The 57,671-nt window shown below is 31.9% G+C and carries 42 protein-coding genes and 1 rRNA gene (1 of these 43 running past the window's edge); 18 read left to right on the top strand and 25 right to left on the bottom strand.

Going from position 1 to position 57,671, the window contains the following annotated elements; translation table 11 throughout:
* From ACZ098_RS16685 to ACZ098_RS16675, 3 genes are all read right to left on the bottom strand, one after another.
* Positions 1 to 1,018, bottom strand: partial view of a SusC/RagA family TonB-linked outer membrane protein gene (locus ACZ098_RS16685; RefSeq protein WP_487312903.1) — the 5' end (the start) only. Its footprint begins 2,003 nt before the window's first position; 1,018 of the gene's 3,021 nt are visible here — the first part of the coding sequence; it begins with the start codon at positions 1,016 to 1,018; its stop codon lies off the left edge, out of view.
* A gap of 275 nt (positions 1,019 to 1,293) precedes the next feature.
* Positions 1,294 to 4,041, bottom strand: a complete 2,748-nt coding sequence (locus ACZ098_RS16680) for a helix-turn-helix and ligand-binding sensor domain-containing protein (RefSeq protein ID WP_487312902.1) — start codon at positions 4,039 to 4,041, stop codon at positions 1,294 to 1,296.
* A 110-nt stretch (positions 4,042 to 4,151) separates the two neighbouring features.
* Positions 4,152 to 5,354 (bottom strand): NAD(P)-dependent oxidoreductase, encoded by a 1,203-nt coding sequence (locus ACZ098_RS16675; RefSeq protein WP_487312901.1) that lies wholly within the window; start codon positions 5,352 to 5,354, stop codon positions 4,152 to 4,154.
* 174 nt (positions 5,355 to 5,528) lie between these two features.
* Between ACZ098_RS16675 and ACZ098_RS16670 the strand changes: the two genes are divergently transcribed.
* Complete coding sequence (locus tag ACZ098_RS16670) at positions 5,529 to 6,728, top strand: serine hydrolase domain-containing protein (RefSeq protein ID WP_487312900.1); 1,200 nt, start codon at positions 5,529 to 5,531, stop codon at positions 6,726 to 6,728.
* A gap of 1 nt (position 6,729) precedes the next feature.
* Here the strand turns inward: ACZ098_RS16670 and holA are convergent, their stop codons facing one another.
* Positions 6,730 to 7,734: a DNA polymerase III subunit delta gene (gene holA, locus ACZ098_RS16665; RefSeq protein ID WP_487312899.1), complete on the bottom strand. Its 1,005-nt coding sequence runs from the start codon at positions 7,732 to 7,734 to the stop codon at positions 6,730 to 6,732.
* 63 nt (positions 7,735 to 7,797) lie between these two features.
* Between holA and ACZ098_RS16660 the strand changes: the two genes are divergently transcribed.
* The 4 genes from ACZ098_RS16660 to ACZ098_RS16645 are packed head-to-tail and all read left to right on the top strand — an operon-like array spanning position 7,798 to position 11,045.
* On the top strand, positions 7,798 to 8,244 hold the full coding sequence (locus ACZ098_RS16660) for a type I restriction enzyme HsdR N-terminal domain-containing protein (RefSeq protein ID WP_487312898.1): 447 nt from the start codon (positions 7,798 to 7,800) through the stop codon (positions 8,242 to 8,244).
* Positions 8,244 to 9,158, top strand: coding sequence for a hypothetical protein (locus ACZ098_RS16655; protein ID WP_487312897.1), 915 nt, complete (start codon positions 8,244 to 8,246; stop codon positions 9,156 to 9,158). The genes ACZ098_RS16660 and ACZ098_RS16655 overlap by 1 nt, the downstream gene beginning before the upstream one ends.
* Entirely contained in the window at positions 9,151 to 10,167 is a 1,017-nt protein-coding gene (locus ACZ098_RS16650; protein ID WP_487312896.1) for a glycosyltransferase family 2 protein, read from the top strand. Before ACZ098_RS16655 ends, ACZ098_RS16650 begins: the two co-directional genes overlap by 8 nt.
* Before the next feature lie 47 nt (positions 10,168 to 10,214).
* Entirely contained in the window at positions 10,215 to 11,045 is an 831-nt protein-coding gene (locus tag ACZ098_RS16645) for an OmpA/MotB family protein (RefSeq protein WP_487312895.1), read from the top strand.
* Positions 11,046 to 11,132: 87 nt separating this feature from the next.
* Here ACZ098_RS16645 and ACZ098_RS16640 read toward each other — a convergent pair whose 3' ends face one another.
* The 5 genes from ACZ098_RS16640 to ACZ098_RS16620 all read right to left on the bottom strand — a co-directional run bounded on the left by ACZ098_RS16640 (position 11,133) and on the right by ACZ098_RS16620 (position 17,452).
* Positions 11,133 to 11,870, bottom strand: coding sequence for a LytR/AlgR family response regulator transcription factor (locus tag ACZ098_RS16640; RefSeq protein WP_487312894.1), 738 nt, complete (start codon positions 11,868 to 11,870; stop codon positions 11,133 to 11,135).
* Positions 11,870 to 13,258, bottom strand: coding sequence for a sensor histidine kinase (locus ACZ098_RS16635; protein ID WP_487312893.1), 1,389 nt, complete (start codon positions 13,256 to 13,258; stop codon positions 11,870 to 11,872). The genes ACZ098_RS16640 and ACZ098_RS16635 overlap by 1 nt, the downstream gene beginning before the upstream one ends.
* 97 nt (positions 13,259 to 13,355) lie before the next feature.
* A complete protein-coding gene (locus tag ACZ098_RS16630; RefSeq protein WP_487312892.1) occupies positions 13,356 to 14,375 on the bottom strand; it encodes a carboxypeptidase-like regulatory domain-containing protein in 1,020 nt (339 codons plus the stop codon).
* Positions 14,376 to 14,381: 6 nt separating this feature from the next.
* Positions 14,382 to 15,002, bottom strand: coding sequence for an L-threonylcarbamoyladenylate synthase (locus tag ACZ098_RS16625; protein WP_487312891.1), 621 nt, complete (start codon positions 15,000 to 15,002; stop codon positions 14,382 to 14,384).
* Positions 15,003 to 15,121: 119 nt separating this feature from the next.
* The gene (locus ACZ098_RS16620; protein ID WP_487312890.1) at positions 15,122 to 17,452 is read right to left on the bottom strand and encodes an ATP-dependent helicase; all 2,331 of its coding nucleotides are present in this window, start codon (positions 17,450 to 17,452) and stop codon (positions 15,122 to 15,124) included.
* A 116-nt stretch (positions 17,453 to 17,568) separates the two neighbouring features.
* Between ACZ098_RS16620 and ACZ098_RS16615 the strand changes: the two genes are divergently transcribed.
* A complete protein-coding gene (locus ACZ098_RS16615) occupies positions 17,569 to 18,090 on the top strand; it encodes a DUF7935 family protein (RefSeq protein WP_487312889.1) in 522 nt (173 codons plus the stop codon).
* 4 nt (positions 18,091 to 18,094) lie between these two features.
* Here the strand turns inward: ACZ098_RS16615 and ACZ098_RS16610 are convergent, their stop codons facing one another.
* Positions 18,095 to 20,164 (bottom strand): M1 family metallopeptidase, encoded by a 2,070-nt coding sequence (locus ACZ098_RS16610; RefSeq protein ID WP_487312888.1) that lies wholly within the window; start codon positions 20,162 to 20,164, stop codon positions 18,095 to 18,097.
* Positions 20,165 to 20,282: 118 nt separating this feature from the next.
* Here ACZ098_RS16610 and recG point away from each other — a divergent pair, with 118 nt between their 5' ends.
* The 6 genes from recG to ACZ098_RS16580 all read left to right on the top strand — a co-directional run bounded on the left by recG (position 20,283) and on the right by ACZ098_RS16580 (position 29,975).
* Positions 20,283 to 22,391: an ATP-dependent DNA helicase RecG gene (gene recG / locus ACZ098_RS16605; protein WP_487312887.1), complete on the top strand. Its 2,109-nt coding sequence runs from the start codon at positions 20,283 to 20,285 to the stop codon at positions 22,389 to 22,391.
* 136 nt (positions 22,392 to 22,527) lie between these two features.
* Positions 22,528 to 23,589 carry an efflux RND transporter periplasmic adaptor subunit gene (locus ACZ098_RS16600; protein ID WP_487312886.1) on the top strand — a complete coding sequence of 354 codons (1,062 nt, stop codon included), beginning with the start codon at positions 22,528 to 22,530 and terminating at the stop codon, positions 23,587 to 23,589.
* Positions 23,590 to 23,647: 58 nt separating this feature from the next.
* Complete coding sequence (locus ACZ098_RS16595; RefSeq protein WP_487312885.1) at positions 23,648 to 26,743, top strand: efflux RND transporter permease subunit; 3,096 nt, start codon at positions 23,648 to 23,650, stop codon at positions 26,741 to 26,743.
* A 1-nt stretch (position 26,744) separates the two neighbouring features.
* The gene (locus ACZ098_RS16590) at positions 26,745 to 28,052 is read left to right on the top strand and encodes a TolC family protein (RefSeq protein ID WP_487312884.1); all 1,308 of its coding nucleotides are present in this window, start codon (positions 26,745 to 26,747) and stop codon (positions 28,050 to 28,052) included.
* A 51-nt stretch (positions 28,053 to 28,103) separates the two neighbouring features.
* Complete coding sequence (locus tag ACZ098_RS16585) at positions 28,104 to 28,964, top strand: bestrophin family protein (protein WP_487312883.1); 861 nt, start codon at positions 28,104 to 28,106, stop codon at positions 28,962 to 28,964.
* Positions 28,965 to 29,051: 87 nt separating this feature from the next.
* Positions 29,052 to 29,975 carry an AraC family transcriptional regulator gene (locus tag ACZ098_RS16580; RefSeq protein ID WP_487312882.1) on the top strand — a complete coding sequence of 308 codons (924 nt, stop codon included), beginning with the start codon at positions 29,052 to 29,054 and terminating at the stop codon, positions 29,973 to 29,975.
* On the opposite strand, the gene ACZ098_RS16575 is transcribed toward ACZ098_RS16580, so the two are convergent.
* Positions 29,976 to 30,350 carry a DUF779 domain-containing protein gene (locus ACZ098_RS16575; RefSeq protein ID WP_487312881.1) on the bottom strand — a complete coding sequence of 125 codons (375 nt, stop codon included), beginning with the start codon at positions 30,348 to 30,350 and terminating at the stop codon, positions 29,976 to 29,978. It abuts the gene before it with no gap.
* A gap of 87 nt (positions 30,351 to 30,437) precedes the next feature.
* Positions 30,438 to 31,943 (bottom strand): aldehyde dehydrogenase family protein, encoded by a 1,506-nt coding sequence (locus ACZ098_RS16570; protein ID WP_487312880.1) that lies wholly within the window; start codon positions 31,941 to 31,943, stop codon positions 30,438 to 30,440.
* 273 nt (positions 31,944 to 32,216) lie between these two features.
* Here ACZ098_RS16570 and pheT point away from each other — a divergent pair, with 273 nt between their 5' ends.
* The gene (gene pheT, locus ACZ098_RS16565; protein ID WP_487312879.1) at positions 32,217 to 34,643 is read left to right on the top strand and encodes a phenylalanine--tRNA ligase subunit beta; all 2,427 of its coding nucleotides are present in this window, start codon (positions 32,217 to 32,219) and stop codon (positions 34,641 to 34,643) included.
* Positions 34,644 to 34,728: 85 nt separating this feature from the next.
* On the opposite strand, the gene ACZ098_RS16560 is transcribed toward pheT, so the two are convergent.
* Positions 34,729 to 35,295, bottom strand: coding sequence for a fasciclin domain-containing protein (locus ACZ098_RS16560; RefSeq protein ID WP_487312878.1), 567 nt, complete (start codon positions 35,293 to 35,295; stop codon positions 34,729 to 34,731).
* Positions 35,296 to 35,495: 200 nt separating this feature from the next.
* On the opposite strand from ACZ098_RS16560, the gene ACZ098_RS16555 reads away from it, so the two are divergent.
* Together ACZ098_RS16555 and ACZ098_RS16550 are read left to right on the top strand one after the other, a co-directional pair.
* Entirely contained in the window at positions 35,496 to 36,212 is a 717-nt protein-coding gene (locus ACZ098_RS16555) for a hypothetical protein (protein ID WP_487312877.1), read from the top strand.
* 98 nt (positions 36,213 to 36,310) lie between these two features.
* The gene (locus tag ACZ098_RS16550; RefSeq protein ID WP_487312876.1) at positions 36,311 to 36,853 is read left to right on the top strand and encodes an ExbD/TolR family protein; all 543 of its coding nucleotides are present in this window, start codon (positions 36,311 to 36,313) and stop codon (positions 36,851 to 36,853) included.
* Between the two features lie 211 nt (positions 36,854 to 37,064).
* On the opposite strand, the gene rpsA is transcribed toward ACZ098_RS16550, so the two are convergent.
* Positions 37,065 to 38,837, bottom strand: a complete 1,773-nt coding sequence (gene rpsA, locus ACZ098_RS16545; RefSeq protein ID WP_487312875.1) for a 30S ribosomal protein S1 — start codon at positions 38,835 to 38,837, stop codon at positions 37,065 to 37,067.
* Between the two features lie 248 nt (positions 38,838 to 39,085).
* On the opposite strand from rpsA, the gene ACZ098_RS16540 reads away from it, so the two are divergent.
* A complete protein-coding gene (locus ACZ098_RS16540) occupies positions 39,086 to 42,370 on the top strand; it encodes a T9SS type B sorting domain-containing protein (protein WP_487312874.1) in 3,285 nt (1,094 codons plus the stop codon).
* A gap of 14 nt (positions 42,371 to 42,384) precedes the next feature.
* On the opposite strand, the gene ACZ098_RS16535 is transcribed toward ACZ098_RS16540, so the two are convergent.
* The 10 genes from ACZ098_RS16535 to glgB all read right to left on the bottom strand — a co-directional run bounded on the left by ACZ098_RS16535 (position 42,385) and on the right by glgB (position 56,743).
* Positions 42,385 to 43,641 carry a nucleoside permease gene (locus tag ACZ098_RS16535; protein WP_487312873.1) on the bottom strand — a complete coding sequence of 419 codons (1,257 nt, stop codon included), beginning with the start codon at positions 43,639 to 43,641 and terminating at the stop codon, positions 42,385 to 42,387.
* Positions 43,642 to 43,773: 132 nt separating this feature from the next.
* Positions 43,774 to 44,463 (bottom strand): (d)CMP kinase, encoded by a 690-nt coding sequence (gene cmk, locus ACZ098_RS16530; RefSeq protein ID WP_487312872.1) that lies wholly within the window; start codon positions 44,461 to 44,463, stop codon positions 43,774 to 43,776.
* A complete protein-coding gene (locus tag ACZ098_RS16525; RefSeq protein WP_487312871.1) occupies positions 44,464 to 45,105 on the bottom strand; it encodes a hypothetical protein in 642 nt (213 codons plus the stop codon).
* Positions 45,106 to 45,117: 12 nt separating this feature from the next.
* Positions 45,118 to 46,149 (bottom strand): type IX secretion system protein PorQ, encoded by a 1,032-nt coding sequence (gene porQ / locus ACZ098_RS16520; protein ID WP_487312870.1) that lies wholly within the window; start codon positions 46,147 to 46,149, stop codon positions 45,118 to 45,120.
* 127 nt (positions 46,150 to 46,276) lie between these two features.
* A complete protein-coding gene (gene lon / locus ACZ098_RS16515) occupies positions 46,277 to 48,730 on the bottom strand; it encodes an endopeptidase La (RefSeq protein WP_487312869.1) in 2,454 nt (817 codons plus the stop codon).
* A gap of 223 nt (positions 48,731 to 48,953) precedes the next feature.
* Positions 48,954 to 49,880 (bottom strand): DUF6252 domain-containing protein, encoded by a 927-nt coding sequence (locus ACZ098_RS16510; protein ID WP_487312868.1) that lies wholly within the window; start codon positions 49,878 to 49,880, stop codon positions 48,954 to 48,956.
* A gap of 40 nt (positions 49,881 to 49,920) precedes the next feature.
* On the bottom strand, positions 49,921 to 51,237 hold the full coding sequence (locus tag ACZ098_RS16505) for an MFS transporter (protein WP_487312867.1): 1,317 nt from the start codon (positions 51,235 to 51,237) through the stop codon (positions 49,921 to 49,923).
* Between the two features lie 152 nt (positions 51,238 to 51,389).
* Positions 51,390 to 52,208 carry a M48 family metallopeptidase gene (locus tag ACZ098_RS16500; protein ID WP_487312866.1) on the bottom strand — a complete coding sequence of 273 codons (819 nt, stop codon included), beginning with the start codon at positions 52,206 to 52,208 and terminating at the stop codon, positions 51,390 to 51,392.
* Between the two features lie 112 nt (positions 52,209 to 52,320).
* Positions 52,321 to 54,717, bottom strand: a complete 2,397-nt coding sequence (locus tag ACZ098_RS16495) for a glycoside hydrolase family 31 protein (RefSeq protein WP_487312865.1) — start codon at positions 54,715 to 54,717, stop codon at positions 52,321 to 52,323.
* A 118-nt stretch (positions 54,718 to 54,835) separates the two neighbouring features.
* The gene (glgB, locus tag ACZ098_RS16490) at positions 54,836 to 56,743 is read right to left on the bottom strand and encodes a 1,4-alpha-glucan branching protein GlgB (RefSeq protein ID WP_487312864.1); all 1,908 of its coding nucleotides are present in this window, start codon (positions 56,741 to 56,743) and stop codon (positions 54,836 to 54,838) included.
* 191 nt (positions 56,744 to 56,934) lie between these two features.
* Here glgB and ACZ098_RS16485 point away from each other — a divergent pair, with 191 nt between their 5' ends.
* Together ACZ098_RS16485 and ACZ098_RS16480 are read left to right on the top strand one after the other, a co-directional pair.
* Positions 56,935 to 57,150, top strand: a complete 216-nt coding sequence (locus ACZ098_RS16485; protein WP_487312863.1) for a hypothetical protein — start codon at positions 56,935 to 56,937, stop codon at positions 57,148 to 57,150.
* Positions 57,147 to 57,446, top strand: a complete 300-nt coding sequence (locus ACZ098_RS16480; RefSeq protein WP_487312862.1) for an endonuclease III domain-containing protein — start codon at positions 57,147 to 57,149, stop codon at positions 57,444 to 57,446. The genes ACZ098_RS16485 and ACZ098_RS16480 overlap by 4 nt, the downstream gene beginning before the upstream one ends.
* A gap of 146 nt (positions 57,447 to 57,592) precedes the next feature.
* Here ACZ098_RS16480 and rrf read toward each other — a convergent pair.
* A 5S ribosomal RNA gene (gene rrf / locus ACZ098_RS16475) occupies positions 57,593 to 57,671 on the bottom strand; the annotation flags it as partial.

Here is a 57,671-nt window from a genome sequence, read left to right as displayed (position 1 = left end):
TTCGCTTAAAATCTTCACCAGAACTTACACCTTTTCCAGCATCTAAAATACCGCCTTGAGTAAAATAACCCAATCCAACGCCATATGTAGATTTTTCTGAAGCACCATTAAAACTAAGATTATGCGAATTGATAACCGATGATTTTCTTAAAATTTCATCCATCCAATTAGTATCAACACCGTTAAATTGTGCTAAAGTAAGTTGGTCTGCTGGATTTGTGTTTCCTTCAAACGCTAATTTTTCATTGTACAATTTAACGTAATCTGCAGCATTGGCATATTCAGGTACATTGGTTGTAACTTGCATTCCAACGCTAGAGTCATAAGAAAATTTAATATTTTCTGCACCTGATTTTTTACCCGCTTTAGTTGTAATCACTATTACACCATTAGCAGCTCTAATACCATAAATAGCAGAACTAGAAGCATCCTTAAGAATACTCATGTTCTGAATATCATTAGGATTTAAATAAGCAATATCTTGAGTTAATACACCATCAACAACATACAGAACATTTCTACCAGAAATACTACCAATACCGCGAATATCAATACTTGGCTGACCACCAGGATTTCCTGCATTGTTTATGGTAACTCCTGCTACTTTACCTTGTAAAGAACTAATCGCACTTGAATTGGGTCTATTAGCTAAATCTTTTTCTGATACGACTGCTATAGCACCCGTAATGTCGGCTTTCTTTTGTGTTCCATACCCTATAACTACTACTTCATTCAGCTGAGTACTTTCGGGTTTTAAATTTACAGTCATGTCTTGCTTAGCAACAACATTTATTGTTGTATATCCTAAAAACGAAAACTGTAATTGGTCGCCAGCATTTGCTTTGATAGCAAAAGTACCATCAATATCTGTTGATACAGCGACTTTAGAGGAAACAACTGAGACATTTACACCAGGTAATGTCTGACCAGTTTCGTCAATAACTTTTCCTTTAATTTCCTGTGCAAAAGAAATTATTGGAAAAATTATTAATAATAATAAAAGAAGATTTTTTTTCATTTGTTATTTGATTAATAAGTTTAATTAGAGTACTAAAGTACAAACTATAACGAAATAGTAAACCAAACAATTAACACAACAATACTACATCAAAAAAAATATTAATTAAATTAAAATATTGATTTACAAATATATAAATCTTAAAATAAATGTAAAAAACACATCTTTTAAAAAGAAAATGATGTAGTTACGATGTAGTAGGAATATGATAATAAAAGTTGTTAAAAATTTAAATTAATGAAAATAATTACTGACTATTTTTCGATTAATTTAATTTAAATATTCATCAAAAATTTTGATAAATTTTCTTCAGGTTTTATGTCCAACTTTTTTCTAAGACGATAGCGGTGTAATTCTACACCTCGATAACTAATATTCATTAATTGTGCAATCTCTTTTGAGGATAAATTCATTTTTAAATAGATGCACAATCGAATATCTTTAGGAGTTAGGCTTGCATATTTTGCTGAAAGAAGTTTAATAAATTCTTCGTTACTTTTAAAAAGATTAATTTCAAATTCTTTCCACTCGTTTTTATTCAAAGAATTTATTTTAATAACCTTACTTATTTGAGATTTTACAGACTGCAAATTGCTTTCCGAATTTAATATGGATTGAATACTTTCAATCATTTCCGATTGTTTTGCAATAGACAAAGACTTCCCAGCAACTTCGGAAGCTTTTGTTTGCACTTGAATTTCTAGAATATGCTTTTCGTATTCTTGCATTTTCAATTTATTCTCAGCAATTAATTCCAATTCAATAATTTCTTTTTGATGCTTTAATTCTTCCTCTTTGAGCTTAATTTTTTCTAAGTATCGAACCTTATTCCATCTATAATACAAGAAAAATACACTAGAAATGAATACTATATACACTAAAATCATCCAAAAAGAAAAATACCAAGACTTGGCAACTTTAAATTCATAATTAGCAATAACAGTATACTTTCCATCTTTATTGTAATAGATTGAAATTTCCTGAATGCCACTATTTAAATTGTTCAAAATTACTTCACCGTTTATAATTGGCAGATAATTTTTACTATCATTTAAAGTATAAAATAAATTCAACTCATTGTACCCATAAAAAGGCGATACAACATTTATTTCAACAGATCTATTAAACTCTATCTTAGTATCTTTAGAAATTAATATACCATTATAAAAACCTTCAATATGAATATCTTTTGTATTAAAAACTGTTTTTTTAGGTTCATATATAAAAAAACCATCATCCAAATTTATTATTAGTTTGCCTTTAGTTTTTATTACTTTCGTGTCTTCATTTATTATTTTTCCGTCGTAATATTTTTTAGGAATCAATTCCCAATTAAAGGCGTCTTTTGCTTGATTTATGATGTAAAAAAGTCCGTTTTTAAGAATTAGAAAACTCGACTCATCTATAGTAATAACATCTGAAATATTTTTGAATACTGCATTAAATTCCGATGCAATTTCGAGTTTATTGCTAATAGAATTGAACTTATACCAGTTGTTATTTACATAAAATAATAATTGATTTTTGTATTCAAACATTTTGACATTATAATCGTTTTTTATACCATTTGAACTTGTAATATTTTCAATATTAAGTACTTTATTTTCAGTACTAAAATCAATTTTATACAAACTTTTATAGTTGTCTACAGCCCAAATTTCATTTTTTTTGATTTGTGCTATATTCTTTATGGGCTTTGTTAATCCATCCACTCTAAAATATTGTTCTAGATTGTCATTCTCATAAATTGTAATTCCAGAATAATTGGATTGAAAATAACGCCCATCATAATTACTTTTTAGCAACTTCCAACCGCCATTAACTGAATTTAATTTGCCATATACATTGTTCTTGAAAAAAAATGTTCCATCATTATGACCTATAACAAACTGGTTATTAACCTTATCTATTTGCCAAACTTGACCTTGTGATCCTTGTACAAAGTCTAATTTCTTATTTTGATAATTGAAAACGCCATGATTGCTTCCTAATAAATACCCTTCATTATTTTCAGCAACAGAATATACCGAACCTAAAATACCCGTGTTGTCAGAAAAAATTCGATAAGGAGAATTGATTTCCACATGACAAATACCGTTATCCATTCCCAACCACAAATCATTTTCTTTATCAAAACTTATATTCAATATCGAATTGTTGCTCAACGAATTACTCCGATTAATATTAATAAAATTTCCTGTTTCGATATTGATTATGTAGATACCTTTAAAAGCAGTTCCAACCGCAACTCGATTATTATCTAGAAATTTAGCTGTATTTATAAGTTCTTTTTTAAAAATTGAATTCAACTCAATATTCTGCCATGGATATATTTTTCCTTTTTCAGCAATATAAACGCCATTTTTTCTTGTGAAAAAATAGGTTTTACCATTACATGAGCCAATGAAATGGACAATGTTGTTTTCGAGAATCTTCCAATTATTGTTTTTGTAGAATTTAGAATTCTTTAAAGTATAAATTCCTTTACTAACTGAGGCAACATAAAGTGAGTCGTCTACAGGAAAGCAGTATGATATTTGAGATGGGACTTTTTGATTAACAATTTTTTTTCCATCGTAAATAAAAATTTCATTGAACGATTGAAAGTAAATTTTACCTTTAAATTTGAATATTTTCCAAATTTCTTCGTTTACTGATTCTCCTTTAAAAAGATTTTTGTTTTTTGAAAGTGAAAAATAGTTCATTACACCTGAAATTCTTTTCCAATATCCTATTTCATTATAAGAACCTGTATATATTCGATCTTTATCAGCAAAAACTGATCTAATTATGGTCTTATTGGGTAAGGTATACTTTTCCCATTTCACACCATTGTAACGCAAAAAAAAATGATTATTAGCAAAATACATTGCATTATCTGTTCCTTGAACAACATCCCAAACTTGATTGTCACCTTTATACTCCGACTTGGAAAAGTTTTCAACAAATGGAAGTAATTCTTGACTGTAAGCGGTAAAACTTACTGTAAAAAAGAAAAAAATATATACGATTGACTTTTTCAAATTAGCTAATTTTTATTCAATCAAATATAGTACAATTTATAAAATTTTAAACACAAAAAATCCCGAATTTCTCCAGGATTTAGATTGAAAAAAATCAAAAAATGAATTTATTATTTACCATCTACATAATCTTGCAAATAAGCAAATCGTTCGGTTAATTTTCCGTTTTCTGTCATTTTAGCACGTTGTAAAATGCCGTCTTTATCTCCGTTGAAAAATGCTGGAATAACATGTTCCATAAACATTTCTCCAAAGCCTTCGCTAGCATCTTTTGGTAATTCGCATGGCAAATTATCGACCGACATCACCACAATTGCACCTGGATGTGTATAAGAAACCTCTTTGTTTTCGCTTGGCAAATATCCAAAAATAGGATCGGCAATTGTAGACGCCTTGATAGTACAAGCAATTGGTCCGTCTACATCGCAAGAAATATCCGCAACGACTTTAATTTTACAATCTGCTGCTTTCAACATGTCTTGAGTTAAAATATCTGGCGCATTGTTTCCGTGAAAATGACCGGCCATAAAAACATCGGCAACTTTGGTAAAGCGTTCAAAATTAGAAGTATATTCTTGAGGATTTCTATAAAAATCTTCGTTATCCATCACTTTACCATCCAAACGTTTATTGTAATCTAAAACATCTATTTGGGTGTAAACTGGTGTCGCATATATTTTGTTCAAAAAATCATCAACAGCTACTTGTTTGATTTTTATTCCGTCCAAAATTTCTTTAGCACCCATTCCCACTTTTCCATGACCTGTAAGTACAATTTTAATGTTAGGGAGTGTTTGGCGTTTTAATCTTGTAATCAATTCATCTTTGCCCGACAATGTTTCAGCTTTAGCCAAATTGAACAATTCAAACTTTAAACCAAAAGCTCTAAAACCATTGTAAGCTCCTACAATTCCTGCATATCGACCAAAACCTATCAATCGTTTGTTTTTATCATCAACAATAGTTTCATGATCATACAAATCGATTTTTTTTTCTAAAATAGCTTGAAGTAATTTTCTATTGTGTACTTGCTTTTTTATGGTATGCGAAAAGAAAAAATACTTTTTATTTGGAATTAGTGCCTCAACCGGAACTTCTTTTACCCCAAAAAACACGTCGCAATCCGAAATATCATTAGCAACTTCAATTCCTAAATCACTATACTGAGCATCTGTAAAAATTCTAATATCAGAAGTTTCAACTTTTACTTCTGCATCTGGATGTTCCGCTTTTAATCGAACAAGTTCTTCTGGTGTAAATACTACTCGTCGATCTGGTGGATTTTTTCTTTCTTTAATTATTCCAAACTTCATTGTTTCTTTTTTTTATTGCGGATTCAAAAGTAGTATTTACGAAAACGTTTTCAAAACATTTAATCTTAAATAAAAAGACGATTTAAGTGCATAGATAAACATTTCTTAATTATTAACTATTTCAAATTTTTAAAAGTAAAATTGTTTTCTATATTTGTTTTTTATCAAATTCAAATGAAGCATTTCCTATATAAATTCACTTTTTTAATTTTAATTTCACCTATCTTCTTAATTTCTAGTTGCAATAAAAAAGAAAAAAGTATTTCTAAACATAAAAAGTCAAGTTTACTTTATGCCATAAATCCACGCGAAGATTCTTTACCAAAACTATCGGCCGAATATATTGAACAGAAAAAAATACAAATTGATAATTTTTTTACTAAAAAATGGGCAAATGATTTTGAAAACGTAAGCTTTCTTGTGGCTAAAAACGGACAAATTATTTATGAAAAATACGAAGGTTTCGCCGATAAGGAAAATAATATTTTAAATTCTCCTGAAACACCTTTACACATAGCATCGGTGACTAAAGTCTTGACGGCGAGTGCAATTTTGAAGCTAATCGATGCTAAAAAGATTGGTTTAGATGATAAATTTACCGTTTATTTCAAAGATTTTCCCTATCCTGATGTAACCATTAGAACCTTATTAAATCACCGAAGTGGCATCCGAAAGTATGGCTATTTTGCCGATGATAAAGCCAATTGGAATCGTCGTAACACCTTGACCAATAAAGACATTCTTGACATATTGATTACTAAAAATATTTCGTTGGAATACAAAACCGATACGCATTTTAATTATTGCAACACCAATTATGTGCTACTTGCTTTACTAATCGAAAAAGTTACTGGAATGAAATATGCTATGGCAATGAAAAAAATAATTTTCGAACCATTAGACATGAAAAACACCTTTGTATTTGATGAAACAACTCCCAAAGATAAAGCTACACCATCGTATAAATACAATTACATAAAATATCCATTCGATTTTTTAGATGCCGTGTATGGCGACAAAAATATTTACTCTACGCCTAGAGATTTAATGAAATTCAATTTGGCTGTAAATGCTCCTGATTTTCTTAGTAAGGACTTATTAAAACAGGTTTACAAAGGGTACAGTTATGAAAGTAAAGGAACTAAAAACTACGGATTAGGAATACGATTACATGAATGGGAAAATGGGCAAAAGTTCTTTTATCACAACGGTTGGTGGCACGGAAACACTTCTAGTTACAATACCTTGAGAAAAGAAAATGTAGTCATAATTGCATTGTCTAATAAATTTACCCACAAGACGTATCAATTAAAAAATCTTTCAGTTCTTTTTGGAGATTATCCATTCAAATTTGATGACAGTATTAAAGAATAAATTAGCTAAAAATTTTAACCAACATTTCTTTAAACAAGTCATGGTTGGATAACGAATTAGCTCCAACACCTTTGCTTTTAACATCAATATCTCGAAGTAAAGCCACAATACTACTCACTTTTTTCATTGGATAGTTGCGTAAAGCTACGTCGTAATCTTTTACAAAAAACGGACTAATGCCTAAAACTTTGGCCACATTATTGGGATTCTTATCTTTTAATCCGTGGTATTTAAGAACTTTCACAAAAAATGAAAATACCAAACTAACCGTGACCACCATAGGATTTTCTTTCTGATTATCGGCTAAGTATTGAGCAATTTGATAGGCTTTCAATTGGTTTTTAGAACCCAATGCATTTTGCAATTCAAATACATTAAAGTCTTTACTAAAACCAATATTTACTTCAATATCTTTTGGAGTAATGGTGTGTGATTTGGGTAAAATAATTTGTAATTTATTCAGTTCATTGCTTATCTTGCTTAAATCGTTTCCTAAAAACTCCACTAGCATTGCCGTTGCCTTAGGCTCAATTGAATACCCTTTTCCTTGTAAAACTCTGTTAATCCATGTACCAACTTGATTTTCGTACATTTTTTTACTTTCAAATACAACGCCATGTTTCGATAAAAGTTTGGTTACTTTTTTTCTTTTATCAAGGGTTTTGTATTTATAAGCAAATACTAAAACTGTAGTGTTTTGAGGATTTTCGACATAGTTTTCAATCTTATCGATAGTTCTAGATAATTCCTGGGCTTCTTTTACAATAACTACTTGTCTATCGGCCATCATCGGATAGCGTTTGGCATTCGAAATTATATCTTCAACTGTTACATCACGACCGTAAAGTATAGTTTGGTTAAAATCTCGTTCGTGCTCTTGTAGTATATTTTGTTCAATATATTCGGTCAGCTTATCAATATAATAAGGTTCGTCACCCATAAAAAAATATACAGGTTTAATAGTTCCAGCTTTTATATCGTTGATAATTTTTACAACCTCATCCATTATTGTCAGTATTCAGTGTTTAGTAGCAGTTGGCAGTTTGTATAAATTAACTATTTTTGTTGCATGCAAAAACTCAGTTTTCCAACCTATACATTTCGGTTCAAAAATAGTGAAAATAAAATAGCAATCTTTGATGAAATAAGGAAAAAATTTATCATTCTAACTCCAGAAGAATGGGTTCGTCAGCATGTAGTTCAATTTTTATTACAAGAAAAAAAATACCCTAAATCCTATATAAACGTTGAAAAACTGATAAAAATAAACGACCTCAATAAAAGGTATGATGGGGTTGTTTATGAACCAAATGGTGAAATATTTTTATTGATAGAATGCAAAGCACCTGAAGTAAAAATTACGCAACAAACTTTCGATCAAATTGCACGATACAATTTGGTTTTAAATGCTAAATATCTCATGGTTACTAATGGTTTAAATCATTATTTTTGCCAAATGGATTTTGAAAATGAGAAATATATTTTTTTAAAAGAGTTGCCAAATTATATTAAATAATGAAAAAAAATATTCTACTACTTTGCTTTGTATTAAGTCTAATTTCTTGTCAAAAAGAAAAGAAACAAGAAACCTCAACTATACCAAAAACAAATGATTCAACTGAAGTTGTAATAAGTGAAACTAAAGTTATAATTGATACTACATTCAGTGATGCGAATAGTATGGAAGATTATTGCATTGCCTTAGACTACTTAAAAGAGGAATATACTAAAAAGTTAAATGAAAGTAATTCTAAAGAACGTAACAATAATTTGTATGAAGCCTATTACATTATCAGAAATAAATATATTGAAAATATTACTAGATTGGACGATTCGTTGCTTATACACTATGCAGAGCAGTATAGTGAAGATCAAGATAACTATGTTTTAGATGCAAACTATACAAGAGTCGCAAATCAACTAAAAAAAGTTGCGGTCGAATTTTGGTATGTTGGTGAAGGTTTCACCGAATTTAGAAGCATTCCAAGTCACTATCCTACTATGTTTAAAGGAAAAGTTACACCAGATTATCAAGATTTTTTAGAACAAATTGCTCACGAAGATTTGGAACTTTATTCTTCGGATGGCGGTTTTATGATTCAATTTGAAGAAGTTGGTAAAAGAGTTGCTTACTGGGAAACGTTTTTATCAAAACACCCTAAAAGTTCATTAAAAGAAAATGCAGAAGGAGCTTACAACAATTATCTTAATGATTTTATTTTTGGATTAGAGAATACACAAACATACAATGAATATGAGGGACAAATTGATCCTGAATATCAAGAGGTTTTTGATGCGTACATTAAGAAATATCCAAACTTTAAATCCACAAAAAAAATTCAAGAATTTCAAAAATTAGTAGCTCAAAAAGCATCAGTTGATGAAATTCACAAAGCTTTAAAATTAAAATATAAATTTTTTAATGAATAATCGAAAACAAATAGCCGTAGTCATCCTCAATTGGAATGGTGTAAAATTATTAGAACAGTTTTTACCTTCAGTAGTTTCATTTTCAAACGAAGCTCAAATTTATATTGCAGACAATGCTTCTACAGATGATTCGGTTGCCTTTGTAAAAGATAACTATCCAACAGTACAGATTATTCAAAATGATGCAAATTATGGCTTCGCACAAGGTTATAATAGTGCACTACAACAAGTTGAAGAAGACTATTATTGCCTATTAAATTCGGATGTTGAAGTAACTTCCAATTGGCTTACTCCTATTCTATCGATTTTTGAATCTGATCAAGAAACTGCAATTATACAACCTAAAATTTTAGATTTTAAGAATAAGGAGTTTTTTGAATATGCTGGAGCTGCAGGAGGATTTATTGACAAGTATGGTTATCCATTTTGTAGAGGTCGAATATTTGACACCATTGAAAAAGACCAACTCCAATATGACGATGAACGGGATTTATTTTGGGCAAGTGGTGCTTGTTTTTTTGTAAGAAAAGAAGTCTTTAGAAAATTGAACGGATTTGATGCTGATTTTTTTGCTCATCAAGAAGAGATAGATTTGTGTTGGCGTGCTTTCAACCTCGGATTTAAATCTAAATACACCTATAAATCAACGGTTTATCACGTTGGTGGCGCAACATTAAACGAAGGTAATCCTAAGAAAACCTATTTGAATTTTAGAAATTCATTAATCATGCTGCTTAAAAATTTGCCAAAAAATAAAATTTTAAGTGTACTACTCACAAGAATGGTTCTTGATGGATTAGCTGGAATGCAATTTTTGTTAAAAGGAAAAGGGAAACATTTTGTTGCAATATTAAAAGCTCATTTTTCATTTTACGCATTAGTTTTCAATACCTTAAAGAAAAGAGAATCACTTCAAAAAGAACATTATTTTCTAACCAAAAGCATTGTTTACAACTATTTTGTTAAAAAAGGTACGATATTTGGTAAGTTGTTTAACAATACTTTATAACTTAAAGACGTTATAAATAGTAAATTTGTAAAAATAAAAAGAACATTATGAGAAAAGCAATTTTAATTCTTTCGGTTGCTGCACTAACACTTACTTCGTGCGGAGCAAAAAAGAAAATTACTGAACTAGAAGCCAAAAACAAAGAATGTCAAGATTTATTAAACTCGACAACCGTAAAATTAAATTTATGTTTGTCAGAAAAAGAAGCATTGTCGCAGCAAAATGAATATCTTAAGAAAAACAATTCTGATTTGATTTCTGCATCCAAAGACATGACAGTACTTTCTACCAAAGGTGCTCAAAATATTGAAAAAGCATTAGAAACTATCAAAGAAAAAGATTTAAAAATTTCTAGAATGCAAGATGCTTTAACTAAAAAAGACAGTGTTACATTGGCTTTGGTTACAAGTTTAAAAAGTTCAGTTGGAATTTCTGATCCAGATATTGAAGTAAATGTAGAAAAAGGTGTGGTTTTTATTTCAATTGCTGATAAATTACTTTTCAAAAGTGGTAGTTACGTAGTTAGCGATAGAGCTAAAGAAATTTTGGCAAAAGTTGCAAAAGTTGTAAACGACAAACCTACATTTGAATGTATGGTAGAAGGTCATACTGATAATGTTCCATTTACTGGAAACGCAGTATTATTAGACAACTGGGATTTAAGCGTAAAACGTTCTACCGCAATTATACGAGTTTTAACTAAAGATCTGGGTGTAAAACCATCGCAATTAATTGCTGCAGGTCGTGGCGAATTCGTACCTTTAGTAGACAACGCTTCTGCCGAAAACAGAGCTAAAAACAGAAGAACTAGAATCGTTGTTTTACCTAAAATTGACGAATTCTACGAAATGATTGAAAAAGAAATGAAGAAACAGTAAGCAGAATGCAGATTATAGATTGCAGATTATAGCTTGCAGAATGCAGACCGAATCATAAAAAAGACGCCTTGAGAAATCAAGGCGTTTTTATTTTTTGTACCAATCAAGAAAAGCTTTTGTTTTTAATCTACTGACGTTGAATTCAAAAACAGTTTTAACTTTTAAGATTACTTTTTTTTGATATTCATTTTGTACACTTTGAATGTAATTTTTATTTATAATAAATTTTCTATTTATCCTAAAAAATAATTCTGTATTCAACTCATCCTCAAGTTTTTCTAAAGAATTAATAATTATAAAACTTCGGTTTTCATTATTCAAAATATAGGTAGCGTTATTTTCACTATAAAAACAAATCACGTCTAAATCAATTATCTTTTTTAAACTTGATCCAGATGAAACTAAAAAAGAATTTTTATTTTTTTTAGAATTATTTTGCTCAAAATCAGTCCAAGAAACCTCCTTTTGAAAACCAACTTTGAGTGTTTCAATTTTTGATATCAATTTATCTAATTTGTGGTCATCGATTGGTTTTAAAAGATAATCTACCGAATTATAATTGAATGCATTGAGAGCAAATTCATTGTAAGCTGTTGTAAAGATAATTTTTGACTTGAGATCTATTCTATCTAAAATTTCAAAACAGTTTCCATCTCTTAATTTTATATCTACAAAAACACAATCTGGATGAGTATTTTCTTTAAACCATTGTACAGCATTTTTTACAGAATGAAGAATTATCAAAACATCAAACTCTTTTGATATTAGTAATTTTTCAAGTCTAATTGCCGCTGGAATTTCATCTTCTATTATAACTGCTGTCATTATTGTTCTAAATTTAGAATTGGAATTGAAACTTGAAAATAGTTTTGGGATTCAGTTATTTTTAAAGTCTTATTGGTTAAAAGTTGGTACCTGCATTTTATATTCTCCAAACCTATTTTTGTAGTTGTAATTGATTTTTTTTCAGTTATAGAATTTGAAATACATAAATCATCAGCTAAAATAAAAACAGCAATTTCAATTGGATTAACTTCATCCAAACTATTGTGCTTAAATATATTATCTATAATTTCTTGTAATGATAAAGATAAAATATATTGATTATTGGAAGTTTCGATGTCAATTTTAAAAGAAAATCCGTTTTCAAATTTAGCTTTATAAATTTCTAAATATTCGTTTATAAAATTTATTTCATCAGAAAGTAAAACAAAATCTTCCTCTTGATATTTTAAATAATATCGGTACGTATTTGATAAATGATGACCAAACTCAATAGCCTTTTTCGGATTTGTCTCGATGAAAGAAATTAAAGTATTTAAATTATTGAACAGAAAATGAGGATTTACTTGCTGCTTGAGCTGAAGATATTCCGCGTTTTTTTTATAAAAGTTATTCTTAAACAATTTTACATCTTTATTTGAAACATAAAATCTATCTCGATAATCGACAATAGTATATATAAGCATCGTTGAAAAAACACATAAAATTAAATGCAAAAGATTAGCATGAAAAACATATTTAAAACGTATTAAATTAAACAAATTAACGATTACTAATCCTAGGAAAATAGAAATTACTATTACTAAAACAGATTTGTACTTTATAAATTGCACTTTACTTAATAACTTTAAACTTATAAAAACAGTACAATTTATTAGTAAAGGAATAATTAACATTGGTGAAAAATAGTTAAAAAAAGTTTCTAATGTTGGAGTTTGAAGAATAATATCTAATGTCATTACATAAAACATCAATGATTCAAATAAACTAATTCCCACTATTACTTTTAAATAAAACTGTAAATTATCGGTAAATAAAAGTTGTTTCTTTTTACCAAAACTTAAATAATAATTTACTGTCAAATATTCGAGTAAAAAAATACAAATTCCAAGAGTGCCTTGAAATAAAGAAGTTAATAAATTTCTGGTTTCAAATTCAAAGGAAGGAAAAAATAATCCAAATGCGAAAATTATTAAAAAAATGATACTTGATGTGATCATTAATCTAGCAATCACTTTTTTTATCTTTTTTAAAAGAATTTCAAAAATGTACACATAAGCAAATGACAGAGTTGCAAAGAAAAAAATAGAATAAATAATAACTTTTTTATTTTCGAAATCTTCAAAATTACCTTTATACAAAAGAGAAAAACTCGAAATGACGAACAAAGGAAGAAATAATATTACAATAAACTTTAAAAATGATTTCATAAACTAAATTTTAAATTCATTTCAAAAGTCTAAATATAAGCAGTAAGAAAAAAAATAATTATAGTGAACGATAAAAAACTAACTGTGAACTGTACATTCAATCAATTCCATAATTTAAAGGCAACATATCGGCAACTTTTAACTCCGATAAATAACCTGAAAATATAATATTTTCAATGTTAGAGTTGTTTCCAAATTTATCAACGTAAAAAGTATCGGTTTCAAATGTAATTCTTGATTGCTGTTTTTTATCAAATAGTAAATTGAATTCGGCAACAAACTTTTTGGTAACAAACTCTTTAGTCTGCTTCGTTATTACAACTTTCTTAGCATCGCCTTCTGGAATTATGGTGAAATAATCGTTAGGATTGTCTTGATATTTACCTTTAAACAATAAAAAGTTTTCTTTATCCCAAACGTTATTGACCAAATTTCTAAAAAAATGAAGTTGCGATCCTTTAAAACAATTCTCTCTTTTTTTAAGTGTTTTTGTGTCATTGCTTATCTCGTCAAAGCGTGATAAACCCGAGTAATAGCTTCTTAATACCTCAGAAGATTTCATGGTATTTTGAAAAAACAAAACTTCAAAATTCACCAATTCATAGGTAATTTTATAACCCAAAGAATTATTTATAATCTGCAATGGAGTATCAGAATATGCCTTTAAAGTGAGTGTTTTTTCGTCGTATTCAAAGTAAATATCATCTTCGTTGCGAATCTCTACTTTTTTAGAATTGGCAGTTCTGCCTAAAAATTGCTCTCTAAAAAGTTGTAGTTTTTGCTTTCTTGAAAATCGATCTTTCTTAACAATAACTTCGTTCAAAACATTTTTTGATTCTAACAAAACTACTTTAAAAACAACATCGGTTTTGGGATTTTGAATATACTGCGTTTGATAGCCAACATAACTAACTGCTAAAATACTATTAATCTTAGAAGTGTAATTTATTGCAAAATTTCCGTTTTCGTCAGCAATTGTTGCAATTGTAGTTCCATCAAAATAAATATTGGCACCAGGTAAAGGACTATCTTGTTCGTCGACTACCTTTCCTTTAATAACTTGTGAAAAAGAACCTAAACTTACACTAAACAAAAATAAAAATAAAAAGTGTTTCATAGTTTCCTACAATATGTCTAAACTTCCTTTTCCTTCTCGAACTACAACTGGTTCATGTCCTGACAAATCAATAATTGTAGATGCCAAGTTATCACCATAACCGCCATCAATAACCATATCGACAAGGTTTTGCCATTTTTCAAAAATCAATTCAGGATCGGTGGAATATTCTAATACTTCATCATCATCATGAATGGATGTTGAAACAATAGGATTACCGAGCATCTTAACAATTTCGATAGCGATATTATTATCCGGAACCCGAATTCCAACCGTAGTTTTCTTCTTAAACTCTTTTGGAAGATTATTATTTCCTGGCAAAATAAAAGTATACGCACCTGGCAAAGCACGTTTTAAAAGTTTAAAAGTTGACGTATCAATTTGTTTTACATAATCTGAAATATTGCTTAAATCACTACATACAAAAGAAAAATTGGCTTTTTCAAGTTTGATTCCTTTAATTTTTGCAATGCGTTCCAATGCCTTAGTATTAGTAATATCACAACCCAATCCGTAAACGGTATCGGTTGGATAAATCACCAAACCGCCATTTCGTAAGACATCTACAACCTTTTTTATTGCAGCTTCGTTCGGTTTGTCTTCATATATTTTAATGAATTGTGCCATTTTTTTTAGATTGTTAGATTATTTGATGGTTGGATTATCAGATTATTAGATTATTAGAAATTTAATAGTTATACAATTTTGAAGAAAGTGAAACTCAAAACCCGAAACTTAAAAACCAATTAACCAATTACATCCAACTTTGCAAAACGTAATAATAACTTCTTAATTCCGCCAACTTCAAAACGTATTTCCGCTTTTTTATCGGCACCAACACCTTCTAAATTGATAATTGTTCCTTTTCCGAAGCGTTCGTGCATTACTATATTTCCTATTCCTAATTTACTATCAAATAAATTAGCGTTAGCCGATGGAGCATTTCCAACTGGTTTCAACTTACGAATGTTTGACGATGAAACTGGTTCGTCTGAATTTGTCTTTGGAGGAATTCCGGCAACTGGTTTTGCCAATCGTAATTTAGACTTATCAATATCGCCAAAAATATCAATATCCATCATAGGTTTGTAACGATAACCGCCTGCATCTGCTGGATTGATGTATTCGATATATTCTTCTTTTATTTCTTCAATAAATCGAGATGGTTCGCTATCCACCAATTTTCCCCAACGGTATCGCGATTGAGCATAAGTTAAGTATGCATTGTGTTCGGCACGAGTTAAAGCCACATAAAACAAGCGACGTTCTTCTTCCAACTCGCTTCTTGTATTCAAACTCATGGCACTAGGAAACAAATCTTCTTCTAAACCAACCACAAAAACTGTTGGAAACTCCAATCCTTTTGCCAAGTGAATGGTCATCAATGCTACTCGATCATCATCGCCAGTATCATTATCTAAATCGGTTGCCAAAGCAACATCTTCTAGAAATTCTGATAATGCACCACGCGCTCCGTCTATTTCTCTTTGACCTTCAATAAAGTCTTTGATACCACCCATTAAGGTTTCTATGTTTTCAATTCTAGCAATTCCTTCAGGGGTACCATCTTTTTTTAATTCCTGAACCAAACCCGTTTTTTTAGCCACATGATCGGTTAAAAAATAAGCATCTTGAGATTCATTAATTACCTGAAAACTTTTAATCATGGTCACAAAATCTTGCAACTTGGCTTTGGTTCCCGAATTTAATTTCAAATCAATTTTATCAATAACTTCCATTACTTCAAATATCGATCGCTTGTAGTGATTAGCGGCAACTGTAAGTTTTTCGATTGTAGTATCTCCAATTCCTCTTGCTGGATAATTGATTACTCTAATCAGCGCTTCTTCATCTTTAGGATTGATAACCAATCGCAAATAACACAAAATATCTTTAATCTCTTTTCTTTGATAAAACGATAAACCACCATAAATTCGATAAGGAATGTCACGTTTTCTCAGCGCATCTTCCATTGCTCTAGATTGAGCATTGGTACGATAAAGAATAGCAAATTCGCTGTTCTTCATCTGATTGCGCATTTTTTCTTCAAATATAGTTGCGGCTACAAATCGACCTTCTTCACCATCGGTAAGACTTCTATGCACTTTTATCTTATTTCCAAAATCGTTGGCTGTCCAAACAATTTTATCCAACTTTGTTTTATTCTTATCAATAATTGAATTGGCCGCTTCCACAATATTTTTCGTAGAACGATAATTCTGTTCTAGTCGATAGGTTTTTACATTTTCGTAATCTTTCTGGAAATTTAAAATATTATTGATGTTGGCGCCACGAAAAGCATAAATACTTTGGGCATCATCGCCAACCACGCATATATTTTGAAAACGATCAGATAAGGCTCTAACAATTAAATACTGCGAGTGGTTGGTATCTTGGTACTCATCAACTAAAATATACCTAAATCGGTCTTGATACTTGGCTAAAACATCAGGAAAACGATTCAGTAATTCGTTAGTTTTAAGCAACAAATCGTCAAAATCCATTGCGCCTGCTTTAAAACAACGGTCTACATAATTGGCATAAACTTCACCCAAACGAGGTTTTTTGCTCATCGCATCTTGCTCTTGTAATTCTGGGTTATTAATATACGCTTTTACAGTAATCAAGGAATTTTTGTAGGATGAAATTCGGCTAAGGACTTGTTTAGGTTTGTAAACATCTCTATCCAATTGCATCTCTTTAATTATAGCAGAAATTAATCTTACCGAATCTTGTGTATCGTAAATCGTAAAATTAGATGGATAACCCAATTTGTCGGCTTCACTTCGAAGAATTCTGGCAAAAACAGAGTGAAAAGTTCCCATCCACAAATTTTTCGCCTCATTATTTCCCACAATATCGGCAATACGCTTTTTCATTTCACGTGCTGCTTTGTTGGTAAAAGTTAGTGCTAATATTGAAAAAGAATCTACTCCCAAACTCATTAAGTAGGCAATTCGTATCGTCAAAACTCGTGTCTTACCCGAACCAGCACCAGCAATAATGATCATTGGTCCGTCTTTCTGCAATACCGGCTTTTGTTGTGCTTCGTTAAGTTGGCTTATATACTGTTGCATTATAAAATGTCTGATTAAATATTCAATACAAAAATAGTCTTACTAAAATTGATTAACAATTAAAATGATTGTATTTATTATCTAAAATAGTATTTTTGTACCTAAAAAACAATACAATGACTACTGATAAAATTTTAGAATTGGCTTTTTATACTTTACCAGCATTAATAACTGGTGGCGTAGCGTATTATTTATTTGATTCTTATTTCAAAGATCAACAAAATTCACGTCGATGGATGGTTCAAAAAGAAAATCAAAAATTGTCATTACCAATTCGTTTGCAAGCTTACGAACGATTAGCTTTGTATTTAGAGCGAATCAACTTAGGCAAATTGGTGGTTCGTGTTGCTCCATTTAACGATGCTAAATCGGATTATGAAAACCTTTTGATTCAAAATATTGAACAAGAATTTGAACACAATTTAGCACAACAAATCTACATAACTGACGAAACTTGGAAAATCATCTTGACTTCTAAAAACACAACGATTCAAATAATCCGAAAAACAGCAATGAGTGAAAAAATTACCTCATCGCACAAATTGCGCGAAGCAATACTGAATGATTTGATGGATAACGAAACTCCAAGTTCAGTTGCTTTGAGTTATTTAAAAAACGAAGTCTCTGAAATTTTATAAAATTCTAAGGATTCAAAATTCGATTCAACTGAAAGTGTTCCGCTTCATCTAGCGTTGGTAACATCGTTTCAAAAATTGTTCTGTAGCCTTCCATTTTTAGTAATTCTCGAATAGTATCTCGAGCATATTTTACTATTTGCCATTTATGATGTGTAGTTGCATTGACTAAATTTTTTAAAACCAATTCATTTTTAGGAACAATTTGCAACAGATTTTCTAAAGCATTTTGACGAATTGAACTTTCATAATTGGGTGATGTATACGAAATTAATTCATTTAAGTAGTTGCTTTTCATTGCAGTATCTGCAAGGGGAAAATTTTGATATAATGCTAGAAAAGTAATTCGTAAATCTTTATCGTTTTTACCTGTCCAATCTTTGGCAATTTCTAAATATTTAGCTCGTTCTGCTGGAAAGCTTTCAAATAATTTAATGAAAACAAGCTTTTTGGTATCGTAAGATTTATCATTTAGAAGCGATTCAAATTCTGATTTAAAATCGTTTGGAATTGTATTAAAAGTTTCTGCAACAGCTTGACGGACTTCGATATTATTGGTTTGTAAAGCCAAGAGAAGCAAGTTTTTCTTTTCTTCAAATGGAACTTGAACTACTTGATATAGTACTTCTTTCTTCAAAACATAATTGATATCCGATTGCATCAATTGAGAAAAATAAGCCTCCTTTTCTGTAAACGATTTTGATTTGTAACTGTTAATTTCGACTAATTTTCGATAAAAAGTACTTTTCATTAAAAGTGTATTGGCATCGTCAGTTGGAAAACGATAATCTTCTAACCACTTCTTCTGAAAATTTACAATATCGAAATTGGAAACCTTTGCAATTTCATTCAAGAAATCAGCCGTTTCTACATTTTTATAAGCATACTTTTTAAGATAATTCTGTACTACTTTTTGAAATTTTTCAGCACCAATTTCTTCGCGAATGGCATGCAAAGCCCAAGCTCCTTTTTGGTAGAAACTTAGAGAACTTGCTTTTTCGTTAAGAACCGGAATGGTATCGGTTTTAGCCGCATTTCGCAGTTGTAAGGACGATCGATACAAGGCATTGAAAAAGTAATCGTCGCCAAAAATATCGCGTTCGGCAAGCAAGGCGTAATAGGTTGCAAATCCTTCTTGAAGCCAATGATGCTTACCTGATTTTGCAGTAACCAAATCGCCAAACCATTGGTGCGCCAGTTCGTGTGCATTGACATTAATGTAATTCCTATCGTTATAACCACTTTCGTCAACCACAAAATCTTGTGCAAAAATAGTTGACGATGTATTTTCCATTCCAGCGTACAAAAAATCTTCTACCGGAACCTGACGGTAAACTTCCCAAGGATATTTTACACCAATTTCCTTTTCGAGATAATTAAAAATTCTAGTGGAATTTTTGTAGGTGTACTCATATTTATCTTCATCAACAGGTTTGAAATAATTTTCTAAAGGAATTCCCGATTTGGACTTTTCTTTTTTATGTTTGAATTTTCCAATAGCAAGCATTACCAAATACGATGACATTGGTTTTTTCATTTTAAATTTCGATATTTTTTTGTCGAAACCGAAAAAATCTTCTAAAACTTTAAATTTTCCATTACCAACCGCAATAAAATTATCTTCGTGCGCAATTGATAAATTAAAAATTACCTTCTCATTAACGTCATCGAAACTTGGCAACCAATGACTAGTGTTTTTACCTTGACCTTGAGTCCAAATTTGTTGACCATCATCTAAACCAGTAAAATATATCGTTTGTTTTGGATTACTAATATATTCAAAACTTAATTTGTTCTTTCCAATTTTGAAACCTTCAAAAAGTTTTAATTGCCTTAAATCGTTATTGTATGAAACAAATTTATCATTGATTTTAACACTGCCAAACTTCATACTAATAGCATCAATTCTTATAGTATCTATTGGCGCTTTCACATTGAAATAATAAACAATATTTCCTCCACTCATTTTTGTTAAAAAACGCACGTTAACAAACGCATCGCATTTAATAAAATCAACTTTAGTAGTTTGCTGACCAAAAGATAAAACAGAGAAGAATAAAAGCAGTAAATATTTCATACATTTTATAATTGAATTACAAATATAGTCATTGAAATTGAAATTGAAATTCTATCTTCGCATTACAAATTTTAATATTGAATATTCAACTTTGAACTAAGAATTTTGAAAATTTAAAATGTCTAACAATCTATTACAAACTCCTATCGAATACCTAAAAGGCGTTGGTCCTTCTCGTGGCGAATTGCTTCGAAAAGAACTCAACATCCATCGGTATGGCGATTTGATGAATTTTTTTCCAAATAGATATATTGACAGAACTAGATATTATAAAATCAATGAACTTCAAAATTCGAATTCAGAAGTTCAAATTATTGGTAAAATAATTCATATCAAAACCGTTGAATTTGGCAAAAATCAAAAACGACTGGTAGCTTCCTTTACTGACGAAACTGGACAAATGGAACTCACTTGGTTTCAAGGTGTAAAATGGATTCGTGAAAGTTTAAAACTCAATGAAGTGTATGTAATTTTTGGAAAAACCTCCAATTATGGAGGTCAATTTTCAATGGCGCATCCCGAAATGGAATTGTTGGAAGAACACAAAGCCAGTTTGCGAAGCGCGATGCAACCCGTGTATCCAAGTACCGAAAAATTAACACAACGTGGCGTCACAAATAAAGTTGTAAACAAAGCCATTCAGCAATTGTTTCTAGAAATTAAAGGGCAATTTATAGAAACGCTTCCTGAAAATATTCTGAATAATTTGAAACTGATTCCGAAGAATGAAGCCATGTTTAATATTCATTTTCCGAAAAGTCAAGATCTTTTGGCGAAAGCGCAATTTCGATTAAAATTTGAAGAATTGTTCTTTATTCAATTGCAATTAATCACAAAAAACTTAATCCGAAAACACAAAATAAAAGGACATCCATTTGACAAAGTAGGCGAAATTTTTACCGATTTCTATAACAATCATCTGCCGTTTGAATTGACAAATGCGCAAAAAAGAGTGATTAAAGAAATTAGAAATGACATGGGAAGCAACGCCCAAATGAACCGACTTTTGCAAGGTGATGTGGGTTCAGGAAAAACAATTGTAGCGTTAATGTGCATGCTTTTAGCAAAAGACAATGGTTTTCAAAGTTGCTTGATGGCGCCAACAGAAATTCTGGCAAATCAGCATTTTATTGGATTATCAGAACTAGCTAAAGATTTGAACATCAATATAAAAATACTAACTGGTTCAAGTAAAACATCCGAAAGAAAAATCATTCACGAAGAACTTGAAAACGGAAATTTAGACATCATAATCGGAACGCACGCGTTGCTTGAAGATAAAGTAAAATTTAAAAATTTAGGTTTGGCCGTAATCGACGAGCAACATCGTTTTGGTGTAGAACAACGTTCGAAATTATGGAAGAAAAACGAAATTCCGCCACACGTTTTAGTGATGACGGCAACTCCTATTCCGAGAACGTTAGCTATGAGTTTGTATGGCGATTTGGATATTTCAGTAATTGATGAATTGCCACCAGGAAGAAAAGCGATTCAAACGGTGCATCGCTTTGATTCCAACCGATTAAAAGTTTGGAAATTCCTAAAAGATGAAATCGCAAAGGGAAGACAAATTTATATTGTTTATCCATTAATTAATGAAAGCGCCACACAAGATTATAAGGATTTGATGGACGGTTATGAAAGTATTTCAAGAGATTTTCCGTTGCCACACTATTCCATTTCAATAGTTCACGGACAGATGAAACCAGCCGAAAAAGAAGCCGAAATGCAACGATTTGTAGCTGGAAAAACCAACATTATGGTAGCTACAACGGTTATTGAAGTTGGCGTAAACGTTCCAAACGCAAGTGTAATGGTTATAGAAAGTACCGAACGCTTTGGGCTTTCACAACTCCATCAATTGCGCGGTCGTGTTGGTCGTGGCGCCGAACAAAGTTATTGCATATTAATGACCGGTCCAAAACTCGGAAACGACAGCAAAACTCGAATTGAAACCATGTGTCGCACTAACGACGGATTTGAAATTGCAGAAGTCGATCTTAAACTTCGTGGACCAGGCGACATTATGGGAAAACAACAAAGCGGTGTTTTGAATTTACAAATTGCCGATTTGGTAAAAGATAGAGATATTTTAATGCTAGCTAGAGAATACGCAATGAAACTCTTAAAAGAGGATGCTTCTATGAGCAAACCGGAACATCAAAAAATGAGAACAATTTTTATTGAAATGAGTGCCAAAAAGAATATTTGGAACTATATCAGTTAACAAATGTTATCAAATGTTAATGTTGTACCTACAAATGTTAAATAAAAATTAACTACCAAAATTTTCCCAATTCTTAAAGCTATTTTTGTTTTAAACAATCGTTTAATGATATCGTGTCATTAAAAATACTCTTGCTATGAAAATAAAATACGTCGCTTACGCATTAATAATCATTGGTCTTGGTGGTTTTATAGCGTACAGAATTACAGAAAATAAAAGCGAAAACGAAGATCCGAAAGGAAAAGATGGAAAAGGAAAAGAAATGACTGTTGGCGGAATTGTTGCCAAAACAGAAACATTTGATAATAATTTATCCCTTTCTGGTTCCATTGAAGCGAATGAGCAGGTTGAAATTCGAAGCGAAGTATCTGGAATTGTAGAAAGTATCAATTTTCAAGAAGGAAGTTTTGTAACTAAAGGACAACTTCTCTTTAAAGTAAATGATGCCGAACTTCGAGCACAATTACGTCAAGCGCAAACAAAGCAAGGCTTAGCATCTGAAAATGAAAGACGTGCAGGTTTGTTATTAAAAAAAGAAGCAATAAGCCAAGAAGAATACGATATTTCTCGAGCAGATTTTAAATCGGCACAATCTCAAAGTCAATTAATTCAAGCCCAAATTGCTAAAACTGCTGTTCGAGCGCCATTCTCTGGAAAAATTGGATTGCGTTCTATTTCTCCTGGAACTTACATCACTCCTACCGTTTTGGTTGCGAATTTGGTAAATATTTCAAAATTAAAAATTACGTTTTCGATTCCTGAAAAATATGCTACACAAGTAAAACCAAATAGTAATTTGAGTTTCACAGTAACTGGTTCTACAGAAAAATATACGGCCAAAGTATACGCCATCGAACCAAGTGTTGATGCCAATACTAGAACGTTGCAAGTAAGAGCCATTGCCGAAAACAGCGATGGAAAACTTCTCGCAGGAACGTATGCCAATGTAGAATTGCCTTTAGAAATTATAAAAGATGCTATAGTCATTCCAACAGAAGCGATTGTTCCAGTTCAAAATGGTAAAAAAGTATTCGTTTCTGAAAACGGAAAAGCCAAAGAAGTCATGGTGGAAACAGCAACTAGAACCGACTCCTCCATCTTAGTTTTATCAGGATTAAAAGCTGGTGATACTATAATTACAAGTGGTGTTATGAGTTTAAAAGCCGATGCACCAGTTAAAGTAAGAATTCAAAAATAATGATTTTAGTATTTTTCAGTAATGCATCTGAAAATAAAAAATCTGAAAATAAAAATATATGAGTTTATCAACGTTAAGTATCAAAAGACCAGTATTTACAATTGTAATCAATTTAGCAATTGTACTTTTTGGTGCCATTGGTTACTCTTTTTTAGGTGTTCGAGAATTTCCTTCGATTGATCCGGCGCAAATATCTATTAGGACCAATTATGCCGGAGCTAATTCAGATATTATTGAATCACAAATAACCGAACCATTAGAAAAAGCAATCAATTCTATTGATGGAATTCGAAATGTAACTTCATCGAGTATTCAAGGAAGTAGTAATATTACGGTCGAATTCAATTTGGATAAAAATCTTGAAGAAGCGGCTAACGATGTTCGTGATAAAGTTTCGCAAGCGGTACGAAGTTTACCTCAAGATATTGATGCTCCGCCAGTGGTTTCTAAAGCCGATGCTAATGGTGAAGCGATTATTTCGATGACGGTTCAAAGTGATACTCGAAGTCCTTTGGAATTGAGTGATTATGCCGAAAATGTTATTGGACAACGACTGGAAACCATTCCCGGTGTGAGTGGAATTCAAATTTGGGGACAAAAGCGATATGCCATGCGTTTGTGGATTGATCCTGTAAAACTAGCATCTTATGGTTGCACTGTTGCCGAAGTTCGTGATGCGCTAAACAAACAAAATGTTGAACTACCTTCAGGAAAACTTACCGGAAACAACACAGAATTGACAGTAAAAACTGTTGGAAATTTATCTAAACCTGAGGAATTCAACAATATAATTATCCGTTCTGAAGGAGAGAAAATTGTACGTTTTAGTGATGTTGGTTACGCCGAATTAGGAGCCGAAAACATTGAAACAAAAATGAGTCAATCGGGGTTACCGTTAGTAGGCGTTGCAATTGTGCCACTTCCTGGAGCAAATTATTTGGATATTTCTAAAGAGTTTTATGCCGAATTTGAAAAACTTAAAAAAGATTTACCAAAAGATATTAAATTAAATATTGCTATCGATTCGACAGTTTTCGTAAAGAAATCAGTTATTGAAGTTGCCGAAACCTTAGGGATTTCAATCCTTTTAGTAATTCTAATTATTTATTTATTTTTTAGAGATTGGGCTATTGCTTTCCGTCCACTTATCGACATTCCAGTTTCGTTGATTGCAACCTTTTTCATCATGTGGCTGTTCGGATTTTCTATAAATGTACTAACGTTATTAGCAATTGTACTTGCAACCGGATTGGTTGTAGATGACGGAATTGTAGTTACCGAAAACATTTTCAAGAAAGTTGAAGAAGGAATGTCGCCAATTGAAGCCGCTATAAAAGGTTCTAATGAAATCTTTTTTGCCGTAATTTCGATTTCAATTACACTTGCAGCTGTATTTTTACCAGTAATATTTTTGGAAGGATTTGTGGGTCGACTCTTTCGAGAATTTGGTGTAGTAATTGGTGCGGCAGTTTTAATTTCAGCCTTCGTATCTTTGACGTTAACTCCAATGTTGAACGCCTATTTGATGAAAGGTGGCGAACAAAAAAAATCAAAATTTTATATTAAGACCGAACCTTATTTTGAAAAATTGAATTCAAGTTACGCCAGTTATCTGAATCGATTTATGAAAAGAAAATGGTTGAGTTTTCCGATTATAATCATCTGTTTCGGATTGATTTATTTATTTTTCAATATACTTCAAAAAGAAACCGCACCTTATGACGATAGAAGTGCCTTAACAATGAGTATTACCGCGCCGGAAGGTTCATCTTATGAATACACCGACCGATTTATGCAGGAAATATCTCGACTTGTAGACGATTCTATTCCAGAGAAAAAGGTTAGTTTGATTATCACTTCGCCTGGTTTTGGAGCTTCAACTGTTAACAGTGGCCGTGTTAGGATTGCATTAAGCGAACCCGGAGAACGTGAACGCTCACAAAAAGAAATTGCCGAAAAACTTACCAAATGGACCAAGCAATATCCAGATGCTAAAACATCGGTGGTTGAGCAACCAACTATTGCCGTAAATCGTCGTGGTGGATTGCCTATTCAATACATTATTCAAGCGCCAAATTTTCAGAAATTAGAAGAAAAAATTCCTTTATTTATGGAAGAAGCGGGCAAAAATCCAACTTTTTCTACAACTGATGTGAATTTAAAATTCAACAAACCCGAAATCAACGTAACCATCGATCGTGAGAAAGCTGAAAGTTTAGGAATATCGGTAATTGATATTGCTCAAACCTTACAACTTTCTTTAAGTGGACAACGTTTCGGCTATTTTATGAGAAGCGGAAAGCAATACCAAGTAGTTGGGCAATTCGACCAAAAAGACCGCTCGAAACCGCTCGATTTGACTTCGATGTTCGTCAAAAATAGTTCGGGACAATTAATCCAAATGGACAACGTGGTTACGATTGAAGAGAAAAGTAATCCGCCGCAATTGTATCATAATAATCGATACATGTCGGCAACAATTTCTGCAGGTTTGGCACCAGGAAAAAGTATCAGTGACGGTATTGATGCCATGAACGAAATAAAAGCCAACGTTTTGGATGATACTTTCACAACCGATTTAGGTGGAGAATCTCGAGATTTTGTGGAAAGTAGTTCGAATACTACCTTTGCATTTGGATTGGCTTTGCTACTGATTTTCTTGATATTATCAGCTCAATTTGAAAGTTTTATTGATCCGTTTATCATTATTCTAACTGTTCCGATGGCAGTTGCTGGAGCTTTATTTTCGCTTTGGTTATTTGATCAAACATGGAATATCTTTAGTCAAATTGGAACCGTAATGTTAATAGGATTAGTTACTAAAAACGGAATCTTAATTGTTGAATTTGCCAATCAGTTGCGCGAACAAGGCAAACCAAAATTAGAGGCTATTCTAGAAGCATCAGAAGCTAGACTACGTCCAATTTTAATGACCAGTTTGGCAATTGCACTTGGAGCTTTACCAATTGCTATGTCGCTTGGAGCAGCTTCAACCAGTAGAATTGGAATGGGAGTTGTAATTGTTGGAGGAACTATTTTTTCTTTAATATTAACTTTATTTGTAATTCCTGCGTTGTATTTAATGTGGTCAAAAGCTAGAAAACATTACCCAGAATTTGATCATATTGAAGAATATGAAAAATCCGTTAAATAATATGAAAAGATATAAAATTCAACTGCTAATTTTAATTTGCTTTAGCATTTGCAACAGCAACGCTCAAGAAATTTTGACCCTAGAAGATGCGGTAAAAATTGCATTAGAAAACAACTTTGAAATTAAGATTTCTAAAAACGATTTACGAATTGATCAATCAAACGTTGCTTATGGTAATGCAGGAATGCTTCCTAAATTAACAGCAAATGTTGTGGACAATAACAATGTACAAAATACCAAACAGACTCGACAAGACGGAACTGTAAATGAGTTGGATAACGCCAAGAACAACAATCTAACTTACGGCGTTGGATTGGATTGGACGGTTTTTGATGGATTTAAAATGTTTGCCAAACTAGACCAATTAAAAACGCTACAAAAGCTAGGTGAAGCTGAATTAAAACTGACAATTATCACAAAAATTAGTGATATCAATGCAACTTATTACGATTTGGTTCAGCAGCAACAGCAACTTGCAGCATTGGATTCTTCGATAGTAATTTCAAATCAGCGTTTGAATTTGGCACAAAATCGTTTCACAATAGGAAAAGCATCCAAACTGGAAGTTCTAAATGCTCAGGTAGATTTGAACACCGATACAACAACTTTACTACGACAAAAAGAATTGTACGCCAATACCAAAACATTATTAAATCAAATTTTAGCTCGTGACTCAAAATCGGATTTTAAGGTTATTGACCAAATTTCGGTTGACGAACAATTACTTTTGCCTGATTTACAATTGCTTGCAGAAAAACAAAATCCAGTTTTAGAAGCACAAATTCTAAATAAAAAAGTAGCAGAATTGCAGTTGAAACAAATCAAAGGCGATCGTTATCCAGTTTTAAGATTGAATTCTGCCTACAACTTTTCAGAAAGTGAATCGAGTTTAGGGTTCGTAACGCAATCTTCTGCACGAGGTTTTAACTACGGCTTTACCGCTACATTCAATATTTTTGATGGTTTTGCACAAAATAGAAATGAAAGAATTGCTAAGATTCAAATTGAAAATTCAACTTTGGCAATTGCACAGCAAAATCAAGCTTTATTGACAACATTGACAACTTCCTATCAAACCTATTTAACCAATATTGAACTTACGAAATTAGAAGCAAAAAATGAGGAAATTGCTAAGCAAAATTTAGATATTACCTTAGAAAAATTCAGAATTGGAACTATCGCAACATTAGAATTTAGAACCGCGCAATTGAATTACATTAATGCAAAAGTAAGAAACAGTAATGCTCAATTTCAAGCAAAATTATCTGAAATTGCATTGAAAGAGTTGGCTGGAAATCTAACTTTTTAAATTCTATTTGAACTGAAATAATAGTTATATTTGCGAAAAATAAGCTACAAAATGGTTTCATATAATACCAAAGATTGGTTCACATTCATATTCAAATTTCATAAAGCAGATACTTTTCGAACGCTATTTTCATTGATGATTGCTATCGGGTTGTATGCCGGAATTGTCGGATATTTGGAAGTTGAAATTTGGCAATTATCCGAAAAAAGTTATGTGAAAAACATTACGATAATGCACGGAATGTTAGGGTTCGTAATCTCATTATTGTTAGCTTATAGAATAAATTCTGCTTACGATCGTTGGTGGGAAGGACGAAAACTTTGGGGATCATTAGTAAACAACAGCCGAAATCTTGCCATAAAATTATCGGTAATGCTTACAGATGAAAACGACAGAAAGTATTTTAGGAAAATGATTCCAAGCTATGCCTCAATTTTAAACAAGCATCTAAAAGATGAAGAGATTTCATTAGAATTATTTGACAATTTATCGTTAGCTTCACATCATAATCACAAACCCAATCAGGTGGCAAAAATGCTTTTTCATAAAGTAAATGATTTGTACCAAGCAAAAAAAATTACTGGCGACCAACTCATAATCCTGAATGCCGAGCTGCTGTCGTTTACCGATATTTGTGGTGCTTGCGAACGAATAAAAAACACTCCTATTCCCTATTCTTACAGCGCTTTTATCAAAAAATTCATCTTTTTTTATGTGATGACTTTGCCTTTTGGCTATGCCTTTAGTTTAGGATATTATGTTGCACCAGTCGTAGTTTTTATTTTTTACGTTTTGGCAAGTTTAGAACTTATTTCGGAAGAAATTGAAGATCCGTTTGGAACCGATGAAAACGATTTACCAACGAAAAAAATCTCCGAAAACATCAAGAAACATGTTGAAGAAATACTGTAAGCAAAATTAAAATTATTTGATAAAATTAGTCTGATTTTGAATTAGTTTGATTTTTTTTCATAAATTTAGTTCTTTATTATTTCTTCTATGCATCATCAAAGAACGTTACTTACGAAACCCGAATTATCGACTGAAAAATCGCTAAAAACTTTAGTCGAAAACAGAACTGTTTATTCGTTGAATAATTGTGAACTCAACCTTTTTGAAACCTATCAAGAGTCGCAATTGGTTCCACTGAAATTTAACGATTTGGTGGTAACAAGCATGTTGCGTGGTAAAAAAGTAATGCATCTTTTTGATGAACCTGGTTTTGATTATTTACCTGGAGAAACGGTTGTAATTCCGTCCAACGTAGAGATGAAAATTGATTTTCCAGAAGCGTCTAAAAATAATCCTACGCAATGTTTGGCTTTGGCAATTGAACAATCAAAAATAGCAGATACGTTGAATTTCTTAAACGAAAGGTATCCCAAAGAAGGTAATGACAACTATTGGCAATTGAATTATCAAAATTATTTTTTTTACAACAATATTGACTTAGCAACGACTATCAACAAACTCATCAAAGAATGCATGAGTACGTCCATTACAAAAGATGCATTAGCCGATTTGACGCTGCAGGAATTATTGATTCGCATTATTCAAACGCAAACTGCAAAATCCATCGATGATGGTTTGTTTGACAATCCAAACAATCCAATTTCTGAAGTAATCGATTTTATACGATTGAATTTAAAAGAAAATATCAATTTGAAAAGTTTAAGCGATAAAGCGTGCATGAGTACTACTTCATTTTATAGGTTTTTCAAAAGAGAATTAGGAATGAGTCCGATAGAGTTTGTACTGCACGAAAAAATAAAATGTGCTAAAAAATTGCTTAAAAATCCGACAATACAAATAAACGAAGTGTGTTATTTATCAGGATTTGAAGATGCCAATTACTTCATTCGATTGTTTAAAAAACACGAAGGCATTACTCCGAAACAATATCAGTTATTGTATGTGAATTAATTATTCGATATACTTTACAGGTTCTAAATCTTTTTCTTCGTCTTCGGTGAAAATTCGATATTCAATTTGAAACGTTTTCTTTAATGGAGTTTCTAATGAAAATCCGCCTACTCCAAATGCGTCGATGACTTTCAAAGTAAAATGAGCGTGTTTCCAATATTCGAATAAATCTTTATCAACCCAAAACTCAGTATCTTCAATAGTTCCGATACAAACGTCACCCATTCGTTGGTAAAAACCACCTTTTTCAAAACATTGTGGTTGTGTTCCTTCACAACATCCGCCAGCTTGATAGAACATCAAATCGCCGTATTTTTCTTTTAAAATATGTATTAATTCTATTGCTTCTTTAGTAGCTTCAAGTCGTTTTGTCATTTGATAACAATTTTAATTCAAATATAAAAATAAAAAAACCTACAAGACCAAAAAAGACCTTGCAGGTTCGTTCAACCAAAATAGGGACTAAAAAAATCCTAATTTCTTTTTATCGTAAGAAATCAACATATTCTTAGTTTGACGGTAATGACCTAACATCATTTTATGATTTTCTCTTCCAATTCCAGATTGTTTGTAACCTCCAAATGGAGCGCCAGCTGGATACGAGTGGTATTGATTTACCCAAACTCTTCCGGCTTGAACAGCTCTTGGAACTTGATAAATTTCGTGTGCATCGCGTGTCCAAACTCCAGCTCCTAAACCATACATCGTATCATTTGCAATAGCAATTGCTTCTTCGGTAGTTTTAAAAGTGGTTACGGCCAAAACTGGTCCGAAGATTTCTTCTTGAAAAATTCGCATTTTATTGTGACCTTTAAAAATCGTTGGTTTGATGTAATAACCACCAGCATGATCGCCATCAAAAACATTTTCATCACCACCAGTTAGCACTTCGGCACCTTCTTCTTTTCCTAATTTGATGTACGACATAATTTTTTCTTTCTGAACTAACGAAGCCTGAGCACCAATCATAGTTGTCATATCCAGCGGATTTCCAGCTACAATTGCTTCGGTTCTTTCGATAACTCTTGAGATAAATTTATCGTAAATATCTTCATGCACCAATAATCTTGATGGACAAGTACAAATTTCACCTTGATTTAAGGCAAATAAAACCGCACCTTCAATAGCTTTATCAAAGAAGTCATCATCATGATCAGCAACCGATTTCATGAAAATATTTGGAGATTTTCCTCCTAATTCTAAAGTAACTGGAATAATATTTTCTGTTGCATATTGCATCACTAATCGTCCGGTTGTTGTTGAACCAGTAAATGCCGCTTTAGCAACTTTTTTGTTTGTCACCAAAGCACGACCAAGTTCTGAACCAAAACCGTTCACAATATTTACAACTCCTGGAGGTAATAAATCGCCAATTAATTCCATCATCACCATAATTGAAATTGGTGTACTTTCGGCTGGTTTTAAAACAACCGTATTTCCTGCTGCCAAGGCTGGAGCTAATTTCCAAACCGCCATTAAAATTGGGAAATTCCATGGAATAATTTGAGCAATAACCCCTAACGGTTCGCTTAAAGCGATAGAAACTGTGTTGGCATCCAATTCAGCAATCGAACTTTCTTCGGCACGAATTACACCAGCAAAATATCTAAAATGGTCAATCGCCAAAGGCATATCGGCATAGGTAGTTTCACGAATAGGTTTACCATTGTCAACAGCTTCAACTGCTGCTAAATAAGCCAAATTATCTTCAAGAACTTGCGCAATTTTATTTAACAAAATACTACGTTCTGTTACTGACGTTTTCCCCCAAGTTTCAAATGCTTTGTGCGCTGTATCAACCGCTAATTCTAAATCTTCTTTAGACGAATGTGCCGCTTGTGTAAACACTTTTCCATCTATTGGTGAAACTACATCAAAATAATTTCCGTTTACTGGAGCGACGAATTTTCCTCCAATATAATTATCATACTTTGCCTTAAAATCTGGTCTTTGTGCTATAGTGCTCATATTTTAAAATTTATGTTATTTATTCCAAATGTATTTTATTTATTCAAAACAGAATAGCATTAATTCGTCAAGTAATAGCATTAAATTTTCATATGTGTAATTTTAACTTTATTTATTTATCAAATTACTAAAAAATAGTATAAATTAATAGCAATAATAACTATTTGTATTGCGTTGCATGATTATAAAATGCTATTAAAAAACATCTTAAATCCTTCCATCTAAAATTTGCAATGATTATATTTGCAATCTTTAAATTTTACATGCTTTCAAATGAAAATATCTTACAACTGGTTAAAACAATTTCTAAAAATAGATTCTAATTCTGAAGACATTTCTAATATACTAACTGATTTAGGTTTAGAAGTAGAAGTGGTTGAAAAATACCAATCGGTAAAAGGCGGATTAGAAGGTATAGTTGTTGGCCATGTTTTGACTTGTGAAAAACATCCTGACGCCGATCGATTAAACATTACTACTGTTGATTTAGGTGATGGTATTCCGGTGCAAATAGTATGTGGTGCAACAAATGTCGCTGCAGGATTAAAAGTTCCTGTTGCTACAATTGGAACCAAATTATTTGATAAAGATGGTGTAGAATTTGAAATTAAAAAAGGAAAAATTCGAGGTCAAGAAAGCCACGGTATGATTTGTGCTGAAGATGAAATTGGTCTAGGAAATTCACACGACGGAATAATGATTTTGGATTCCGATTTAAAACCTGGAACTCCGGCAGCCAAAGTTTTTAATATTGAAAATGATGAAGTTTTTGAAATTGGACTAACTCCAAACCGTGCCGATGCTATGTCGCACATGGGAGTTGCTCGTGACTTGCGCGCTGGATTGATTCAAAAAAATACAAATGCTTCTTTAGAATTAATAACGCCATCAGTTTCAAAGTTTAAAATTGATAAAAGAACATTAAAAATAGATATTGATGTTAAAGAGCCAACACTTGCTCCGAGATATTGTGGAGTAACTATTTCTGGAATTGCTGTTAAAGAATCTCCGAGTTGGTTACAAAATCGATTAAAAGCAATTGGATTAACTCCTAAAAATAATATTGTCGACGTTACTAATTATGTTTTACACGAATTAGGTCAGCCTCTTCATGCATTTGATGCAGCTAAAATTACTGGTAAAGTTACCGTTAAAACCGTTGCAGCAGGAACTAAATTTACAACTCTTGATGATATTGAAAGAACGTTACATGAAGAAGATTTAGTTATTTGTGACGATAAAGGACCGATGTGCTTGGCTGGAGTTTTTGGCGGAAAAAATTCTGGAGTTTCAGAAAACACTACTACCATATTTTTAGAAAGTGCCTATTTCAATCCGGTTTCGATTCGAAAAACGGCTAAACGTCATGGTTTAAGTACCGATGCTTCCTTTAGATTTGAAAGAGGAATTGATCCTACAATCACCGAATATGCTTTAAAACGTGCGGCATTATTAATTCAAGAAGTTGCAGGTGGTGAAATCACAGCCGATATTATTGATATTTATCCTAAGAAAATTGAAGATTTCGCAGTTTTCTTAAATTATGAAAAAGCATTTAAATTAATTGGTCAGGAATTGCCAAAAGATACGATTAAAAAAATTATTGCCTCTTTGGATATTAAAGTTAATAGTTCTTCTGATGCCGGATTGGGATTAATTATTCCTGCTTATCGCGTTGATGTACAACGTGAAGTTGATGTTATTGAAGAAATTCTACGTGTTTACGGTTATAATAATATCAATTTTTCTAAGAAATTAAATGCTACAATTGCAAAATCATCTAGAACAGACGATTACAAAGTTCAGAATATAATTGCCAATCAGCTGAATTCATTAGGATTTCATGAAATGATGGCCAATTCTTTGTCAACACCAGATTATGTAAAGTTATCTGATTTATTGAAAGAAGAATATAATGTTACGATGTTGAATCCGTTGAGCAATGATTTGTCAACAATGAGACAATCCTTGTTATTTTCAGGTCTAGAAGCGATATCCTATAATATTAATAGAAGAAATTCGGATTTAAAGTTATTTGAATTTGGAAAAAGCTATCACAAATTATTATCTGGATTTAATGAGAAAAAGCATTTAGCAATTTACACCACTGGAAATAGAGCTAACGAAAGTTGGACAAATGCAGCAAAACCATCTGATTTTTTCTTATTCAAAGGATATGTAAGTTCAATTTTATCAAGATTAGGATTTGACAAAGTCCAAAATTTACCAGCTTCTTCTGATTTTTTCGCTGAAGGTGTTGCTGTAGGAATTGGAAATGATATTCTGGTTGAAGTTGGAACTGTTAAGAAATCAATTTTAAAACATTTTGACATTAAGCAAGACGTTTTTTATGCTGAATTCAATTGGGATTTGGTTATTAAATTATTATCGAATAAAATAAAATTTACACCAATTCCTAAATATCCTGAAGTACGTCGAGATTTATCCTTATTAATTGATGCTTCGACTGGATTTGAATCGGTTTACAAAATTGCACGTCAAACAGAGAAATCATTATTAAAAGACATTAATTTATTTGATGTTTATGAAGGTAACAATTTGCCAGAAGGGAAAAAGTCGTATGCTGTAAGTTTTATAATTCAAGACACGACAAAAACGTTAACAGACGCTCAGATTGACAAAATTATGAGCAAGTTACAAAGTAATTTAGAGAGCGAACTTGGTGCAACTTTAAGATAGATTATAGCATTACTCAGTTTGTATATTCCATAAAAAAACCTCTCTAAAATTAGAGAGGTTTGTTTTTTGTATCAAAAAATATAATTTATGATTTTGGTAAAACTACAGTATCCACAACATGAATAACACCATTAGATTGGTTTACATCTGCAATTGTAACTTTAGAACTGTTTCCGTTTTCATCTGTTAAATATAAATCTTTTCCTTTCATCGCAGCAGTTAATGTTCCACCTGAAACTGTTTTCAAGGTAGCTTTTCCGTTTCCTGCTTTAATGGCTTTAGCAATGTCACCTGAATTTAATTTTCCTGCAACAACATGGTAGGTCAAAACAGTTTGCAATGTTTTTAAATTTTCTGGTTTAAGTAATGTTTCAACTGTTCCAGCTGGTAATTTATCAAAAGCTGCATTTGTTGGTGCAAAAACTGTAAATGGACCTGCAGATTGTAATGTCTCTACTAATCCTGCTGCTTTTACTGCTGCAACTAATGTTGTGTGATCTTTAGAATTTACTGCGTTTTCAACAATGTTTTTCGAAGGATACATTGGTGCGCCACCAACTGTTACTGTTTTTTCTTTTTGAGCGAACATTGCGCCAGATAAAAACATTGCTCCTGTAACTACTACTGCTGATAAAAATTTTCTTGTGTTCATAATATTTAGTTTTTTTAAAAAGTTATACAAGCATTTACGCTACTTACTTGATTCTGGTTTTATGCAATCAGATTATTAACAATAGTTTAATAATTGAGACACCTAAAAAAAATAGTTATGAACTTAGCATTGTATTAACTAATTACTTAAATTAGAAGATATTGAAAATTAGTATTAACTTTTATTCAAATACTTTAAAGATGCTATTAAATAAGAAAAACTTAGTAAATGAATTACTTTACAACAGAAGTAAATTCATTACAGAAGACCAACTTCTAGAAGAAGTGAAGTCGATTTTAGATGAGAATGAAGTACAAAGATCATTAATAAAGACAACTTTAAAATCTAAAAGTTCAACAAAAGTGAATGAATTTGAGTTTGATTTATTACAAACCGACAAAATTTTTCACTTATCGCAAATAAAAAATGTTTGCATTGATTACCGGTTACGATTTTTAGAGAGTAATTTATTTATTAATCAAATTCCAGAGGAAGCGATTTCAAAAATAAATGATCTAGAAAAATTGCACGGAACACGTTTAGATGGATTTAAAATTGTGGCGCCAAGCAAAATGTTTCAATTACTTCAGTACGATGATCCATTATTGTTTGCTCCTATTGGAAATGATTATTATTATTTGATTCACAAATGGGGTAATGATTTTAGTTGGCATAGAAAACTAATGGTTTTGCCAATTAAGAACATGATGAATTTTGTAGTTTTCTGTGGAATTATTAGCGCTTTGATTATTGCCGTTTCCCCAATGGACAATTTAAGTAAAGACATTCCTTTGGCTCCAATTATATTATTTTTATTCATGTTTAAAGCAGTTATTGCTTCTTCGGCTTACTACTTCTTTTTGGCTGGTAAAAATTTTAACTCAGAAATATGGAATAGAAAATTTAAAGAAAATTAAATTTTAGGTTTAACTATTTTGCATAAAAGTGTCTCAATTTTTAATTGAGACACTTTTTTTTGTAATTTTATTAGACGGTAAACTTAATTTTAGCAATTATGGAAGAAAAAAAGAACCAATTTGGGAGTTTAAACAACAAACCAAGAAGCAGAAAATTACGATCTAAGATTGATTTAACAGCAATGGTAAGCGTTTCTTTCTTATTGATTGTTTTTTTTATGGTTAATACAGAGCTATCAAAACCTAAGGTCATGAATTTGGCTTTGCCTAATCATGACGATATATCATGTGGCGGAGGTTGCGGTCGTAAAGACGAAAGAAGAATTGTAACTTTATTATTAAATGAAAATAATGAAATTATTTATTACCATGGACTATTATTTTCTCCAATTGAATCTCCTAAGATTTTAAGCTATGGAAAAGATGGTATCCGAAAAAAATTAATTACAACAAAAAATGAAATATTAAAAATTACTGCTGATTCGAATCGAGGATCAATTGTAATCATAAAACCTAGCAAAAAATCCAGCTATGGCAATTTGGTTGATATTCTTGATGAAATGGCAATTACAAACATTAACACTTATGCTATTGTAAATGATTTTACTCCTGAGGAATACAAGTTACTAGCAAGCAGATAATTTTTTGAAAATTGTAATTTCATTCAATACATAACTCTTTAGCCCAGATTGCAGCTTGTATCCTTTTTCTTATTGTTTTGACAAAAACAATAAGAAAAAGATACTGCGGAAAGCTGGAACTACAAAAATAGAAATGCGCAAGCCAAATTGCTCCCAATAAAAAAAGCTCTCAATTTCTTGAGAGCTTTTAAATTTATAAGAATTTAGAGAATTATTTTCCTCCTTTTTCCATTTTAGCTTTTAATTCAGCTAAGATATCATTGTTATCTCCTAAAGTAGAAGTTTGGTTGTTGCTGTTTGAACTTGCAACTGACTCAGAAGCGGCTTTAACAGCTTTTTCTTCTTCTTCTCTAAAGATTGCAGTATGCGATGCTACTACTCTTTTGAATTCTTTGTTGAATTCGATAACTTTGAAATCAGCTTCATCGCCTTTTTTCAATTTTTTACCGTCTTCTTTTTCTAAGTGACGTGTTGGAATGAACGCAACTACATCATCTCCGAAATCTACAGTTGCACCTTTGTCAACAATCTCAGCGATTGTTCCGTTGTGGATGGTTCCAACAGCGAAAGCATCTTCATGTTTGTCCCAAGGATTAGCAGTAGTTTGTTTGTGACCTAAAGATAATTTACGTCCGTCAACATCTAATTCTAATACCACTACATCTAATTTATCACCAACGTTAACAAATTCTGATGGGTGTTTGATTTTCTTAGTCCAAGATAAGTCAGAGATGTAAACTAATCCATCAATTCCTTCTTCTAGTTCTACGAAAATTCCAAAGTTTGTAAAGTTTCTTACGATACCTGTATGTTTAGAACCTACTGGGTATTTAGCTGTAATATCAGTCCAAGGATCTTGTGTTAATTGTTTGATACCTAAAGACATTTTTCTATCGTCTCTATCAAGAGTCAATACAACTGCTTCAACAGTATCTCCAACTTTTACGAAATCTTGAGCGCTACGTAAGTGCGTAGACCAAGACATTTCAGAAACGTGGATTAAACCTTCTACACCTTCAGCAACTTCAATGAAAGCACCGTAATCAGCGATAACTACTACTTTACCTTTCACTTTGTCACCAACTTTAAGTTCAGCACCAAGTGCATCCCATGGATGAGCGTTTAATTGTTTTAAACCTAATTGAATTCTTGTTTTTTCGTCATCGAAATCAAGGATTACAACGTTTAATTTTTGATCTAATTCAAGAACTTCACTTGGGTGATTGATTCTTGACCAAGATAAATCTGTAATGTGAATTAATCCGTCAACACCACCTAAATCGATGAAAACTCCGTAAGAAGTAATGTTTTTAACAACACCTTCTAATACTTGTCCTTTTTGTAATTGACCGATAATTTCTTTTTTCTGAACTTCGATATCTGCTTCGATAAGCGCTTTATGCGAAACTACAACGTTTTTAAATTCGTGATTGATTTTCACAACTTTAAACTCCATCATTTTGTTTACATATACATCGTAGTCACGGATTGGTTTCACATCAATTTGTGAACCTGGTAAGAATGCTTCAATTCCGAAAACATCTACAATCATACCACCTTTAGTTCTACATTTAACAAAACCTGTAACAATTTCACCTGTTTCGTTTGCAGAAATAACTCTATCCCAAGACTTGATAGTTCTTGCTTTTCTGTGAGATAATACTAGTTGACCTGTTTTATCTTCACGAATGTCGATAAGTACTTCAACTTTATCACCTACTTTTAAATTAGGATTGTAACGGAATTCGTTTAATGAAATAACACCTTCCGATTTAGCATTGATGTCAACAATAGCATCACGATCTGTAATTCTTACAACTACACCTTCAACTACTTCTTCTTGATCTGTAGAGATAAAAGTTTTAGTAACTAAATCTTCAAACTCTTGTAAGTTTTTTTCGTCAACCGCATCAATTCCTTCTGCGTAGTTGTGCCAGTTAAAACCTGCTAAAAAATCCTGTTGTTCTTTGTTTAATTCAGACATGCTGATAAAAAAATTTGTATTTTGTTTTTCTTGAGTTTCTTTAAGCGATAGAAAAACAAAAGTGTTTTACATAAAATATTGATTTCCAAACGAAACTCTACTCTGCATTTTGGACTGCAAAAGTACTACTTTTTTATTAATCTGCAAAGTTTACACAAAATTACAGATACAATTTTTTGTTATTGTTTTTGATTGCTGTTTTTTTATTAAATTTGTAAATACATCATTTTCATATAAATAGAATTTAAGTGAATTTAAAAACTACAAATGACAAAATAATTCCGTCCATCTTTAGTAAGATGGTTATAGTATTTGTAATGATGTGTATGGGTTTTTCTGTAAATGCTCGAATAAATAATTTTACACTTACCGTCACTCCAACGAATGAAACTTGTCTAGGAAATGGCACATTAACTTTTAGTACAACTGGTGTTTCTGCAGGAGCAACTATCACCTATTATGTGTACCAACTTCCCGATGAAACCAATGCAATAGCCATACAAACAGCTAATTTCTTAGATGGAAGAACAAGTGGTAATTATAAAATTGTTGCTATTCAAACTCTTGGCGCTGAACAAAATTCGCAAACAGTTTTTGCAACTATTACTAACAATATTACTCCGTTGAGTTACTATATTACTAGTACTCCATCAACATGTAATAATGGCGTATTAACAGTAGTTGTGACCAACGGAATTGGCGCAGAATACGAAATTATTTCTGGACCAGTAATTCGACCTATTCAAAATTCACCAATATTTACGTCACTTCCAGGCGGAGTGTATCAAGTAAGAGTTTACAATAATTGTGGTGATGCAACTGTAATTACCCATACATTACTAACTGTTTTTTCAAATTTAACCGTCAGTAGTGTTAGCTTTCCAAATCCAATACTTCCAACTTGCAATTCGATTGAAGTTTCAAACCTCATTACATCGAATGCATCTATTAGTTATCCACTAACTCTAAATTATTCGATACATTTTCCTAATGGAACTGTCCAAAATACTACTCAAACAGCTACCACTGGATTACAAAGTGAATATGAAGCACTTGCTGTACTTCCGTTTTTTTATGATCAATCGTATTATTATGATTTAAGTGTAACTGATGGATGTGGGAATACCTACACTATGAATAATAATGTTATCAATTTGAAATTTTCTGTATCGATAAGTGCCGAAGATGCAGTGTGTGGAGCATATTACCTAAAAATAAGTGCCTCAACTTATACACCTAATTTGCAGTTGCAATTTACTCAAACACCATCGGGTTTCGATCCAACTTTATTTAACACCAATCACCCTGGACCGTTTTTTGGACCAGAAATAAATTATGGAAGCCCTTCTAGTTCTGTGCCTTTTGGAAGTTACAGCATTCAAGTTTCAGATGGTTGTGGACATTCGGCAATTGCTCAAATTACTTTGATTGACCAACCATCAATTCCTACTGAAATTATAATACCAAATCCTGGATGTGATTCAAACAGAAGTAAAATTACTATTAAAATCCCTAGATTTTCTATAGTTTCAGCTATAATTACAGTTGCTCCTGCGGCATATGGAAGCACTCCTGATGATGTTTCTGAATTTATTACTCCAAACAACGAATTGGAACTTCTAAATTTAATATCTGGAAATTACACTGTTTTATTAACTGATGAGTGTGGTAACTCCTACACCTATTCGTTTACCATTCCAGGTCTTGCAACATCTGTTTCTTCTAGTAGTTGGCCTGGATGCGAAATTGGAAAAGGTTCAGTTCGGATTAGAGGAAATAACACAATACTTACTTCGGTAATAATTTTAAATGCACCTGCAACGTTTGCTCAAACAGTACCTTATGATGCTACCTCATTTATTGGTGGCGGAATTTTTTCAATGGGAGGTTTATTTCCTGGTAACTATACCTTTAAAGTTTTGGATAATTGTGGTGAAGAAAAAACAGTGACTATTAATGTAACCGGTTACGAAATAACATCCGATACTTTTGCCGTTACGCCAAGATGTGGTTCATTTGATCTTTCATTAAACCATACCTCTAACGCAATTTCAGAATTATTTTGGTTGCAAAAATACAATTATAGCACTGCCACTTGGGAACATCCTCAAAGTGGTGTAACCTATATTGAAGGTTCTCAGCCTAATTCAACCAACTCTTTTTTGATACAGAATAATTTTATCAATATAAATTTAATCTTTTTAGGGCATTTTAGAATCATAAAAACCTTTCAAAGTTTTGAAAATGGAAACATTGCACCATTTAAAACTTGTATCGAAATTTTGAGAGAATTTGATTTTACTGGAGAAATTCAATTTACAGGAATAGAAAAAACCAATTGTAATGGAACTTTTATGGATGTAAATTTATTTGCAGTAGGCGTTCCTCCGCTAACGTACAGCATTATTGAAAAAAATGGCAATCCTTTTTTAGTAAACAATGGTACAAGTAGTTTATTTACAAACTTAGAACCTGCTATTTACACTTTCAAAGTAGAACAATCTTGTGGTGATTCTCGAAATTTTATATCCGATGTTGCACAATTACCTTCTTTAGCAATAGCCAACCAACCGTCAAATTTGGTTGCGTGCGACGATGTAAGTAAAGATGGAAAAGAACTATTTGTATTAACAGATCAAAATGCCACAATTTTAGGAAATCAAAATGCAACCTTGTATACGATATCGTATCACAACACATTGGCAGACGCTACTACCAACGTCAATCCATTAACATCAACTATTAATTCTGCCAATACAACAATATATTCTAGATTAAGTTATAATGCTGCACCAGATTGTTTTGATATAGTAACTTTTGATTTAGTTGTAAATCCATATCCAGTAACAAACTCTCCAATAGATGTAAATTTTTGTGAAGGAGAAAGTACTAGTATTACTGTTCCTAATGGTTACGCATCATATACGTGGTCCACTGGTCAAACAAGTCCGAGTATAACAGTAAATCAAGCTGGACAATATAGTGTAAATGTGGTAAAGAATTATTTATCAGGAAGTTGTACTGGTCAAATTGTTTATAACGTTACCACCTCTTCGCCGCCAAGTATCGATTACATCGAAACTACAGATTGGACTGACAACCAAAACTCTATTACAGTGTTTTTAAATTCTTCTGGAACAGGAACTTATTTGTATTCATTAGATAATAGTACATATCAAACTAGCAATATTTTTGATGGTTTGAACTCTGGTTTTTATACAGTTTATGTTAAAGATCCTCAAAATTGTGGTATTGATGAAGAAAATGTTGTTTTGTTAAATTACCCACATTATTTCACACCGAATGGTGACGGAATTCATGATTTTTGGTCGGTGAAATTCTCACAAATAGAACCAAAAATGAAGACTTATATTTACGATCGATTTGGAAAACTTATTGCAGCATTTACTCCAGAAAGTCCGGGTTGGGATGGAAAATATAATGGCGAAATGTTACCGTCTACTGATTATTGGTTTTTAATAATTAGAGAAAATGGTGAACATTATCGAGGACATTTCGCCATGAAAAGATAAAATATTTTTTCAGTTTAATGCGAAACCTTCGCTACATCAGCAGGATTGTGTTTGTGTTTGAATAATACTGCAAAAGCAATTGCAATCAGTAACGCATAACCCGCAAATGATAACCAAATGTTATGCCAGTCTCTGACTCCATTGTTAGTGAAAAATTTTTCGATAGCCCAACCTGATGTAAAACTTCCTAAAACAGCTCCAAATCCGTTAGTCATCATCATAAATAATCCTTGCGCTGAGGAACGAATTTTAGAATCGGTAGTAGTTTCAACAAATAACGAGCCTGATATATTGAAAAAATCAAAAGCCATTCCGTAAACAATACATGACATTATAATCATCCATAATCCATCAGTAGGATTTCCGTATGCAAATAATCCGAAACGCAAAACCCATGCTAACATCGAAATAAGCATCACTTGTTTGATTCCGAATCGCTTTAAAAAATAAGGTATTGCAAGGATAAATAGGGTTTCAGAAACTTGTGAAATAGACATTATAATTGTCGAATATTCAACAACAAATGAATCTTTGTATTGTGGTATATTTTTAAATTCATCTAAAAAAACATCACCATACGCATTGGTTAATTGCAAAGCGCCACCCAAAAACATTGAAAAAATAAAAAACAAAGCCATTTTGTAGGTACCGAATAATTTAAACGCTTCCAAACCTAATGATTCCACAATTGATGATTTGTCACTTTTGGTATGTTGCGGCTTACATTTCGGTAAAGTAAAAGAATATAAACCTAATAAAACAGCTGCAATTCCTGCTATATAAAATTGATAGGCTGTTGCTTTATTTCCTGTTAAGTTAGTAATCCACATGGCTACAATAAAACCAATGGTTCCCCAAACTCTAATTGGTGGAAAATCTTTAACCACATCACTATCAGCACTATTTTTTAAAGCTGTATATGATATTGAATTAGATAATGCAATGGTTGGCATGTAAAAACACATGGCAAGTAACATAACATAAATAAAATTTTCTGGAGAACTAACTTGTGGTAAGTAAAACAATACTAATGCATAAAGGATATGAAGAACTCCATACAATTTTTCAGCATTTACATAACGGTCGGCTATTATACCAGTAATTGTAGGCATAAATAAAGATGCTATACCCATGGTTCCGAAAACCAATCCAAATTGAGTTCCTTCCCATTGTTTAGTTCCAAACCAAAAATTAGCAATTGTAATTAGCCATGCACCCCAAACAAAAAACTGAAAGAAGTTCATTGCAATTAATCTGTTCTTAATACTCATCATCTAAATGTTTATGTAATGTAAATAGATTGTAAATCTACTATTAATATTGAAAATTCCAAACGTTAATTATAATTTCAATAAAGTAAAATCTCTTTTGATATTAATTTCACAAAAATTAAAAAACTGTGCTTACGAATTAATAACTTCTTCAACAAGCTCTAAAACAAGCTTAAACTGCTCGTCTTTATTCAGATAAGAATTATCAATTTCAATAGCGTCTGGAGCCATAACTAAAGGCGAATCTTCGCGATGCGTGTCGATATAATCTCGCTTTTGAACATTATCCAAAACTTCTTCGTACGTAACCAAATCACCTTTTGCAATGAGTTCATCATAGCGACGTTGCGCTCTAGTTTCAGCACTTGAAGTCATGAAGATTTTTAGTTCGGCATAAGGAAAAACAACAGTTCCAATATCACGACCATCCATTACAATAGCTTTGTTTATTCCCATTTCTTGTTGCTGCTCTACAAGTTTAGATCGTACTTGAGAAACTTCGGCTACTTTGCTGACAAAATTTGAAACTTCGAGTGTTCGAATTTCCTTTTCAACATTGGTATTGTTTAAAAACATTTCGGCAAATCCCAATTCTTGATTGAATTCAAAATGTAATTTAATATTTGATAGTGCATTAATTAAGGATTCTTTATCAAAAAAATCAACAGAAATATAACCATTTTGCATAGCAAAAAAAGCAATTGCTCGATACATCGCACCAGTATCAACATACACATAACCCAAATGCTTAGCAAGTTGTTTGGCTAAGGTACTTTTTCCTGTAGACGAAAATCCGTCAATTGCCACCGTAATTTTTTTCATTTAATGTAATTTGAAACCTAGAATTAGATTTACTGAAGTTAAGTTATTAATTTTCTGTTCCACTTGATTTTTTTTCATTTTAGTCAAGTCATTATTGGTTTCTAATCCTAATCCTAAATTAAATGTATCAGACAAATTAAATTTGGCACCGATATAGGTAGAAAATCCAAAATTCCAACCCAAATTTTTGTCAGAAAAATTTCCAGACAACGTTTCTAAATCACTTTTTAGCAACGTGTTGGCATAGAATCCAATTCCTGCTGACAGAAATACAAAATCTGTGTTAGTTTTATCTTTAAAAAAAGAAAAATTACTAGTATAGTTTACCGGAATTCGCAAATAGGTATTATTCAAACTAGCATTTTGAGCATTAAAAGTTGTATTTGCATACACAGAATTATAACCTACTCCAACACTAAGAAAACTACTATTCTTAAGTTTAAACGCTGCTAAAACATCTCCACCATTCACAAATCCATTTACTTTAGGTTGCTGCGATTGTGACAAAGTTGCAAAACCGACTTTTGGTACAAATACTAGTTCCAATTTACTATTGGAAGTATCATATTGTACTCCTTTTTGCGATAAAACTGGTAATGCTACCAAAAAAAACAAAAAACTAAAAAGGGTAATTTTTTTCATAATAGTAAGTTTTTAATAATCTCTTCCTGAAAAATCTATTGTTAAACCAAATAAACTTGTATTCCCTGCTAATGTATATCTTGAGTAGGAATAATTAAACTTTAATTTGTTCATTTTTAATCCGAATCCGACAGAAATTCCCGAAAAATTACGTTGTTCTTCGATACGCAATTCTTCTGCTCTTCTAAAATTATATCCAAGTCTGATATTGAACCCTTTTCTCGGAAAAAGTTCTGCACCAACTACTACGTGACGCAATGCATTATTTAAAAATCCAACTTTTTCGGGCGTTGCACCACCGTCTAGATTTCCTTGAGCTCTATTTGGATTAGAAAATGCTATATTCCATTGTTGTAGGTTTTCAAGTGTAAGATGCCAACGCAAAGGAACATTTTCAACCTCTTGTGAAATACCTATTAATACTTCTAAGGGTAATTTTTCGCGCGTATCGGCGTAAGTAGTGATTTGAGTTCCAACATTTCGAACTACTAATGCCCAATTGACATCATTTGGTTCATCAATAAATAGAAATCCGAAATCGGCAGCAACACCAAACGAATTATAGGTTTCTAAAGTTGAAGAAATAAATTTTGCATTGGCACCAATATACATATCGGTGAATGGAATGTTGTAGGCATAACCTAAAGACAAAGCCATTTCGCTTCCTGTAAACTCGGCTGTTTTTACTCCATTTTCATCATAACCGTCTATCTTTCCGTAATTGACATAATTTACACCAGCGCTAAATGTTTGCACGCGTCGGTCATAAGTATAAGCGTAAGAAGCTGTTCCGTAAGTTACATCGCCAAAATAACTACCATAATTTAAAGCTAAATGATTATCCATTTCTGGATTGATAGTAGCTGGATTAAAGTGAACTTGATTGACGTCTTCATCATAAATTGTAAGTACTTTTCCTCCCAAAGCTGCTTGTCGAGGTGAGGTTACTAAACTTAAAAACTGATAAACTGATCTACCTCCTATTTGACTGAAAGTAACAGTACAAAAAAGTATACATAAAAAGGTAAATAAATTCTTGATCATTTAATTTTAGCAATTTTCAATTGGATAACGGAAATGCGAAGATATTATTTTTAAACTTACAACAAAAGCCAAATAAAAAAGGTATAAGAATTATTTTCTTATACCTTTCGTATAATCAATTACGGGTTTAATCTATAATTTTGGCATCTTTAACTTTTACATTAGTCAATGCAATATCGATAACTTCATGCATTTCTTTTACGTAATGAAAAGTTAATCCGTTTAAATAATCCGCTTTTATTTCATCGATATCACTTTTATTTTCATGACAAAGAATAATTTCTTTAATATTAGCTCGTTTTGCTGCTAGGATTTTTTCTTTGATTCCGCCAACAGGCAATACTTTTCCACGCAAAGTAATTTCGCCTGTCATGGCTAAACTCTTTTTGATTTTTCTTTGAGTCAACAAAGACACCATTGAAGTAAGCATAGCAATACCCGCACTTGGTCCATCTTTAGGAGTTGCACCTTCAGGGACGTGCAAATGAATATTATATTTAGATACAAGTTCTTGATTTAATCCAAATTTTTCAGAGTTGGCTTTAATGTATTCTAAAGCAATTGTCGCTGATTCTTTCATTACCGTTCCAAGATTACCGGTTAAAGTAAGTGTGCCTTTTCCTTTAGTAATTAAGGATTCTATAAACAAAATATCGCCTCCAACAGAAGTCCATGCCAATCCGGTTACAACTCCGGCCACATCATTTCCTTCAGCTTTATCACGTTCTAATTTTGGAGCGCCTAGAACTTTTATGATATCATCATCAGTAACTTTTTTATTATATTCTTCTTCCATTGCTACCGATTTAGCAGCATTTCTAATTACTTGAGCAACTTTTTGTTCTAAACTTCTAACTCCCGATTCGCGGGTGTAACCTTCAACTATTTTCTCAAATTGTTTTTTACCAATAGTCAAATCTTTAGAAGTTAGACCGTGCTCTTTTAACTGTTTTGGAAACAAGTGTTTACTGGCAATTTCAACTTTCTCTTCGGTTGTGTAACCTGTCATTTTAATGACTTCCATTCTGTCTTTCAAAGCTGGTTGAATGGTTGCCATATTATTTGAAGTTGCAATGAACATCACTTTAGATAAATCAAATCCCATTTCGAGAAAATTATCATAAAATTCGTTGTTCTGCTCTGGATCCAATACTTCTAGTAAAGCAGAAGATGGATCGCCTTGATTGCTTGAGGAAAGTTTATCGATTTCATCCAAAATAAAAACTGGGTTGGATGTTTTTGCTTTTTTTATACTTTGGATTATTCGTCCGGGCATCGCACCAATATAGGTTTTCCTGTGACCTCGAATTTCTGCTTCGTCACGCAATCCACCAAGAGAAATTCGAACATATTCTCTTCCCAAAGCCTCTGCAACTGATTTTCCTATAGAAGTTTTTCCAACTCCTGGAGGTCCAGTTAAGCAAATAATTGGCGATTTCATATCATTTCTCAATTTTAAAACTGCCAAATGTTCAATCATTCTTTTCTTGACATCTTCTAATCCGAAATGATCTCTATCCAGAACTTTTTGTGCATTTTTTAAATCAAAATTATCTTTAGAAAAAACATTCCAAGGAAGATCTAAAAATAAGTCCAAATAATTTCTTTGAATCCCAAAATCAGGTGCTTGCGGATTCATTCGTTGCAATTTAGAGAATTCTTTTTCAAAATGCTTCTGGGTTTTATCGTCCCATTTTTGAGATTTTGCTCGCACTCGCATTTCTTCAAATTCTTGCTCGTTAGAAACACCACCCAATTCTTCTTGGATCGTTTTCATTTGCTGATGCAAAAAATATTCTCTTTGTTGCTGGTCTAAATCGAATCGAACTTTAGATTGAATATCATTTTTGAGTTCCAACTTTTGCAACTCTACATTCATATAGCGCAGGGTTTCTAAAGCGCGTTCTTTAAGAACACTCATCATCATTAGATTTTGTTTTTCCTCAACAGAAAGATTCATATTGGACGAAACAAAATTGATTAAAAACGACTGACTTTCTATATTTTTTATGGCAAAAGTAGCTTCGGTAGGAATGTTGGGACTTTCCTTTATAATTTCGATTGCCAATTCTTTAATAGACTCAACGATAGCACCAAATTCTGAATCGTGTTTACCTGGTCTTTTTTCAGGAATTTCTTTTATACTGGCCTTTAAATAAGGCTTTTCAGAAATAACAGCATCAATTTCGAAACGCTTTTTTCCTTGTAAAATAACCGTTACATTACCATCGGGCATTTTTAAAACACGCAAAATTCGGGCAACAGTACCAACATGATGAATATCATTCTTACTTGGATCTTCATCTTCTTCGTTTTTTTGAGCAACGACACCAATAATTTTGTTTCCAGCATTGGCATCGTTTATAAGTTTTATCGATTTGTCTCTTCCAGCAGTAATTGGAATTACAACTCCAGGAAACAATACTGTATTTCGTAAAGGTAATATTGGTAGTGAAGTCGGCAACTCTTCATTGGCCATTTCTTCTTCGTCTTCGGGCGTTAAAAGTGGAATTAATTCGGCTTCGGAATCAAATTCTTGTAATGACAAATTGTCAAAAGTGAATATTCTTTGGTTTGACATAAAATATAGTGAGCGTCAGATTGACATTAAGTTTGCAATTTAGTTACACAAATATAGTATAAGGTTATTTCTTATTAAATTAAAATCGTTGTATGACACATAAATTATAATTAAATTAACGCTTATCGTATATTTTTTATTTCATACAATAAAAAGGCAATGACTGTGCCATATAAAAAAAATCCGCCAATAAGACGGATTCTCTATTACTGTTTAATATTTTTTAAGGTAATTCTACATCAAATGTACCTTCCGTAATTTCTTTAGTATCGTTGGTAGTAAAATTATTTACCGATAACTGAAAAGTACCAGCTATTCGTGTTGCTGTTTTAGAAGTAATTGTAAGTGTTCCTGAAACAGAAGTATATAAATTGCTGTTGAAGATACAAGTTGAAGCCAAATCGGCATTGAATGGTCCATCGAAGTTGTGAGTTCCAACACCTAAAGTTTGTGAAATTCTTAAACCAATATTATCACCACTAGGTTTAGATGCAACAATACTGTAAGAATCAGGAAAACCAGATGCGATAACTTCAGCTACATCTATTGTATTTTCTACAAAATCAGTTCCACTTACTTTGGCAAAAAATGTATCATCAGATGGGTTTGGATTAGGATCTACAGTTGTTGTGTATGAAATATTTGTGAAAACTCCATTTGTAAAATTAATTGGTTGTACACCTGTTTCGGTAATATTGGTCCAATAACCTTTAAAAGTAAATGTTCCAGATATTTTTTTGTTAACCGTATCGATAGATGTTATCGTTACAGAACCTGTGTCTTCAGTAGGATTATTAAAATTTAATGAAGCATAGGCATATTCAGAATTTGCTGGATTAAAAGCTAAAAGACTTTGATTGGCTGGATATGTTCCAACTGTAGAACCTTCAATTGCTAGTCCGAATGCCGATCCATCAGATTTAAGACCTCCAATTATAATTGTGTTATCTACTATTTGAGCTTGCGTAGTATTTGCAGTCCAAGTCGCACCGCTAAAATCAGCTTTAAAAACAGCTGGTGTATTATTTCCACCACCATTATTAAAATCTCCTAAATCTATTGCGCTATCGATAGGCTCGTTATCACAAGAATTGAAAGTAAGCGCAGTAAAAATTAACAATAAAAAGGTGGTAATCTTGGTATTTTTCATGTGGAATAAATGTTTTTTCAAATATATTATTTTTTTGGAATTAAAATTTATTTTTTGGAACTTTAGTTAATAAAATTACGCCAATAATAAAAAATACTGCTAAAAATACAATTGCAAATCGTGGACTACCTGTAATTTGATCAATAATTCCGTATACACACATTCCTATTACGATTCCAATTTTTTCTGAAACATCATAAAAACTAAAAAATGAAGCCGTATCGTTAGTTTCAGGAAGAAGTTTAGAATAAGTTGACCTTGATAATGATTGTATTCCTCCCATAACTAGTCCGACACAAGCTGCCATGACGTAAAAATGAATTGGTAACGTTATGAAATAGGCAAACAAGCATAGCAAAACCCAAAAAGTATTAATAACAATTAGTGTTTTGATATTACCAAATTTTGCCGAAGCTCTTGAAGTTAAAAATGCACCCAAGACGGCCACCAATTGAATTAGTAAAATACAAATAATTAATCCGGTTGTACTTTCTTCTTTACTAACCCATTGAATTTCTTGTGCACCAAAATAAGTAGCAATTAACATTACAGTTTGCACTGCCATACTGTAAACGAAAAAGCTTGTCAAGTATTTTTTTAATGGGATATTCAATTTTAATAATCCCCAAACTTTTTGAAGTTCTTTAAAGCCATTAAAAAGTACTGCTTTGGTTATTTTTTGGCTATTTTTATTCCCATTAGGAAGGAAATAATAGGAATATTGACTGAAACCAATCCACCAAATTCCTACCATGACAAAAGAATATTTCATTGCTTTCATCGCAGCTTCGCCTTTGGTTCCTGAAATATTAAACAAATCTGGTTTCATAATCATGGCTAAATTGATAATTAACAACACAACACTTCCTATATAACCCAAAGAATAACCTTTGGCACTAATTTTATCTTGCTGTTCTGGAAATGCAATATCTGGTAAATACGAATTGTAAAATACTAAGCTACCCCAAAAACCTATTAATCCTAGAAAATAAAATAATAAACCAACATAGATATTTTCAAGTGTAAAAAAGTACAATCCCATACAAGAAAAAGCACCGAGATAACAGAAAAAGCGCATGAATGATTTTTTATTTCCAACATAATCGGCTACGCCAGAAAGTAATGGTGAAATAAAGGCAATAATCAAAAATGCAAATGCAGTTACAAAACTGATTAAGGCAGAATTTTTTAAAGTAGTTCCAAAAACATTAATATATTCTTTTCCTTCATCAAATAAGGCTCCGTAGAATATTGGAAATACTGCCGATGAAATTACTAACGGATATACAGAGTTTGCCCAATCGTAAAATGCCCAAGCATTCAATAATTTTTTACTGCCTTTTTCTAATTGTTGCATAGTTTTAATTTGATTTCAAAATTAAATTCGAATTATAATTTCTATAAATTTATGTAATTAAAAAATTGAATTGGTATGCATTGCTAAACTTAATGATTTTTTTACATAAAAAAAGCCACGACTAACGTGGCTTCAAATATATACTTTATTTTTTATTTAAACGTAACTCCAAATTTAGCAGCTTCAGCTTTTGCTTGCGGAATTAATTCTCTTAAATTGGCAATTCTAGTAGCGTCTGATGGGTGCGTACTCATAAATTCTGGTGGTGCTTGTCCTCCAGAATTAGCAGACATTCTAGACCAAAAATTTATGGCTTGTTCTGGATTATAGCCCGCAATAGCCATTAAAATTAGTCCAATTCTATCCGCTTCTGTTTCGTGTTTTCGGCTAAATGGTAGCATTCCTCCATATTCTGTGGCTGCACCATATGCAGTCATTGCTAGTTGTTGTGTTTCGGCACTTTTTCCTCCAGTTGCAAGAGCCACGCCAGTTCCTCCAAGTTGTTGTAATAATCCGGCGCTCATTCGTTGCTGCCCATGATTTGCTAATGCGTGAGATACTTCATGTCCCATTACCGTTGCCAAACCCGCATCATCTTTAGTAATTGGTAAAATTCCGGTATAAACTACAATTTTTCCACCTGGCATACACCAAGCGTTTACTGCTTTATCCTCTACCAATTTGTATTCCCAACGATAATCATTTAAATACCCAGATTGACCATTTGCATTCAACCACTTTTCAGCAGCAACTTTGATCTTTGTTCCAATAGTTTCTACTTTTTTGGCATCGGCAGTTCCACTAACTACTTTATTTTCAGATAAAAACTGATTGTATTGTTGAAAAGCTGAGGGTAAAATTTCACTATTAGAAACTAATGCTAGTGTTTTTTCTCCAGTAAATGGATTTTGAGAGCAAGCGAAAATTAATCCTATTGCGAACAAACTGATTATTAGGGTTCGTTTTTTCATGATATTCTGTTTTATTTATCTTAGTGATATTACGACAAAATTAACATAATTTATTAATCATAATTTATATTTAAAACAATTAATGTTACATCATTTCAACAATACTATTTTTTTAAAATCCTATTAAGTGTAACTCGGTAAAATCTTTGTCAATTATTAAAGTATTTTCAGATGATGAAACTTCATTGATTTCTATAATTTCATTATCAACTTCAATTGTTTTGATCTTGAATGGCAATCCAAATAAATTAATTTTTAATGTTTGGTATTGCGTTTCAAAACTTCCTTCTTTATGCTGTTGAATAATTAATTCCTTTTCTTTTCCAGTTAAACTGAATGTTTTATAGCTATAACGACCTTTGTTATAATCGTATCCGTCATGAGCATCTTCATAGACAACTGACTTTTCTTTACCTAATTTGTAGTAAACATCTAAAGATAATTCTGGTGCTTCAATTTGACCTACATATTGCTGTATTGGATATTTTGGAATTATAGCTCCTTCTTTTACAAAAATTGGAATTTGGTCAAAATCGGTTGCAACCCAAAGTTCTTTTTGACCAGAAACTAACTCATTTGTCCAGAAATTATACCAATTTCCTTTTGGTAAATACAATCTTCTTCCTACTGCATTAGGTTCTAATATTGGACAAACTAAAATTTGATTTCCATATATAAATTCGTCGGTTCTATAATGCGTTTGTAAATCTTCCTGATCGTAATAAACTAATGGTTTTAGCATTGGAATTCCTTCGTTTACGTACTGCCAAAACATTGTGTATAAATAAGGTAATAGTTGGTATCTTATCTCAACAAATTTTTTGGTGATTTTAACGACTTCTGGTCCAAAACTCCATGGTTCTTGTTCGCCATGATGACCTGAAGAATGCGTTCTACAAAAAGGATGAAATACACCCAATTGAATCCATCTAGCATAGAGTTCGGCTGAAGGTTGTTCTGCAAATCCGCCAATATCTGAACCTGTAAAACCCATTCCTGAAATTGACATTCGTTGCATTTGAATATTAGCAATCCATAAATGTTCCCATGACGCAACATTGTCGCCAGTCCAAGATGATGTATATCTTTGTGCGCCAGAATACGCCGAACGTGTAATGATAAATGGCCTTTTTGGATAGGCGAAACGTTTTACACCTTCATAGGTTGCACGCGCCATTTGAGTTCCATAAATATTATGTGCTTTTCGATGACTGCACGGATTACCATCATAATCGTGACGAACGTCCATTGGAAATGTTTTTCCGGGAACTTCCATCACTGCAGGTTCGTTCATATCATTCCAAACACCTTTAACTCCTATTTCCGAAATTAATTCTTTAAACAATCCAGCCCACCATTCGCGCACTTCGGGATTAGTATAATCTGGAAAATTACATTCTCCAGGCCAAACTTTTCCTTTCATGTAAGGACCATCGGCACGCTTGCAAAAATATCCTTTAGCTAATGCTTCTTGATATACCCAATATTCCTTATCTATTTTAATTCCTGGATCGATAATTACTACAGTTTTGAAACCGTCTGCAGCAAGTTCTGAAACCATTTTTTTAGGATTTGGAAAATATTCTTTACTCCAAGTGAAGCATCTAAAACCTTCCATATAATCAATGTCTAGGTAAATTGCATCACACGGAATTTGTAATTCTCTAAACTTATTGGCAATTTCTTTAACTTTACTTTCAGGATAATAACTCCATTTACATTGATGGTAACCCAAAGTCCACAATGGCGGCATTTCTGGTTTACCCGTAAGATGAGTATACGTTGTTACAACATCGCTCATTTTTGGTCCGTAGATGAAGTAGTAGTTCATTTCGCCTCCATCGGCCCAAAAACTTGCTACATTTTTTCTTTCGTTACTAAAATCAAAATAAGACTTAAATGTATTGTCGAAAAATATACCGTACGACTTGTTATCATGTAAACCAATATAAAAAGGAACTACTTTATATAAAGGCTCTTGATCTTTATGAAAAGCATATTGGTCTGTAGCAAAATTTTCTAATCGTTTTCCTTTCAAATTAAAATGTGTGGCTTTGTCGCCCAAACCATAAAAACTTTCTCCATCTCGAGAAGCTTTGCTCATTTTTACAATATTTCCACCATATTCATAATATTCTTCCCAATGAAAACCTAGCTCATCTTCTAAAATTGGTTCGCCATTCAAATCATAAATCCCAACTCTTAAATCATTCTTTTGAATTAAAACATATACTTTACTTGTCGTGATTTTATAATGGTCTGATTCTTCTGTAACAACAAGAGCGTTGTATCCATGTGATTGTGTTTTATCAATTGCATAAGAAAAATCGTTACTAAAATAGCCTTTAGTGGTATATCTAAAACGAATTAAACTATCTCGAAGTACAGTAACTTTAAGTATAACATTATTATCAGTATTGAAAATAATAGAATCAACTTCGTGCTCATAAGAGGTTATTTTTGAGGGAAATAAATCGCCTTTATTTTCAAGTTCGGTATTTATAATCATAAAAATATATTTATATAAAATTCAAAAATACAAATTGAATTCTTTAAATTAATAAGTTACTAAAGTAGTTTTTAACTATTACGTTTTCGAATACTTTTGGCAATATCGTTTCTAAAATTTACTTTACAAGAAAAACTGAAACACCTAATGGCGGAAGATTTATTTCTGCAGAAAAATTTCTACCATTCCACTCTTTCTTTTCAATTTTAATTGGTTCAGAATTTGCAATTCCGCTACCTCCATATTTTTCTTCATCAGAATTAAAGATTTCTACTAGTTTCCCTTTTTTAGGAACACCAATTCTATAATTATGGTGCACAACTTGTGTGAAATTAAGAACAATAATCAAATTTTGCTTCTCATTTTTACCTTTTCGAATATATGAAAGTACCGAATTGTTATGATCTGAATAATTAATCCACTCGAAACCATCATTTTCAAATTGTTTTTCATACAACGCTGGATTGCCTTTGTATAAAGCATTCAAGTCGGTAATACACTTTCTTATTCCGTCATGAAATGGATAATATAGAAGTTGCCAATCTAAACTTCCTTCAAAATTCCATTCTCTACTTTGTCCAAATTCACATCCCATAAAGAGCAATTTTCCACCTGGATGCGTAAACATATAACTGTATAAAAGTCGTAGGTTTGCAAATTTCTGCCATTCATCACCCGACATTCTTCCCAAAATAGAACTTTTACCATGTACAACTTCATCATGTGATAAAGGCAACATAAAATTTTCTGCAAAGGCGTAAGTCATCGAAAATGTTAAATCATTTTGATGGTATTTGCGATAAACTGTTTCTCTTTTAAAGTAATTTAATGTATCATTCATCCAACCCATCATCCATTTCATTCCGAAACCTAAACCACCAGAAAAAGTAGGTCTTGATACCATTGGGAAACTTGTACTTTCTTCTGCTATAGTTTGCACTCCGTCATAGTTTAAATACACGGCTTCATTAAATTCTTTTAAAAAACTAATCGTGTCAAGATTTTCTCTTCCTCCAAAAATATTAGGTTCCCATTCGCCTTCCTTCCTTGAATAATCTAAATACAACATACTAGCTACAGCATCAACACGAAGACCATCAATATGATAATAATCAAGCCAAAATAAAGCATTACTGATTAAAAATGAACGGACTTCATTTCGACCGTAGTTAAAAACCAAGCTTTTCCAATCAGGATGATATCCTTTACGCAAATCAGGATGTTCATATAAATTTGAACCATCAAAAAATCCTAAACCATGTGCATCATTTGGAAAGTGAGATGGAACCCAATCAAGGATAACCCCAATTCCAGCCTGATGAAATTTATCTACTAAAAACATAAAATCTTGCGGTGTACCAAAACGCGATGTTGGAGCAAAATAGCCAACTAATTGGTAACCCCAAGAAGGATCGTACGGATACTCCATTATTGGCATAAATTCTACGTGAGTAAAACCAGTATCTTTAACATAATCTACGAGTTCATCTGCTAATTCTCTATAAGTTAAGAATCGATCTTCAGTTCTATTTCTCTTCCATGAACCAAGATGAACTTCGTAAACGGAATGAGGTTTATCTAATGCATTAAGTGATTTGCGTTTCTTCATCCATGACGAATCGCTCCATGTATAATTCAAATCGCAAACTACAGATGCAGTTTCAGGTGGTGTTTCACAAAATTTGGCAAAAGGATCAGCCTTTTCGGTTAGTATTCCAAAATTTACAGATTCAATTTTATACTTGTATATTGAACCTTTGAGAACATTAGGTATAAATCCTTCCCATATTCCAGAACTATCCCAACGCACATTTAATAAATAATTATTATGATTCCAATCGTTAAAATCCCCAATAATCCAAACGTTTTTTGCAGATGGCGCCCAAACTGAAAAATATACACCTTTTACGCCATCTATTTCAATTTCATGGCTACCTAATTTTTCATACAACCGAAAATGTTTTCCGGCTTTAAATAAATCTATATCAAATTCTGTAAAAAGCGAAAATAGTTGTACTTGATTCATATGTGTATTTAATTTTTATAAAAATATAATTTTTTTATTAAAATAAACGATTTAATTATATTCTTAAAAGAAATTAATTAAAAGAATATAACCGGGACTATTTGAAAATAATTGGGATAAAAATTAAGATCTGTAATTGATAAATATAAAGGTAAAAAGCATCCACTGAATTATGAGAATTTATATTAGTTATGGTAGTACTTTCTGCACAAGATTCAGATGCGAATAGTAACTCTATTGCACCAGAATTATTTAAGGTTTATCCAAATATTAATACGTTAGCACTAACAAATGTAGAAACACTACAAAATTATACAAACAAAGTTCGAAATCATCAAACCAAAACTAAATGGCTTATAGAAATTGCTCAAACTATAAAAGAGGATAAAATATTCCAACAGATATGAACGGACTACTTTCGCTTAAAAGTATTGGAAGAAAATCTGCAAATGTAATTATGAGAGAAACTAAAATTAAAGCCGAAGGTATAATTTGTGATTTACAAGTAATAAGAGTAGCCCCAAGATTAGGATTAGTGAAAGAAAGCAAAGCCGAAAATAACATTGAGAAACAATTGATGGAAATTTTACCAAAAGAAATTTGGGGTGAAGTTAGTATGGCATTATCTTTTTTAGGTCGAGAAACATGTCGACCTTCAAATCCTAAACATGATGAATGTGTTGTTAAAAACCATTATAAATAGTGCATAGAAAATGGTAGATTTTAATTTAACTACTGCAGATATTAATTGGAATTCCACAACCCGATTTATTCAGCAATTAATTAATCTTTTAATAAGGATTTGTATAACAAAAAAAATCCTCATCGTTTTGATGAGGATTTTTAAAAGAAAGGCGGCGACATACTCTCCCACAAATTGCAGTACCATCTGCGCAATCGGGCTTAACTTCTCTGTTCGGAATGGGAA

This window comes from Flavobacterium sp. SP2 (assembly GCF_057626655.1).
The sequence above is the reverse complement of the archived record's forward strand: the minus strand, read 5'-3'. Positions and strand labels throughout refer to the sequence as shown.

Excerpts from the sequence above, each read along its gene's own strand:
- ACZ098_RS16675 (WP_487312901.1), bottom strand. The coding sequence starts at position 5,354 with ATGAAGTTTGGAATAATTAAAGAAAGAAAAAATCCACCAGATCGACGA.
- ACZ098_RS16670 (WP_487312900.1), top strand. The coding sequence starts at position 5,529 with ATGAAGCATTTCCTATATAAATTCACTTTTTTAATTTTAATTTCACCT.
- holA (WP_487312899.1), bottom strand. The coding sequence starts at position 7,734 with ATGGATGAGGTTGTAAAAATTATCAACGATATAAAAGCTGGAACTATT.
- ACZ098_RS16660 (WP_487312898.1), top strand. The coding sequence starts at position 7,798 with ATGCAAAAACTCAGTTTTCCAACCTATACATTTCGGTTCAAAAATAGT.
- ACZ098_RS16655 (WP_487312897.1), top strand. The coding sequence starts at position 8,244 with ATGAAAAAAAATATTCTACTACTTTGCTTTGTATTAAGTCTAATTTCT.
- ACZ098_RS16650 (WP_487312896.1), top strand. The coding sequence starts at position 9,151 with ATGAATAATCGAAAACAAATAGCCGTAGTCATCCTCAATTGGAATGGT.
- ACZ098_RS16645 (WP_487312895.1), top strand. The coding sequence starts at position 10,215 with ATGAGAAAAGCAATTTTAATTCTTTCGGTTGCTGCACTAACACTTACT.
- ACZ098_RS16640 (WP_487312894.1), bottom strand. The coding sequence starts at position 11,870 with ATGACAGCAGTTATAATAGAAGATGAAATTCCAGCGGCAATTAGACTT.
- ACZ098_RS16635 (WP_487312893.1), bottom strand. The coding sequence starts at position 13,258 with ATGAAATCATTTTTAAAGTTTATTGTAATATTATTTCTTCCTTTGTTC.
- ACZ098_RS16630 (WP_487312892.1), bottom strand. The coding sequence starts at position 14,375 with ATGAAACACTTTTTATTTTTATTTTTGTTTAGTGTAAGTTTAGGTTCT.
- ACZ098_RS16625 (WP_487312891.1), bottom strand. The coding sequence starts at position 15,002 with ATGGCACAATTCATTAAAATATATGAAGACAAACCGAACGAAGCTGCA.
- ACZ098_RS16620 (WP_487312890.1), bottom strand. The coding sequence starts at position 17,452 with ATGCAACAGTATATAAGCCAACTTAACGAAGCACAACAAAAGCCGGTA.
- ACZ098_RS16615 (WP_487312889.1), top strand. The coding sequence starts at position 17,569 with ATGACTACTGATAAAATTTTAGAATTGGCTTTTTATACTTTACCAGCA.
- ACZ098_RS16610 (WP_487312888.1), bottom strand. The coding sequence starts at position 20,164 with ATGAAATATTTACTGCTTTTATTCTTCTCTGTTTTATCTTTTGGTCAG.
- recG (WP_487312887.1), top strand. The coding sequence starts at position 20,283 with ATGTCTAACAATCTATTACAAACTCCTATCGAATACCTAAAAGGCGTT.
- ACZ098_RS16600 (WP_487312886.1), top strand. The coding sequence starts at position 22,528 with ATGAAAATAAAATACGTCGCTTACGCATTAATAATCATTGGTCTTGGT.
- ACZ098_RS16595 (WP_487312885.1), top strand. The coding sequence starts at position 23,648 with ATGAGTTTATCAACGTTAAGTATCAAAAGACCAGTATTTACAATTGTA.
- ACZ098_RS16590 (WP_487312884.1), top strand. The coding sequence starts at position 26,745 with ATGAAAAGATATAAAATTCAACTGCTAATTTTAATTTGCTTTAGCATT.
- ACZ098_RS16585 (WP_487312883.1), top strand. The coding sequence starts at position 28,104 with ATGGTTTCATATAATACCAAAGATTGGTTCACATTCATATTCAAATTT.
- ACZ098_RS16580 (WP_487312882.1), top strand. The coding sequence starts at position 29,052 with ATGCATCATCAAAGAACGTTACTTACGAAACCCGAATTATCGACTGAA.
- ACZ098_RS16575 (WP_487312881.1), bottom strand. The coding sequence starts at position 30,350 with ATGACAAAACGACTTGAAGCTACTAAAGAAGCAATAGAATTAATACAT.
- ACZ098_RS16570 (WP_487312880.1), bottom strand. The coding sequence starts at position 31,943 with ATGAGCACTATAGCACAAAGACCAGATTTTAAGGCAAAGTATGATAAT.
- pheT (WP_487312879.1), top strand. The coding sequence starts at position 32,217 with ATGAAAATATCTTACAACTGGTTAAAACAATTTCTAAAAATAGATTCT.
- ACZ098_RS16560 (WP_487312878.1), bottom strand. The coding sequence starts at position 35,295 with ATGAACACAAGAAAATTTTTATCAGCAGTAGTAGTTACAGGAGCAATG.
- ACZ098_RS16555 (WP_487312877.1), top strand. The coding sequence starts at position 35,496 with ATGCTATTAAATAAGAAAAACTTAGTAAATGAATTACTTTACAACAGA.
- ACZ098_RS16550 (WP_487312876.1), top strand. The coding sequence starts at position 36,311 with ATGGAAGAAAAAAAGAACCAATTTGGGAGTTTAAACAACAAACCAAGA.
- rpsA (WP_487312875.1), bottom strand. The coding sequence starts at position 38,837 with ATGTCTGAATTAAACAAAGAACAACAGGATTTTTTAGCAGGTTTTAAC.
- ACZ098_RS16535 (WP_487312873.1), bottom strand. The coding sequence starts at position 43,641 with ATGAGTATTAAGAACAGATTAATTGCAATGAACTTCTTTCAGTTTTTT.
- cmk (WP_487312872.1), bottom strand. The coding sequence starts at position 44,463 with ATGAAAAAAATTACGGTGGCAATTGACGGATTTTCGTCTACAGGAAAA.
- ACZ098_RS16525 (WP_487312871.1), bottom strand. The coding sequence starts at position 45,105 with ATGAAAAAAATTACCCTTTTTAGTTTTTTGTTTTTTTTGGTAGCATTA.
- porQ (WP_487312870.1), bottom strand. The coding sequence starts at position 46,149 with ATGATCAAGAATTTATTTACCTTTTTATGTATACTTTTTTGTACTGTT.
- lon (WP_487312869.1), bottom strand. The coding sequence starts at position 48,730 with ATGTCAAACCAAAGAATATTCACTTTTGACAATTTGTCATTACAAGAA.
- ACZ098_RS16510 (WP_487312868.1), bottom strand. The coding sequence starts at position 49,880 with ATGAAAAATACCAAGATTACCACCTTTTTATTGTTAATTTTTACTGCG.
- ACZ098_RS16505 (WP_487312867.1), bottom strand. The coding sequence starts at position 51,237 with ATGCAACAATTAGAAAAAGGCAGTAAAAAATTATTGAATGCTTGGGCA.
- ACZ098_RS16500 (WP_487312866.1), bottom strand. The coding sequence starts at position 52,208 with ATGAAAAAACGAACCCTAATAATCAGTTTGTTCGCAATAGGATTAATT.
- ACZ098_RS16495 (WP_487312865.1), bottom strand. The coding sequence starts at position 54,717 with ATGATTATAAATACCGAACTTGAAAATAAAGGCGATTTATTTCCCTCA.
- glgB (WP_487312864.1), bottom strand. The coding sequence starts at position 56,743 with ATGAATCAAGTACAACTATTTTCGCTTTTTACAGAATTTGATATAGAT.
- ACZ098_RS16485 (WP_487312863.1), top strand. The coding sequence starts at position 56,935 with ATGGTAGTACTTTCTGCACAAGATTCAGATGCGAATAGTAACTCTATT.
- ACZ098_RS16480 (WP_487312862.1), top strand. The coding sequence starts at position 57,147 with ATGAACGGACTACTTTCGCTTAAAAGTATTGGAAGAAAATCTGCAAAT.